Origin of the sequence: Enterobacter sp. JJBC, assembly GCF_036936505.1 — a bacterium.
In the GTDB taxonomy this organism is placed as follows: domain Bacteria; phylum Pseudomonadota; class Gammaproteobacteria; order Enterobacterales; family Enterobacteriaceae; genus Enterobacter; species Enterobacter hormaechei_C.
This window is the reverse complement of sequence record NZ_CP136935.1, coordinates 1,094,294-1,151,964: the sequence shown is the minus strand read 5'-3', so window position 1 is coordinate 1,151,964 and position 57,671 is coordinate 1,094,294. Positions and strand designations below refer to the sequence as shown.

Annotated in this window: 52 protein-coding genes (1 of these 52 cut by a window edge); 21 read left to right on the top strand and 31 right to left on the bottom strand. The window is 55.6% G+C overall.

The genetic code is table 11. The features are described from left to right. The 7 genes from ppiD to bolA form a co-directional block, all read right to left on the bottom strand. On the bottom strand, positions 1-314 hold the 5' end (the start) of the coding sequence (gene ppiD / locus RY075_RS05515; RefSeq protein WP_338628274.1) for a peptidylprolyl isomerase. 1,558 nt of this gene lie to the left of the window's left edge; the window shows 314 of its 1,872 coding nt (coding positions 1-314); it begins with the start codon at positions 312-314; its stop codon lies beyond the left edge, outside the window. Positions 315-526: 212 nt separating this feature from the next. Continuing rightward, positions 527-799 carry a nucleoid-associated protein HU-beta gene (gene hupB / locus RY075_RS05510; RefSeq protein WP_002444653.1) on the bottom strand — a complete coding sequence of 91 codons (273 nt, stop codon included), beginning with the start codon at positions 797-799 and terminating at the stop codon, positions 527-529. A gap of 210 nt (positions 800-1,009) precedes the next feature. Beyond that, a complete protein-coding gene (gene lon, locus RY075_RS05505) occupies positions 1,010-3,364 on the bottom strand; it encodes an endopeptidase La (RefSeq protein ID WP_006809878.1) in 2,355 nt (784 codons plus the stop codon). 184 nt (positions 3,365-3,548) lie between these two features. Further along, positions 3,549-4,823, bottom strand: a complete 1,275-nt coding sequence (gene clpX, locus RY075_RS05500; protein WP_006809879.1) for an ATP-dependent protease ATP-binding subunit ClpX — start codon at positions 4,821-4,823, stop codon at positions 3,549-3,551. Between the two features lie 127 nt (positions 4,824-4,950). Next, entirely contained in the window at positions 4,951-5,574 is a 624-nt protein-coding gene (gene clpP, locus RY075_RS05495) for an ATP-dependent Clp endopeptidase proteolytic subunit ClpP (RefSeq protein WP_006809880.1), read from the bottom strand. 260 nt (positions 5,575-5,834) lie between these two features. Then, positions 5,835-7,133, bottom strand: coding sequence for a trigger factor (gene tig / locus RY075_RS05490; protein ID WP_015571277.1), 1,299 nt, complete (start codon positions 7,131-7,133; stop codon positions 5,835-5,837). 331 nt (positions 7,134-7,464) lie between these two features. Next, complete coding sequence (gene bolA, locus RY075_RS05485) at positions 7,465-7,782, bottom strand: transcriptional regulator BolA (RefSeq protein ID WP_003859051.1); 318 nt, start codon at positions 7,780-7,782, stop codon at positions 7,465-7,467. Positions 7,783-8,085: 303 nt separating this feature from the next. On the opposite strand from bolA, the gene RY075_RS05480 reads away from it, so the two are divergent. From RY075_RS05480 to RY075_RS05445, 8 genes are all read left to right on the top strand, one after another. Further along, positions 8,086-8,664 (top strand): lipoprotein, encoded by a 579-nt coding sequence (locus tag RY075_RS05480; protein WP_003859052.1) that lies wholly within the window; start codon positions 8,086-8,088, stop codon positions 8,662-8,664. Positions 8,665-8,709: 45 nt separating this feature from the next. Beyond that, positions 8,710-10,185, top strand: a complete 1,476-nt coding sequence (gene ampG, locus RY075_RS05475; protein ID WP_023324230.1) for a muropeptide MFS transporter AmpG — start codon at positions 8,710-8,712, stop codon at positions 10,183-10,185. A gap of 478 nt (positions 10,186-10,663) precedes the next feature. Next, positions 10,664-11,611, top strand: a complete 948-nt coding sequence (cyoA, locus tag RY075_RS05470; protein WP_003859054.1) for a cytochrome o ubiquinol oxidase subunit II — start codon at positions 10,664-10,666, stop codon at positions 11,609-11,611. A 16-nt stretch (positions 11,612-11,627) separates the two neighbouring features. Further along, complete coding sequence (cyoB, locus tag RY075_RS05465; protein WP_022650473.1) at positions 11,628-13,619, top strand: cytochrome o ubiquinol oxidase subunit I; 1,992 nt, start codon at positions 11,628-11,630, stop codon at positions 13,617-13,619. Continuing rightward, on the top strand, positions 13,609-14,223 hold the full coding sequence (locus RY075_RS05460; RefSeq protein ID WP_003859057.1) for a cytochrome o ubiquinol oxidase subunit III: 615 nt from the start codon (positions 13,609-13,611) through the stop codon (positions 14,221-14,223). The genes cyoB and RY075_RS05460 overlap by 11 nt, the downstream gene beginning before the upstream one ends. Continuing rightward, positions 14,223-14,549: a cytochrome o ubiquinol oxidase subunit IV gene (locus RY075_RS05455; protein WP_006809888.1), complete on the top strand. Its 327-nt coding sequence runs from the start codon at positions 14,223-14,225 to the stop codon at positions 14,547-14,549. Before RY075_RS05460 ends, RY075_RS05455 begins: the two co-directional genes overlap by 1 nt. A gap of 11 nt (positions 14,550-14,560) precedes the next feature. Beyond that, a complete protein-coding gene (cyoE, locus tag RY075_RS05450) occupies positions 14,561-15,448 on the top strand; it encodes a heme o synthase (protein WP_003859062.1) in 888 nt (295 codons plus the stop codon). A 150-nt stretch (positions 15,449-15,598) separates the two neighbouring features. Next, the gene (locus RY075_RS05445; protein WP_061855953.1) at positions 15,599-16,960 is read left to right on the top strand and encodes an MFS transporter; all 1,362 of its coding nucleotides are present in this window, start codon (positions 15,599-15,601) and stop codon (positions 16,958-16,960) included. Between the two features lie 32 nt (positions 16,961-16,992). Here RY075_RS05445 and RY075_RS05440 read toward each other — a convergent pair whose 3' ends face one another. Beyond that, complete coding sequence (locus tag RY075_RS05440) at positions 16,993-17,484, bottom strand: YajQ family cyclic di-GMP-binding protein (protein WP_017383179.1); 492 nt, start codon at positions 17,482-17,484, stop codon at positions 16,993-16,995. A gap of 125 nt (positions 17,485-17,609) precedes the next feature. Between RY075_RS05440 and panE the strand changes: the two genes are divergently transcribed. Beyond that, entirely contained in the window at positions 17,610-18,521 is a 912-nt protein-coding gene (gene panE / locus RY075_RS05435; RefSeq protein WP_022650464.1) for a 2-dehydropantoate 2-reductase, read from the top strand. Further along, positions 18,484-19,074 carry a protein deglycase YajL gene (gene yajL / locus RY075_RS05430; protein WP_003859085.1) on the top strand — a complete coding sequence of 197 codons (591 nt, stop codon included), beginning with the start codon at positions 18,484-18,486 and terminating at the stop codon, positions 19,072-19,074. The genes panE and yajL overlap by 38 nt, the downstream gene beginning before the upstream one ends. A gap of 125 nt (positions 19,075-19,199) precedes the next feature. On the opposite strand, the gene thiI is transcribed toward yajL, so the two are convergent. Continuing rightward, positions 19,200-20,648, bottom strand: a complete 1,449-nt coding sequence (gene thiI / locus RY075_RS05425; RefSeq protein WP_022650463.1) for a tRNA uracil 4-sulfurtransferase ThiI — start codon at positions 20,646-20,648, stop codon at positions 19,200-19,202. 178 nt (positions 20,649-20,826) lie between these two features. On the opposite strand from thiI, the gene xseB reads away from it, so the two are divergent. The 4 genes from xseB to RY075_RS05405 all read left to right on the top strand — a co-directional run bounded on the left by xseB (position 20,827) and on the right by RY075_RS05405 (position 24,893). Then, positions 20,827-21,069, top strand: a complete 243-nt coding sequence (xseB, locus tag RY075_RS05420) for an exodeoxyribonuclease VII small subunit (protein ID WP_003859094.1) — start codon at positions 20,827-20,829, stop codon at positions 21,067-21,069. Beyond that, positions 21,070-21,969, top strand: a complete 900-nt coding sequence (gene ispA, locus RY075_RS05415; protein WP_032608639.1) for a (2E,6E)-farnesyl diphosphate synthase — start codon at positions 21,070-21,072, stop codon at positions 21,967-21,969. Positions 21,970-21,993: 24 nt separating this feature from the next. Then, entirely contained in the window at positions 21,994-23,856 is a 1,863-nt protein-coding gene (gene dxs / locus RY075_RS05410; protein WP_015571294.1) for a 1-deoxy-D-xylulose-5-phosphate synthase, read from the top strand. A gap of 62 nt (positions 23,857-23,918) precedes the next feature. Continuing rightward, on the top strand, positions 23,919-24,893 hold the full coding sequence (locus RY075_RS05405) for an aldo/keto reductase (protein ID WP_017383171.1): 975 nt from the start codon (positions 23,919-23,921) through the stop codon (positions 24,891-24,893). A gap of 69 nt (positions 24,894-24,962) precedes the next feature. Here the strand turns inward: RY075_RS05405 and thiL are convergent, their stop codons facing one another. The 5 genes from thiL to nrdR all read right to left on the bottom strand — a co-directional run bounded on the left by thiL (position 24,963) and on the right by nrdR (position 28,568). Next, a complete protein-coding gene (thiL, locus tag RY075_RS05400; RefSeq protein WP_022650460.1) occupies positions 24,963-25,934 on the bottom strand; it encodes a thiamine-phosphate kinase in 972 nt (323 codons plus the stop codon). 77 nt (positions 25,935-26,011) lie between these two features. Beyond that, positions 26,012-26,431, bottom strand: coding sequence for a transcription antitermination factor NusB (gene nusB, locus RY075_RS05395; protein WP_006809908.1), 420 nt, complete (start codon positions 26,429-26,431; stop codon positions 26,012-26,014). A gap of 21 nt (positions 26,432-26,452) precedes the next feature. After that, positions 26,453-26,923, bottom strand: coding sequence for a 6,7-dimethyl-8-ribityllumazine synthase (gene ribE / locus RY075_RS05390; protein WP_003859098.1), 471 nt, complete (start codon positions 26,921-26,923; stop codon positions 26,453-26,455). 87 nt (positions 26,924-27,010) lie between these two features. After that, positions 27,011-28,114, bottom strand: a complete 1,104-nt coding sequence (gene ribD / locus RY075_RS05385) for a bifunctional diaminohydroxyphosphoribosylaminopyrimidine deaminase/5-amino-6-(5-phosphoribosylamino)uracil reductase RibD (protein ID WP_022650459.1) — start codon at positions 28,112-28,114, stop codon at positions 27,011-27,013. 4 nt (positions 28,115-28,118) lie between these two features. Further along, complete coding sequence (gene nrdR, locus RY075_RS05380) at positions 28,119-28,568, bottom strand: transcriptional regulator NrdR (protein ID WP_003859099.1); 450 nt, start codon at positions 28,566-28,568, stop codon at positions 28,119-28,121. A gap of 152 nt (positions 28,569-28,720) precedes the next feature. On the opposite strand from nrdR, the gene RY075_RS05375 reads away from it, so the two are divergent. After that, positions 28,721-29,260 (top strand): DUF3251 domain-containing protein, encoded by a 540-nt coding sequence (locus RY075_RS05375; protein WP_003859100.1) that lies wholly within the window; start codon positions 28,721-28,723, stop codon positions 29,258-29,260. Between the two features lie 268 nt (positions 29,261-29,528). Beyond that, the gene (locus RY075_RS05370; RefSeq protein ID WP_032610182.1) at positions 29,529-30,413 is read left to right on the top strand and encodes a nucleoside-specific channel-forming protein Tsx; all 885 of its coding nucleotides are present in this window, start codon (positions 29,529-29,531) and stop codon (positions 30,411-30,413) included. Positions 30,414-30,531: 118 nt separating this feature from the next. Here RY075_RS05370 and RY075_RS05365 read toward each other — a convergent pair whose 3' ends face one another. The 7 genes from RY075_RS05365 to queA all read right to left on the bottom strand — a co-directional run bounded on the left by RY075_RS05365 (position 30,532) and on the right by queA (position 37,190). Further along, positions 30,532-31,212, bottom strand: a complete 681-nt coding sequence (locus tag RY075_RS05365) for a YafY family protein (RefSeq protein ID WP_022650457.1) — start codon at positions 31,210-31,212, stop codon at positions 30,532-30,534. A gap of 10 nt (positions 31,213-31,222) precedes the next feature. Continuing rightward, complete coding sequence (locus RY075_RS05360) at positions 31,223-31,588, bottom strand: VOC family protein (protein ID WP_022650456.1); 366 nt, start codon at positions 31,586-31,588, stop codon at positions 31,223-31,225. 138 nt (positions 31,589-31,726) lie between these two features. Further along, the gene (gene secF / locus RY075_RS05355; RefSeq protein ID WP_003859105.1) at positions 31,727-32,698 is read right to left on the bottom strand and encodes a protein translocase subunit SecF; all 972 of its coding nucleotides are present in this window, start codon (positions 32,696-32,698) and stop codon (positions 31,727-31,729) included. A 10-nt stretch (positions 32,699-32,708) separates the two neighbouring features. Continuing rightward, positions 32,709-34,556, bottom strand: a complete 1,848-nt coding sequence (gene secD, locus RY075_RS05350) for a protein translocase subunit SecD (RefSeq protein ID WP_003859106.1) — start codon at positions 34,554-34,556, stop codon at positions 32,709-32,711. Between the two features lie 27 nt (positions 34,557-34,583). Beyond that, positions 34,584-34,916: a preprotein translocase subunit YajC gene (gene yajC, locus RY075_RS05345; RefSeq protein WP_003859109.1), complete on the bottom strand. Its 333-nt coding sequence runs from the start codon at positions 34,914-34,916 to the stop codon at positions 34,584-34,586. 22 nt (positions 34,917-34,938) lie between these two features. Continuing rightward, positions 34,939-36,066: a tRNA guanosine(34) transglycosylase Tgt gene (gene tgt, locus RY075_RS05340; protein WP_003859110.1), complete on the bottom strand. Its 1,128-nt coding sequence runs from the start codon at positions 36,064-36,066 to the stop codon at positions 34,939-34,941. 53 nt (positions 36,067-36,119) lie between these two features. Then, positions 36,120-37,190: a tRNA preQ1(34) S-adenosylmethionine ribosyltransferase-isomerase QueA gene (gene queA / locus RY075_RS05335; protein WP_109948420.1), complete on the bottom strand. Its 1,071-nt coding sequence runs from the start codon at positions 37,188-37,190 to the stop codon at positions 36,120-36,122. Between the two features lie 92 nt (positions 37,191-37,282). Here queA and acpH point away from each other — a divergent pair, with 92 nt between their 5' ends. Both acpH and RY075_RS05325 read left to right on the top strand, forming a co-directional pair. Next, entirely contained in the window at positions 37,283-37,864 is a 582-nt protein-coding gene (gene acpH, locus RY075_RS05330) for an ACP phosphodiesterase (RefSeq protein WP_109948418.1), read from the top strand. Between the two features lie 127 nt (positions 37,865-37,991). Then, positions 37,992-38,594: a peroxiredoxin C gene (locus RY075_RS05325; protein WP_003859113.1), complete on the top strand. Its 603-nt coding sequence runs from the start codon at positions 37,992-37,994 to the stop codon at positions 38,592-38,594. A 48-nt stretch (positions 38,595-38,642) separates the two neighbouring features. Here the strand turns inward: RY075_RS05325 and RY075_RS05320 are convergent, their stop codons facing one another. The 7 genes from RY075_RS05320 to phoB form a co-directional block, all read right to left on the bottom strand. Continuing rightward, positions 38,643-40,022, bottom strand: coding sequence for a DUF3999 family protein (locus RY075_RS05320; RefSeq protein ID WP_109948416.1), 1,380 nt, complete (start codon positions 40,020-40,022; stop codon positions 38,643-38,645). Continuing rightward, complete coding sequence (locus tag RY075_RS05315) at positions 40,019-42,628, bottom strand: DUF2339 domain-containing protein (RefSeq protein WP_048241312.1); 2,610 nt, start codon at positions 42,626-42,628, stop codon at positions 40,019-40,021. The genes RY075_RS05320 and RY075_RS05315 overlap by 4 nt, the downstream gene beginning before the upstream one ends. A gap of 91 nt (positions 42,629-42,719) precedes the next feature. Then, positions 42,720-44,537 (bottom strand): maltodextrin glucosidase, encoded by a 1,818-nt coding sequence (gene malZ / locus RY075_RS05310; protein ID WP_023315506.1) that lies wholly within the window; start codon positions 44,535-44,537, stop codon positions 42,720-42,722. Between the two features lie 162 nt (positions 44,538-44,699). After that, entirely contained in the window at positions 44,700-46,073 is a 1,374-nt protein-coding gene (gene proY, locus RY075_RS05305; RefSeq protein ID WP_003859117.1) for a proline-specific permease ProY, read from the bottom strand. A gap of 81 nt (positions 46,074-46,154) precedes the next feature. Continuing rightward, positions 46,155-47,474 (bottom strand): branched-chain amino acid transporter carrier protein BrnQ, encoded by a 1,320-nt coding sequence (gene brnQ / locus RY075_RS05300; RefSeq protein ID WP_003859118.1) that lies wholly within the window; start codon positions 47,472-47,474, stop codon positions 46,155-46,157. A 409-nt stretch (positions 47,475-47,883) separates the two neighbouring features. Continuing rightward, complete coding sequence (gene phoR / locus RY075_RS05295) at positions 47,884-49,179, bottom strand: phosphate regulon sensor histidine kinase PhoR (protein WP_302378259.1); 1,296 nt, start codon at positions 49,177-49,179, stop codon at positions 47,884-47,886. A gap of 21 nt (positions 49,180-49,200) precedes the next feature. Continuing rightward, positions 49,201-49,890, bottom strand: a complete 690-nt coding sequence (gene phoB / locus RY075_RS05290; protein WP_003859122.1) for a phosphate response regulator transcription factor PhoB — start codon at positions 49,888-49,890, stop codon at positions 49,201-49,203. A gap of 187 nt (positions 49,891-50,077) precedes the next feature. On the opposite strand from phoB, the gene sbcD reads away from it, so the two are divergent. Continuing rightward, on the top strand, positions 50,078-51,283 hold the full coding sequence (gene sbcD / locus RY075_RS05285) for an exonuclease subunit SbcD (RefSeq protein ID WP_059294126.1): 1,206 nt from the start codon (positions 50,078-50,080) through the stop codon (positions 51,281-51,283). Further along, entirely contained in the window at positions 51,280-54,411 is a 3,132-nt protein-coding gene (gene sbcC, locus RY075_RS05280; RefSeq protein WP_129318904.1) for an exonuclease subunit SbcC, read from the top strand. The genes sbcD and sbcC overlap by 4 nt, the downstream gene beginning before the upstream one ends. Before the next feature lie 97 nt (positions 54,412-54,508). Here sbcC and mak read toward each other — a convergent pair whose 3' ends face one another. Further along, a complete protein-coding gene (gene mak / locus RY075_RS05275) occupies positions 54,509-55,414 on the bottom strand; it encodes a fructokinase (protein WP_325773907.1) in 906 nt (301 codons plus the stop codon). A gap of 123 nt (positions 55,415-55,537) precedes the next feature. On the opposite strand from mak, the gene rdgC reads away from it, so the two are divergent. After that, positions 55,538-56,452: a recombination-associated protein RdgC gene (rdgC, locus tag RY075_RS05270; protein ID WP_003859129.1), complete on the top strand. Its 915-nt coding sequence runs from the start codon at positions 55,538-55,540 to the stop codon at positions 56,450-56,452. Between the two features lie 47 nt (positions 56,453-56,499). Here rdgC and ppnP read toward each other — a convergent pair whose 3' ends face one another. After that, a complete protein-coding gene (gene ppnP / locus RY075_RS05265; RefSeq protein WP_003859131.1) occupies positions 56,500-56,787 on the bottom strand; it encodes a pyrimidine/purine nucleoside phosphorylase in 288 nt (95 codons plus the stop codon). Between the two features lie 71 nt (positions 56,788-56,858). Continuing rightward, positions 56,859-57,536 (bottom strand): AroM family protein, encoded by a 678-nt coding sequence (locus tag RY075_RS05260; RefSeq protein ID WP_003859133.1) that lies wholly within the window; start codon positions 57,534-57,536, stop codon positions 56,859-56,861. Between the last annotated feature and the right edge of the window lie 135 nt (positions 57,537-57,671).

Here is a 57,671-nt window from a genome sequence, read left to right as displayed (position 1 = left end):
GCGTACTGATCCAGCAGCGCCTCGTCAATAAGGCGGTTTAGCGTCTGCTGACGCAGGTTTTTCATATAGCCTTCGTTGGCTGCAAGTTCAGAGTATTGGTCGCCCAGCTGTTGCTGCATGCGGTTACGTTCACCAGCAAAAGCGTTCTCGAACTGCCCACGGCTAATTTCCTGGCCATTCACTTTTGCGGCGTAGTTCGCGCCACCGCCGATGAGGTAACTACTCACACCGGTCAATATGAACGACACGATAATGATACCGAAAATAATCTTGAGCACGAGACTGTTAGCAGCCGTGCGTAAGCTGTCCATCATGGTGTAACAACACTCCGCTGTAGGTGACTGGTTACCTGACGCTGACGGAAAATCCTGACCGTCGCGCGTAAAAGCGTATTGTGACAAGAAAACAGGGCAATTGTCAGCCCACAACTCGCATAAACTCGCACAAATCAGGTCTGGACAAACAAAAAAGGCACATCAAACGATGCGCCCTTGTACTTTTCAGCTTCCCTGGAGCGGGAAAGCAATCAGTTTACTGCGTCTTTCAGCGCTTTACCTGCACGGAAACCCGGCACTTTAGCGGCAGCAATGGTGATCTCTTTGCCGGTCTGAGGGTTGCGGCCAGTACGGGCTGCACGCTCTTTAACCGCAAAAGTACCGAAGCCTACCAGTGCAACGTCGTCCCCAGCTTGCAGAGATTCAGTAACAGAAGCAATTAAAGCATCTAAAGCACGTCCAGCTGCCGCTTTAGAAATATCAGCACCCGCAGCAATTTTGTCAATCAGTTGAGATTTATTCACTGTTCTCTTCCTCTCTTTATAATTTATATCGCACCTGAATCCTTCACAGCGCGACCGCGCAGCAGTTATATCAGTCCTGCTATGACCTTACAACACCCGTTGTTGATGGCTAACCCAATCAGCAATCTAAATTAGCTATACAAAAAAAGGCTGGCAAGTACGAAATGACTTACCAGCCTTGTTTTTATTGGCGCTCTTTGCGCGAGGTCACTATTTTGCAGTTACAACCTGCATTCCGGACGGTTCATTTTGCAGTGCGAGAGTCAGAACTTCCTCAATGCGTTTCACCGGATGGATCTGCAAATCGGCAATAACGTTGTCCGGAATCTCTTCCAGATCGCGTTTATTCTCGTAAGGGATCAATACGGTTTTGATCCCACCGCGGTGTGCCGCCAGCAGTTTTTCTTTTAATCCGCCGATAGGCAGTACCTGACCACGCAGCGTAATTTCACCGGTCATGGCCACATCAGCACGAACCGGATTACCTGTCAGGCAGGAAACCAGCGCAGTACACATGGCAATACCCGCGCTTGGGCCATCTTTCGGCGTCGCCCCTTCCGGAACGTGAACGTGAATGTCGCGTTTTTCGTAGAAATCCGGGTTGATACCCAGTTTTTCCGCACGCGCGCGCACCACGGTCAGCGCCGCTTGGATGGACTCCTGCATCACTTCACCCAGCGAACCGGTGTAGGTCAGCTTGCCTTTGCCCGGAACACAGGCGGTTTCGATGGTCAGCAGATCGCCGCCCACTTCCGTCCATGCCAGACCGGTCACCTGACCAACACGGTTTTCGTTGTCTGCGCGACCGTAGTCGAAGCGTTGAACACCCAGGTACGCATGCAGATTGTCGCCGTTAATCACGATGTGCTTCAGGCTCTTATCCAGCAGCAGCTGTTTCACTGCCTTACGGCACAGCTTAGAGATCTCACGTTCGAGGCTACGCACACCCGCTTCACGGGTGTAGTAACGAATAATGCCGACAATGGCGCTGTCCTCAACGGTCAGCTCGTTGGCTTTAAGCGCGTTACGCTCAATCTGCTTCGGCAGCAGGTGCTGTTTGGCAATGTTCAGCTTCTCGTCTTCGGTATAACCGGACAGACGGATCACTTCCATACGGTCCAGCAGCGGTGCCGGAATGTTCATGGAGTTCGACGTCGCCACGAACATCACATCGCTCAGGTCGTAATCCACTTCCAGGTAGTGATCGCTAAACGCCACGTTCTGCTCTGGATCAAGCACTTCCAGCAGCGCCGACGCCGGATCGCCACGCATGTCTGAAGACATTTTGTCGATCTCATCGAGCAGGAACAGCGGGTTTTTGACGCCCACTTTCGCCATTTTCTGGATAAGCTTGCCCGGCATGGAACCGATGTAGGTACGGCGGTGACCGCGGATTTCCGCTTCATCACGCACGCCGCCCAGCGCCATACGGATGTACTTACGCCCTGTCGCTTTGGCGATGGACTGGCCCAGAGAGGTTTTACCCACCCCTGGAGGCCCTACCAGGCACAGGATTGGGCCTTTGATTTTGTTCACACGGCTCTGTACCGCGAGGTACTCAAGAATGCGGTCTTTCACACGTTCCAGGCCGTAGTGGTCGGTATCCAGGATCTCCTGGGCCTGACGCAGGTCTTTTTTGACCTTGCTGCGGGCATTCCACGGAACCTGCACCATCCACTCAATGTAGCCGCGTACAACGGTCGCTTCCGCCGACATCGGAGACATCATTTTCAGCTTCTGCAACTCAGCTTCGGCTTTCTCTTTCGCCTCTTTCGGCATCTTCGCCGCGTCGATCTTACGCTTCAGCGCTTCGTTTTCATCCGGCGCATCGTCCATCTCGCCGAGCTCTTTCTGAATGGCTTTCATTTGCTCGTTCAGATAGTACTCACGCTGAGATTTTTCCATCTGCTTTTTGACGCGGTTGCGAATGCGCTTCTCAACCTGGAGCAGATCGATCTCAGACTCCATCATCGCCATCAGGTATTCCAGACGTTCGTTAACGTCGGACATTTCCAGCACGGACTGTTTGTCAGCCAGCTTCAGCGGCATATGCGCAGCGATGGTATCCGCCAGACGTGCAGGATCGTCGATGCTGTTCAGCGACGTCAGCACTTCAGGTGGGATTTTCTTGTTCAGCTTGATATAGCCTTCAAACTGGCTAATCGCGGTGCGTACCAGCACTTCCTGCTCGCGCTCATCAAGTTCCGGTGAATCAAGGTACTCTGCCTTCGCAGAGAAGTGCTCGCCATCGTCTGACAGAGTGGTAATACGCGCACGCTGTAAGCCTTCCACCAGCACCTTCACGGTGCCGTCTGGCAGCTTCAGCATCTGCAAAATAGAGGCCACGGTCCCGACGGTGAAAAGATCGTTTACACCCGGCTCATCCGTTGATGCTTCTTTCTGCGCGACCAACATGATTTTTTTATCATGATCCATGGCGGCTTCGAGGCAACGGATAGATTTTTCCCGCCCTACAAATAAGGGTATGACCATGTGCGGATAAACCACCACATCGCGCAACGGCAATACGGGGATTTCAATGCGTTCAGAACGCTCAGGATTCATAGAGCTCTCTCTTAGTTTAGTGTCCGCCAGGTAAACTGGTCATGTAACTGTGCTTCACACAACCATTAACATGTAATCCAGTATATGGGGATGTTTCCCATACATTCAACGCCATGAATACGGAAAAAGTAAAGGGGAGATAAAATCCCCCCTTTTTGATTAACTGATTGTATGAAATGGTGAATTATTCGCCAGATGCCTGCTGCGCTTCCGGTTTACCGTAAATCAGTAACGGCTTGGTCTGGCCACCAATGACGGACTCGTCGATCACGACTTTTTCGACGTCTTCCATAGAAGGAAGATCGTACATCGTGTCGAGCAATGCTGCTTCCACGATAGAACGCAGGCCACGGGCACCGGTTTTACGCGCCATCGCTTTCTTGGCAATCGCGTCCAACGCTTCGTCACGGAATTCCAGCTCAACGCCTTCAAGATTAAACAGCGCCTGATACTGCTTGGTCAGCGCGTTTTTCGGCTCTTTCAGGATCTGAATCAACGCGTCTTCGCTCAGTTCGTTCAGGGTCGCCACAACCGGCAGACGGCCGATAAATTCCGGAATCAAACCGAATTTGATCAGATCTTCCGGCTCAACCTGCGCCAGCAGCTGGCCTTCGTTTGGTTTTTCAGACGTGGCTTTCACCGTTGCGCCAAAACCAATGCCGGAGCCGGTTTCCACACGGTGAGAGATCACTTTATCCAGGCCTGCAAACGCACCACCACAGATAAACAGGATCTTAGAGGTATCAACCTGCAAGAATTCCTGCTGCGGATGTTTACGCCCACCCTGCGGTGGAACAGCCGCAACCGTACCTTCAATCAGCTTCAGGAGCGCCTGCTGCACGCCCTCGCCCGAGACGTCACGGGTGATGGACGGGTTGTCTGATTTACGAGAGATTTTGTCGATCTCATCGATATAGACGATCCCGCGCTGGGCTTTCTGTACGTCGTAATCGCACTTCTGGAGCAGCTTCTGGATAATATTTTCAACGTCTTCACCCACATAACCGGCTTCGGTCAGGGTGGTGGCATCCGCCATAGTGAACGGAACATCCAGCAGGCGCGCCAGCGTTTCTGCCAGCAGGGTTTTACCGGAACCGGTAGGCCCGATCAGCAAAATGTTACTTTTGCCCAGTTCTACGCCATTGCTGGTATCGCCGTTACGCAGACGTTTGTAGTGGTTGTATACCGCCACCGCCAGCACTTTTTTCGCCTGCTCCTGACCAATAACATAGTCGTCCAGGTGGTGGCGAATCTCGTGTGGCGTTGGTAACGCGCTGCGCTCACGGTGCGGCGCGACTTCTTTAATCTCTTCGCGAATGATGTCGTTACATAAATCGACGCATTCGTCGCAGATATACACGGACGGCCCGGCAATCAGTTTACGCACTTCATGCTGGCTTTTGCCGCAAAAAGAGCAGTACAGCAGTTTGCCCGAACCATCTTTGCGTTTATCTGTCATGAGTCCAAACCTCTTTTTAAGTTCTATGTGCCGCACATGACGACGCAAATGCCATTCTCAGACGCAAGCTGCTTACAGGCAACGTGCCGCCCTACCTTAGTATAGCGGCACACTCGCGTCGCGGGCATCAATTACGATGGGTCAAAATGGAGTCGACTAAGCCGTACTCAACTGCCTCTGGCGCAGAGAGGAAGCGATCGCGCTCGGTATCGCGCTCGATCTGCTCGAGAGGTTGACCCGTATGCTGCGCCATAAGTTCATTCATGCGCGCTTTTACTTTCAGAATTTCTCGGGCGTGGATTTCAATATCCGTCGCCTGGCCCTGGTAACCACCCAGCGGCTGGTGAATCATCACGCGGGAATTAGGCAGGCAGAAACGCTTACCTTTCGCCCCTGCGGTTAACAGGAAAGCCCCCATGGACGCCGCCTGCCCCATACAGATGGTGCTGACATCCGGCTTGATGAATTGCATGGTGTCATAAATAGACATGCCCGCCGTAATCACACCGCCCGGCGAGTTGATATACAGGTAAATGTCTTTTTCCGGGTTTTCCGCTTCCAGGAACAGCATCTGCGCCACGATCAGGTTAGCCATATGGTCTTCCACCTGGCCGGTCAGAAAGATAACGCGTTCCTTGAGCAGACGGGAATAGATATCGAAAGAACGCTCACCGCGTGAGGTCTGTTCAATAACCATTGGCACCAGCGCCATATGGGGTGCAAAGTTATCTCGTTCGCCACTGTATGACATTTCCGTCTCCTGGTTCAAAATTGAAAACACCTGCTGTACTGATTGTAACCTTATGGACGGATTATCAGCCAGTCTCAATCATCGTGATTACATACTAATGGGGGTCGCCATGCCCTATTTCAAGCATAACAACGTTTTGTTGTAACGCTAACACTGAAAGGGCGTTTTAGCACCCTTCCAGGACTAAAGCTGTGATAAAAAAAACCCGTCGCCGGAGAGCAACGGGTTTTTTGTTCAAACTTTAAACCGTTGGGGCGAAATTACGCCTGCTGGTTCATCAGTTCGGTGAAAGAGGTCTCTTTTTCGGTGACTTTCGCTTTCGCCAGTACCGCTTCTACAGCCTGCTCTTCCAACGCGACGTTGCGCATGTTGTCCATCAGCTCTTTGTTCTTACCGTAGAACTCGATCACTTCTGATGGATCTTCGTATGCAGAAGCCATCTCTTCGATCAGGCCTTTCACACGCTCTTCGTCAGCTTTCAGCTCGTGGGTACGAATCACTTCGCCCAGCAGCAGGCCAACAACAACGCGACGTTTCGCTTGCTCTTCGAACAGCTCGCGTGGCAGTTCCATCGCTTGCTGCTGGTTGCCACCGAAGCGCTGTGCAGCCTGACGGCGCAGAACGTCGATTTCGCTGTCGATCAGGGCAGCAGGAACGTCGATGTCGTTCGCTTTCACCAGACCTTCAATCGCCTGAGACTTCACGCGGTTACGTACAGCGCCGTTCAGCTCGCGCTCCATGTTTTTACGCACTTCGGTACGCAGGCCCGCAACAGAACCATCTTCCACGCCGAAACGCTTGATGAATTCTTCAGTCAGTTCTGGCAGTTCGCGCTCTTCCACTTTCTTCAGGTTGATAACGAACTTCGCTGCTTTACCTTTCAGGTTTTCAGCGTGGTATTCTTCAGGGAAGGTCACGTCGATGGTGAACTCTTCGCCCGCTTTGTGGCCTTTGATACCGTCTTCGAAGCCTGGGATCATACGACCCTGGCCCATCGCCAGTACGAAATCAGACGCTTTACCGCCTTCGAACTCTTCGCCGTCTACAGAACCGGTGAAGTCGATGGTTACGCGGTCTTCTGCGTCAACAGCGCCTTCTTTCTCTTTCCAGTTCGCCTGCTGCTTACGCAGGGTATCCAGCATGCCGTCAACGTCTTCGTCGGTCACGGAAACGATCGGTTTTTCAACTTCGATAGATTCCAGACCTTTCAGCTCAACTTCCGGGTACACTTCGAACTCTACGGAGTAGGTGAAGTCTTCGCCCTGCTTGTATTCGCCTGGAACGTAGTTCGGCGCACCGGCTGGATTGATTTTTTCTTTGATGATCGCGTCGATAAAGTTGCGGCTCATCAGTTCACCCAGCACATCCTGACGCACGGAAGCGCCATAACGCTGAGCAACAACATTCATTGGTACTTTGCCCTTGCGGAAGCCGTCAATACGTACTTTTTTTGCTACGTTGACCAGCTCGCTTTTCACAGCAGTTTCGATGCTGTCAGCAGCGATAGTAATCGTTACACGGCGGCCAAGGCCTTGAGTGGTTTCAACTGAAACTTGCATCTTGTTACCTCAAAAAAATCACAGTGCTCGGTCAACTCTGAATCTGTCTGTTATACCGGGATGCTCTCTTATGTGCAGATTCACATTCCCTGTCGCCAGAATCATCCCGAAGACATTCAATAAGACGCGGCATTATAGCGGCATCACTTAGGTGAGTCGAGAACGGTTGGAGCATGTTGCTGCGGCTTTTTTCACACTTTAAGGCTATTTTTAGCCTTAAAAACGCGCCATCCGCTCAAAACTCAGACAAAACAAAACGGCCCGAAGGCCGTCTTGACGAAATCTGTAAGCAACATACTGGAAAAACTCCGGCGGTTGCAAATCCGATTTATCAGGCGATGGTGCCTGCACCCCTACAAGGCGGTGATGCGAATACCGTATCCTGTAGCCCTTCCCATTCCTTAATGGTGTAGGTATGCAGCGCCAGCGCATGTACGGTTGTGGAGAGTTCTTCCGTCAAGGTGCTGTAGATCAAGCGGTGTCGGTTCAGGAAACGTTCTCCCGTGAAGCGATCGCTGACCAGAACCACTTTAAAGTGGCTTTCAGAACCTGCCGGCACGTTATGACGATAGCTTTCGTCGACAACTTCGAGAAACACAGGGTTGAACGCTGCCCTTAATTTTTCTTCTATCTGTTCACGTATCATCATGAAATCACTCCTCCGACAACGCTAAGATGTCACCCATCCCTTTAAATATTAGCCGCTTTTACCGGTTCCATTACACCTTGACAACAAATATTTAGCTTTCGTCTGATTTTCTCACCCAAACGAATGAAGTTCACTATGTGGTTCATACGTTTTGTCACTTACAGGCAGAGAAAAGCGCAAAGGTGGTCAGTTTTCGGACAAGGCGATGAATTTACATGCGTTGACCACTTCCCCTGGCCGTTAGCGATGTTATGATGGCGGCAATTTTTCTCTCTTTGCTTACGATTCGTTGAGAACCCGAAAATGTTAAAAAAACTCTTCTTTCCGTTGGTAGCACTCTTTATGCTCGCCGGCTGCGCGACTCCGCCGACGACCATTGACGTTTCACCAAAAATTACCCTGCCTCAGCAGGATCCAAGCCTGATGGGCGTTACGGTCAGCATTAATGGCGCCGATCAGCGTCAGGACCAGGCGCTGGCGAAAGTGACTCGCGACAACCAACAGGTCACGCTGACCGCCTCCCGCGACCTGCGCTTCCTGTTGCAGGAAGTGCTGGAGAAACAGATGACCTCCCGCGGCTACATGATTGGCCCAAGCGGCGCGGTTGATCTGCAAATCATCGTGAACAACCTGTACGCTGACGTCTCCCAGGGTAACGTTCGCTACAACATTGCGACTAAAGCCGATATCGCCATCATCGCTACCGCGAAGAACGGCAACAAAATGAACAAAAACTACCGTGCGAGCTATTCCGTTGAAGGCGCATTCCAGGCCTCCAACAAAAATATCGCTGACGCGGTTAACAGCGTGCTGACTGACACCATTGCCGACATGGCACAGGACACCAGCATTCACGACTTCATCAAGCAGAACGCCCGTTAATCCTGCTGACTGACCCGGTGCTTCACCGGGTCAGTTCATAAGAACATGTCCAGTCACTACTTACGCATTTTCCAGCAACCGAAATCAGCTATTCTGCTGATCCTTGGTTTCGCCTCCGGTTTGCCCCTTGCGCTCACCTCCGGCACGTTACAGGCGTGGATGACGGTTGAGAACATCGATCTTAAAACCATTGGTTTCTTCTCGCTCGTCGGCCAGGCTTACGTCTTTAAGTTCCTGTGGTCGCCGGTGATGGATCGCTATACCCCACCGTTCCTCGGGCGCCGTCGCGGCTGGTTAGCGATGACGCAGGTGCTGCTGTTGCTGGCCATTGCCGCAATGGGTTTCCTTGAGCCGTCAACACAGCTGCGCTGGATGGCCGCGCTTGCGGTGGTCATCGCCTTCTGCTCCGCTTCGCAGGACATTGTTTTTGACGCCTGGAAGACGGACGTCCTGCCAGCGGAAGAGCGTGGTGCCGGTGCGGCAATCAGCGTGCTTGGCTACCGCCTGGGTATGCTGGTTTCCGGCGGGCTGGCCCTCTGGCTTGCCGACCGCTATCTCGGCTGGCAGGGAATGTACTGGCTGATGGCCGCTCTGCTGATCCCCTGCATTTTTGCCACGCTATTCGCGCCTGAACCGAGCGATGTGATTCCGGTTCCCCGCTCGCTGGAGCAGGCCGTTGCCGCACCGCTCCGCGACTTCTTTGGTCGCAATAATGCCTGGCTGATCCTGCTGCTGATTGTCCTTTATAAGCTCGGCGACGCTTTCGCCATGAGTCTGACCACCACCTTCCTGATCCGCGGCGTCGGGTTTGATGCGGGCGAGGTCGGCGTGGTGAACAAAACCCTGGGGCTGTTTGCCACGATCGTCGGCGCGCTGTACGGCGGCGTATTGATGCAGCGTCTGTCGCTGTTCCGTGCTCTGCTGATCTTCGGCATCCTTCAGGGCGCTTCGAATGCCGGTTACTGGCTGCTGTCGATCACCGACAAGCATATGATCAGCATGGCGACGGCGGTATTCTTTGAAAATCTGTGCGGAGGTATGGGCACTGCGGCATTTGTCGCCCTGCTGATGACGCTGTGCAATAAGTCATTTTCCGCCACCCAGTTTGCCCTGCTCTCTGCCCTCTCAGCCGTCGGGCGCGTGTACGTAGGTCCCGTCGCGGGCTGGTTTGTTGAAGCCCACGGCTGGCCGACATTTTATCTCTTCTCTGTGGTGGCGGCTGTGCCGGGGATTTTATTGTTGCTGGTCTGTCGCCAGACGCTGGAATATACCCAGCGGACGGAACACTTCATGCCGCGCACGGAATATCAGGCTGCTTACCGGTTTGCCCTGCGTCTGCTAATGGCAGGTTGTCTTGCGCTGGTAGTGTGGCTCGCGGTTCTCATTATCAATGCGACGACCACCTTGTCGCTTCCTTTTGAAACCCAGCTGCTTGATGCAGGCGTGTTTCTCGCCATCGTGGGTATCCTGACCGGTGGGATGCTGGATTTCATGTCACTGCGGAAAACGCAGATGACATGAAGTAAAAAGCGAAAGGTTATTTCCCGTTGTAATAACGACACGAAATTATAACGGCGAAATAACCGCCATCGGCAAAAAAAATATTTGTTGTTTTGTGCGGGATAGCATTCGGAAATTATTGGAGCTTATTTCGCTACGCTATTTTCCGTTAAACGATTCAGCATTCGAAAGATTGAATTTTCGTTTTTTAGTTGTCTTTTTATTGATAATTAATTGTTAATTATTTGTGTATTTTCCGCAATGGTTATACCAATTGTCCCTTTTGCGGTATGCTGGGGCACCCTTTCGTTATAACGCCCACTCCGTGCGGCTTCCCCCGGAAAACGCGACATAATTTGCAACACTTGTGACATGTGCGGCAGAACCCGGTAACACCTTCCTGACACAGGGCTAATGATGTTTACAGTAATGTAACCTTCCCGTAAAATGCCCCCACACTTTAAACGCCACCAGACTCCCGTGGAATTGAGGTCGTTAAATGAGACTCAGGAAATACAATAAAAGTTTGGGATGGTTGTCATTATTCGCAGGCACTGTATTACTCAGTGGCTGCGATTCTGCACTACTAGACCCCAAAGGACAGATTGGACTGGAACAACGTTCATTGATACTGACGGCTTTTGGCCTGATGTTGATTGTGGTTATTCCTGCCATCTTGATGGCTGTTGGTTTCGCCTGGAAGTATCGTGCGAGCAATAAAGATGCGAAGTATAGCCCTAACTGGTCACACTCCAATAAAGTGGAAGCTGTGGTCTGGACGGTACCTATTCTGATCATCCTGTTCCTTGCTGTACTGACCTGGAAAACCACTCACGCACTTGAGCCGAGCAAACCGCTGGTTCACGATGAAAAACCGATTACCATTGAAGTGGTCTCCATGGACTGGAAATGGTTCTTCATCTATCCAGAACAGGGCATTGCTACCGTGAATGAAATCGCCTTCCCGGCGAACACTCCGGTTCAGTTCAAAGTGACCTCCAACTCCGTAATGAACTCCTTCTTCATCCCACGTCTGGGTAGCCAGATTTACGCGATGGCCGGTATGCAGACTAACCTGCACCTGATCGCGAATGAAGCAGGCACCTACGACGGTATCTCCGCCAGCTATAGTGGCCCGGGCTTCTCGGGTATGAAGTTCAAAGCTATCGCTACGCCAGACCGCGCGACTTTCGACCAGTGGGTTGCAAAAGCGAAGCAGTCTACCAACACCATGTCTGACATGGCGGCGTTCGAAAAAGTGGCTGCACCTAGCGAATACAACAAGGTGGAGTACTTCTCTAACGTGAAACCGAATCTGTTCAAAGATGTTATTGGCAAATTTATGGATCACGGCATGAGCATGGACATGACCCAGCCTGAAGGCGAGCACAACACGCACCAGGGTATGGAAGGCATGGACATGAGCCACGCGGAAACCGCTCACTAAGGGGCCGAGGAAGAAAATGTTCGGAAAATTGACACTGGATGCAGTGCCCTACCATGAACCGATTATTATGGTTACGGTGGCTGCAATTATCATTGGTGGCGCGGCCTTAGTTGGCCTGATCACTTACTTCGGTAAGTGGAGCTACCTGTGGAATGAGTGGCTGACTTCGGTTGACCACAAAAAACTCGGTATCATGTACTGCATCGTCGGTATCGTCATGTTAATTCGTGGCTTTGCGGATGCAATCATGATGCGTAGCCAGCAGGCGCTTGCGTCTGCGGGCGAAGCCGGCTTCCTGCCACCGCACCACTACGATCAGATCTTTACCGCCCACGGCGTTATCATGATCTTCTTCGTGGCGATGCCGCTGGTAATCGGTCTGATGAACGTGGTCGTTCCGCTGCAAATCGGCGCGCGCGACGTTGCGTTCCCGTTCCTCAACAACCTGAGCTTCTGGTTCACGGTTGTCGGCGTTATCCTGGTTAACCTGTCACTGGGTGTGGGCGAATTTGCTCAGACCGGCTGGCTGGCCTACCCGCCGCTGTCGGGAATTGAATACAGTCCGGGCGTGGGCGTTGACTACTGGATTTGGGCGCTTCAGCTCTCCGGTGTCGGTACCACTCTGACCGGTATTAACTTCTTCGTGACCATCCTGAAGATGCGTGCACCAGGTATGACGATGTTCAAGATGCCAGTATTTACCTGGGCATCTCTGTGCGCCAACGTCCTGATTATCGCGTCGTTCCCAATTCTGACCGTCACCATCGCGCTGCTGACCCTGGATCGCTATCTGGGTACCCATTTCTTCACGAATGATATGGGTGGCAACATGATGATGTATATCAACCTGATTTGGGCCTGGGGTCACCCGGAAGTGTACATCCTGGTTCTGCCGGTGTTCGGTGTGTTCTCCGAAATCGCGGCAACCTTCTCGCGTAAACGTCTGTTTGGTTACACCTCTCTGGTGTGGGCAACCGTATGTATTACCGTTCTGTCGTTCATCGTCTGGCTGCACCACTTCTTCACTATGGGTGCGGGCGCCAACGTAAACGCCTTCTTCGGTATTACCACCATGATTATCGCGATCCCGACCGGGGTTAAGATCTTCAACTGGCTGTTCACCATGTACCAGGGCCGTATCGTGTTCCACTCAGCCATGCTGTGGACCATCGGCTTCATCGTGACCTTCTCCGTAGGTGGGATGACCGGGGTACTGCTGGCGGTACCTGGTGCTGACTTCGTTCTGCACAACAGTCTGTTCCTGATTGCGCACTTCCATAACGTTATCATCGGTGGTGTTGTCTTCGGCTGCTTCGCTGGTGTGACCTACTGGTGGCCAAAAGCCTTCGGTTTCACCCTGAACGAAAAATGGGGTAAACGCGCGTTCTGGTTCTGGATCATTGGCTTCTTCGTGGCGTTTATGCCGCTGTACGTGCTGGGCTTCATGGGTATGACCCGTCGTCTGAGCCAGCAGATCGATCCGCAGTTCCACCCAATGCTGATGATTGCAGCGGGCGGCGCAGCGCTGATTGCCTGCGGTATTCTGTGCCAGCTGATTCAGTACTACGTGTCTATCCGTGACCGTAACCTGAACCGCGACCTGACCGGTGACCCGTGGGGTGGCCGTACGCTGGAGTGGTCTACCTCTTCTCCACCTCCGTTCTATAACTTTGCCGTAGTGCCGCACATTCATGAGCGTGACGCATTCTGGGAAATGAAAGAAAAAGGTGAAGCGTACAAGCAACCTGAACATTACGAAGAGATCCATATGCCGAAAAACAGCGGTGCGGGCATCGTCATTGCCGCCTTCGCAACGGTATTTGGTTTCGCAATGATCTGGCACATCTGGTGGATGGCGATTGTTGGCTTCGCTGGCATCGTAATCAGCTGGATTGTGAAGAGCTTTGACGAGGACGTGGACTACTACGTACCAGTCCGTGAAGTTGAAAAGCTGGAAAACCAGCATTTTGACGAGATTTCTAAAGCGGGGCTGAAAAATGGCAACTGATACTCTGGCGCACTCGACTGCCCACGCGCATGAACATGCGCACCATGATACAGGACCGACGAAAGTCTTCGGTTTCTGGATCTACCTGATGAGCGACTGCATCCTGTTCTGCTGTCTGTTCGCAACCTATGCCGTTCTGGTGAACGGCACAGCGGGCGGCCCGACCGGTAAGGACATCTTTGAGCTGCCGTTCGTACTGGTTGAAACCGCACTGCTGTTATTCAGCTCCATCACCTACGGCATGGCGGCTATCGCCATGTACAAAAACAACAAGAGCCAGGTTGTCTCCTGGCTGGCGTTGACCTGGCTGTTTGGTGCTGGCTTTATCGGGATGGAAATCTATGAATTCCATCACCTGATCATGGAAGGTTTCGGCCCGGATCGTAGCGGCTTCCTGTCAGCGTTCTTCGCGCTGGTCGGCACCCACGGTCTGCACGTGACCTCGGGTCTGATCTGGATGGCGGTACTGATGTTCCAGATCTCCCGTCGCGGCCTGACCAGTACTAACCGTACCCGTATTATGTGCCTGAGCCTGTTCTGGCACTTCCTGGACGTGGTATGGATCTGTGTGTTCTCTGTTGTCTATCTGATGGGGGCGATGTAATGAGTCATTCTAACGATCATGGCGCTTCCCACGGCAGCGTAAAAACCTACATGACAGGTTTCATCCTGTCGATCATTCTGACGGTGATCCCGTTCTGGATGGTGATGAACGGTTCTGCATCTAAGCCGGTTATCCTGGGCGCAATCCTGGTGACCGCGGTGATTCAGATTCTGGTGCATCTGGTTTGCTTCCTGCACATGAACACCAAGTCCGATGAAGGCTGGAACATGACGGCCTTTATCTTTACCGTGATTATCATCGCTATCCTGGTAGTCGGTTCCATCTGGATTATGTGGAACCTTAACTACAACATGATGGTTCACTAAGAGCGGCGAGTATGTTTAAGCAATACCTGCAAGTCACGAAACCAGGCATCATCTTTGGCAACCTGATCTCCGTAATCGGAGGGTTCCTGCTGGCCTCTAAAGGCAGCATTGATTACACCCTCTTTATTTACACGCTGGTCGGTGTGTCACTGGTGGTTGCGTCCGGTTGTGTATTTAACAACTACATCGACATGGATATCGACAAGAAGATGGAAAGGACCAAAAATCGGGTGCTGGTTAAAGGCCTGATTGCCCCTTCCGTCTCGCTGGTGTACGCCACCTTGCTGGGTATTGCTGGCTTTATGCTGCTGTGGTTTGGTGCTAACCCGCTGGCCTGCTGGCTGGGGGTGATGGGGTTCGTGGTGTATGTAGGCGTCTACAGCCTGTATATGAAACGTCACTCCGTCTACGGCACGCTGATTGGTTCTCTCTCCGGCGCTGCGCCGCCGGTGATTGGCTATTGCGCCGTCACGAACGAGTTCGACAGCGGTGCGCTGATCCTGCTGGCTATCTTTAGCCTGTGGCAGATGCCGCACTCCTACGCCATCGCGATTTTCCGCTTTAAGGATTATCAGGCGGCGAACATTCCGGTTCTGCCGGTCGTGAAAGGCATTTCGGTTGCCAAGAACCACATCACGCTCTACATCATCGCTTTTGCCGTGGCAACGCTGATGCTCTCTCTGGGCGGTTACGCCGGATATAAATATCTGGTGGTAGCAGCTGCGGTGAGCGTCTGGTGGCTCGGCATGGCCCTGCGCGGTTACAAAGTGGAAGATGACAAGGTCTGGGCACGCAAGCTGTTTGTGTTCTCGATTGTCGCCATCACCTCCCTGTCCGTGATGATGTCCGTAGACTTCATGGTGCCTGATTCACAAAACCTGCTGACTTACGTCTGGTAAGCTATAGCAAGGACATAAAGGGGTGCTTCGGCACCCCTTTTTTATTCATGAAATCTATTAGTAACGTATGTAATATTTGTTAAATAACCGATTATTTACCCCGCCCCTTCCCCGCACTACACTATGGCCTGCTTTTGAACTGAGGTGGTAATGAACGATTATAAAATGACGCCAGGCGAACTGCGTGCGACCTGGGGTTTAGGGACTGTTTTCTCGCTGCGGATGCTTGGCATGTTTATGGTCCTGCCCGTTCTGACCACATATGGCATGGCGTTACAGGGTGCCAGCGAAGCGCTGATCGGTCTGGCGATCGGTATCTACGGCCTGGCGCAGGCAATATTCCAGATCCCCTTTGGCTTGCTCTCCGACCGAGTGGGTCGCAAACCGCTGATTGTCGGCGGGCTGCTGGTGTTTGTGCTCGGCAGCATCATCGCCGCCCTCTCCCACTCCATCTGGGGAATTATTCTTGGGCGCGCCCTGCAAGGTTCCGGGGCGATTGCCGCCGCCGTGATGGCGCTGCTGTCAGACTTAACCCGCGAGCAAAACCGCACCAAAGCCATGGCGTTTATCGGCGTCAGCTTTGGCGTCACGTTTGCCATTGCCATGGTGCTGGGGCCCGTTATCACTCATGCGCTCGGCCTGCACGCCCTGTTCTGGATGATTGCGGTGCTGGCGACCATCGGGATCGCACTCACGCTGTGGGTTGTACCTGACAGTAAAAACCACGTCCTCAACCGTGAATCTGGGATGGTCAAAGGCTGCTTCAGCAAAGTCATCGCCGAGCCGCGCCTGCTTAAGCTGAACTTCGGCATTATGTGCCTGCACATTCTGCTGATGTCCACCTTCGTCGCCCTGCCCGGTCAACTGGCCTCAGCAGGTTTTCCGGCGGCAGAGCACTGGAAAATTTATCTGGTCACAATGCTGATCTCGTTTGTCTCCGTTGTGCCCTTCATTATTTACGCCGAAGTGAAGCGCAAAATGAAACGCGTCTTCGTGGGCTGCGTGGCGTTACTGCTGATTGCCGAGATTGTGCTGTGGGGCGCCGGCCCGCATTTCTGGGAGCTGATCGCTGGCGTACAACTGTTCTTCCTGGCCTTTAATCTGATGGAAGCCCTGCTGCCGTCGCTTATCAGCAAAGAGTCTCCGGCAGGATACAAAGGCACCGCGATGGGCATTTACTCCACCAGCCAGTTTCTCGGCGTGGCGATCGGCGGGTCACTCGGCGGCTGGGTGGATGGTCTGTTTGACTCCCAGACCGTTTTCCTCGCCGGTGCGCTGCTGGTGATGCTCTGGCTGTTTGTGGCCAGCACCATGAAAGAGCCGCGTTACGTGAGTAGCCTGCGGGTAGAAATTCCCGATGACGTGGCAATCGGTGACGCGTTACAACAGCGTCTGGAAGCGACAGAGGGCGTGAGCGAAGTGCTGATTGTCCCGGAAGAGCGCAGTGCGTATGTCAAAATTGACAGCAAAGTGACTAACCGCTTTGAGGTAGAGCAGGCGCTGAAGGCCTGAAAAAATGCCCGGTTTAGCCGGGCATGATTGTCTTAATCGCGGAAGTTTTTAAACTGGAATGGCTGACCGAGATCGCCGCCACGCACCAGCGCCATCACGGATTGCAGGTCATCACGGGATTTTCCGGTCACGCGGATCTCTTCCCCCTGGATCTGCGCCTGCACTTTGAGCTTACTGTCTTTGATAAGCTTCACGATTTTCTTCTGCACGGCGCTTTCAATCCCCTGCTTCAGCTTCGCTTCCACAAACCAGGTTTTGCCGCTGTGAACAAAATCTTCCGGCACATCGAGTGAGGTCCCTTCAATGCCGCGCTTGAGCAGCTTGGCGCGCAGGATATCCAGCAACTGGTTGACCTGGAAATCAGACTCGCTCAGGACTTTGATCGTCTTGTTCGCGTCGTTCAGTTCAATGGTCGCCTCAACGCCACGAAAATCGAAACGTGACTCAACCTCACGGACAGCATTTTCTACGCCGTTACGCGCTTCCTGCAAATCAACTTCAGAAACAATATCGAAAGATGGCATCTTTTCTTCTCCCTACATTTTTGTTGCGTTGCATAATACCCGCAACGAGGCATAACGAGAAGCTTAGCTGATGGCGCTATACTTAGCGTCATAGCACCTGGCGCCGTTGCAGGTGAGGAGGAACGATGAAAGTAACAGTGCTTGGATGCGGAGCCCTTGGCCAACTCTGGCTTACAGCGCTATGCAAACAGGGACACGACGTTCAGGGCTGGCTGCGAATTCCCCAGCCCTATTGCAGTGTGAACGTGATGGGTACAGACGGTTCAATTTTTAATGAGTCTTTGACGGCAAACGATCCGGAATTTCTTGCCACCAGCGATTTGCTGCTGGTCACGCTGAAGGCCTGGCAGGTCTCCGATGCGGTGAAAAGCCTGGCCGCCCAGTTACCTGAAAGCACGCCAATCCTGCTGATTCACAACGGTATGGGTACCATTGAAGAGCTAAAATCTGTCCGGCAACCGCTGCTGATGGGGACAACCACCCACGCGGCGCGTCGCGACGGTAACGTCATTATCCATGTTGCCAGTGGTATCACTCATATCGGTCCCGCGCGTGAACAGCCCGGCGATTACAGCTATCTTGCGGATACCCTGCAAAGCACGCTGCCTGACGTCGCCTGGCACAATAACATTCGCGCGGAACTGTGGCGCAAACTGGCGGTGAACTGCGCGATTAATCCGCTGACCGCCCTGCTGGATTGCCCTAACGGTGAACTGCGCCAGCATCCTGATCGGGTAGCGCTGATTTGCCGGGAAGTTGCCGCCGTCATTGAACGCGAAGGCTACCACACCTCAGAGTCCGATTTACGTTATTATGTCGACCAGGTGATTGAGAGTACTGCAGAAAATATCTCCTCAATGTTGCAGGATATCCGGGCTATGCGGCATACCGAAATTGATTACATTACCGGTTATCTGTTAAAACGCGCCCGGGCACACGGCATTACCGTTGCGGAAAATAGCCGTCTGTTTGAGTTAGTAAAACGAAAGGAGAGTGAGTATGAGCGCATCGGCACTGGTATGCCTCGCCCCTGGTAGCGAAGAGACAGAAGCGGTCACCACCATTGATTTGCTGGTACGTGGTGGTATTAAGGTTACTACCGCCAGCGTCGCCAGCGACGGAAGCCTGGCGATTACCTGCTCGCGTGGGGTGAAGATTCTGGCGGATGCACCGCTTGTACAGGTGGCGGACGGTGATTACGACATTATCGTTCTGCCGGGTGGTCTGAAGGGGGCTGAGTGTTTCCGCGACAGCCCGCTGCTGGTTGAAACCGTTCGTCAGTTTCATCTTTCCGGGCGTATCGTCGCGGCAATCTGTGCAGCCGCAGGTACGGTGCTGGTTCCGCACGACATTTTCCCCATCGGCAATATGACCGGCTTCCCTGGTCTGAAGGATACAATTCCGGAAGACCAGTGGGTGGATAAACGCGTGGTCTGGGATCCGCGCGTTAACCTGCTCACCAGCCAGGGGCCGGGCACCGCCATTGATTTTGGCCTGAAGATTATTGACCTGCTGGTTGGGCGCGAAAAAGCGTACGAAGTGGCTTCGTCGCTGGTGATGGCGGCGGGGATTTATAACTACTACGAATAAAAAAGTCGGGTGGCGCAAGGTAAAAGCAAAACGGCAACCCGAGGTTGCCGTTTTTAATGTTTGCGCCCTCTCCCTGTGGGAGAGGGTCGGGGTGAGGGCATCAGGCCGCACTCCTCGACAATAAACTACGGGCGATAGACCTTCACATTCGCGAAGCCCTGCTCGCGCAGATACAGCGCCTGCAAACGGCTCATGACCCCACGCTCACACCACAGCAGATACGTTTTGCTCTGGTCGAGATCGCCAAACTGGGTGCTCAGCTTGTAGAACGGCAGCGAAACCACCTCCACGCCTTCCACCTGCAACGGCTTGTCATCCTGCTCATCAACAGAACGGATATCCAGAATCGTATCGTTAGCACCAAAGCCGCTGACCGTCTCCACCTCAACCACTTCCTGTTCGGTCTGCTGGGCGATCTCACGGATATCGATGTTGGACGCTTCCGCCACCACTTTTTCCAGGATGCTGAAATCGAAGTTCTCTTCTTCCGCTTCGATCTTCGCCTTCACCGCTTTAATGGTTGGACTTTTTGAGATCACACCGCAATATTCCGGCATGGTACGGGCAAAATCTTCAGTACCGATTTTACGCGCCAGATCGATGATGTGCTCTTTATCGTGAGAGATCAGCGGGCGCAGGATCAGCGTATCAGACACGTTGTCGATAAGACGCAGGTTGGTCAGCGTCTGGCTGGAGACCTGCCCCAGCGCTTCACCGGTGACCAGCGCCTGCACGCCGTAGCGCTCAGCCACTTTGGACGCCGCGCGCACCATCATACGTTTCAGGACCACGCCCATCTGGCCGTCGTCCACTTTTTCGAGGATTTCGCCGACCACCGGCTCAAAGTTGATCGCCACAAAACGCACGCGGTGAGAGCTGCCGAAGCGGTTCCACAGGTAATGCGCCACCTGACGTACGCCGATTTCATGCGCCGCCCCGCCCAGGTTGAAGAAGCAGTAGTGCACGCGGCAGCCGCGACGCATCAGCATGTAGCTGGAGACGCCGGAGTCGAAGCCGCCCGAGATCAGCGACAGCACATCTTCTTGCGTGCCGATCGGGAAACCACCAATACCTTCATAACGACCCTTAACCAGCAGCAGACGATCGTTCTCGATCTCAAGGTTAACGGTGACGTCCGGGTTAGTCAGGCGCACGCGCGCCGTCTCAACGTGCTGGTTCAGACCGCCGCCGACGTAGCGCTCGACTTCAATCGAGCTGAACTCGTGTTTACCACGACGCTTCACGCGCACGCAGAAGGTTTTGCCTTCGATCTGGTCGCGGTACTGTACCAGCGCCTTTTCGAAGATATCGTGCATATCGCTGAACGGAACGTCTTCCACTTCCAGAATATGATGAATACCAGGAATACGGGTCAGCGCGTCGCGAATATCAAGACGTTTGCTTTCGTCTTTCGCGCGGACTTCAACGTGGTCCCAGTGACGCACCACAGCGAGCGTTTCGTCGTAGTGTTTTAATACGTTACGAATGTTCCCGGTGAGAATTTTAATAAAGCGCAAACGCACAGATTGGCTTTTGATGGTGATTTCAGGGAACAATTTAATGATAAACTTCATGGCGGCAATGTTTCTTAGGCAAGCTTATAAAGGCTTGTAGTGGAAAATGATACAGCAGCCCACACCCGTGGCTGCATCCAGGCGCGCAAGTATACCACCATCGCGCCACTCGCGTTATTTGATAATTGCCCCGAGTCCGTTACCATGTTGGGGCGAAGAATATAAGAGTTAATTCACTATGCCGAAGAAGAACGACGCACCGGCCAGTTTTGAAACTGCGCTGAGTGAGCTTGAGCAGATTGTTACCCGCCTCGAGAGCGGCGATTTACCGCTGGAAGATGCCCTCAACGAATTTGAACGCGGTGTGCAGCTTGCGCGCCAGGGGCAGGTAAAGCTTCAGCAGGCCGAGCAGCGTGTGCAGATCCTGCTTTCCGACAGCGAAGACGCTAAAACCACGCCATTCACACCGGACGCCGAGTAAATGGATTTCTCCAACGCGCTTCAGGCGCGCGTCATCCGCGCCAACGATGCGCTGCGCCGATTCATTGAGCCGCAGCCTTTTCAGAACACTCCACTGGTTGAAGCCATGCACTATGGCGCACTCTTGGGGGGTAAACGCCTGCGTCCGTTCCTGGTATATGCCACGGGCAACATGTTCGGTATCAGCGATAACACGCTGGACGCCCCGGCAGCCGCCGTGGAGTGTATCCACGCCTATTCGCTGATCCACGATGATTTGCCAGCCATGGACGATGACGATCTGCGTCGCGGTCAGCCAACCTGCCATATCAAATTTGGCGAAGCGAATGCCATTCTGGCGGGTGATGCGCTGCAAACTCTGGCCTTCTCCATTCTGAGCGATGCGCCGATGGTTGAAGTGAGCGATCGCGATCGTCTGGCAATGGTGTCCGAACTGGCAATGGCCAGCGGCGTCGCCGGGATGTGCGGCGGCCAGGCGCTGGATTTAGAGGCTGAAGGTCGTCAGGTTACTCTGGAACAGCTGGAGCGCATCCACCGTCACAAAACGGGCGCACTGATTCGTGCAGCCGTTCGCCTGGGCGCGCTGAGCGCGGGTGAACGCGGGCGTAAAGCCCTGCCGATTCTGGACAGATACGCAGAAAGTATCGGTCTGGCATTCCAGGTTCAGGATGACATTCTGGATGTGGTGGGCGATACTGCAACATTGGGAAAACGTCAGGGTGCGGATCAGCAGCTTGGCAAAAGTACCTATCCCGCCCTGTTGGGCCTTGAGCATGCCCAACGTAAAGCCCGGGATCTGATAGACGATGCCCGCCAGTCGCTGAATGAGCTGGCCGCGCAATCGCTGGATACCTCGGCACTGGAAGCGCTAGCGGACTACATAATCCAGCGTGATAAATAAACTATAAATCTCGATGAGCCTTTGATGAGTTTTGATATTGCCAAATACCCGACACTGGCGTTAGTTGACTCCACTCAGGAGTTACGTCTGTTGCCGAAAGAGAGTCTGCCGAAGCTGTGTGACGAGCTGCGTCGCTACCTGCTCGACAGCGTTAGCCGCTCCAGCGGCCACTTCGCCTCCGGACTTGGCACGGTTGAGCTGACCGTGGCGTTGCATTACGTCTATAACACGCCGTTCGATCAGCTGATCTGGGATGTCGGCCACCAGGCCTATCCGCACAAAATTCTGACCGGTCGTCGCGATAAAATTGGCACCATTCGCCAGAAAGGGGGCCTGCACCCGTTCCCGTGGCGCGGCGAGAGTGAATATGACGTGTTAAGCGTCGGCCACTCTTCCACCTCCATTTCTGCGGGCATTGGTATTGCCGTTGCCGCCGAAAAAGAGAATAAACAACGTCGCACTGTCTGCGTGATTGGCGACGGGGCGATCACCGCCGGGATGGCCTTTGAGGCCATGAACCACGCGGGCGATATCAAACCGGACATGCTGGTGATCCTCAACGATAACGAAATGTCGATCTCCGAGAACGTCGGCGCGCTGAATAACCATCTGGCGCAGCTGCTGTCCGGCAAGCTTTACTCCTCACTGCGTGAAGGCGGTAAAAAAGTCTTCTCCGGCGTACCGCCGATCAAAGAGCTGCTTAAGCGTACCGAAGAACACATCAAAGGCATGGTCGTACCGGGTACGCTGTTCGAAGAGCTGGGCTTTAACTATATCGGCCCGGTGGACGGCCACGATGTGCTGGGTCTGGTGACGACGCTTAAAAACATGCGCGACCTGAAAGGCCCTCAGTTCCTGCATATCATGACCAAAAAAGGGCGTGGTTACGAACCGGCGGAGAAAGATCCGATCACCTTCCACGCGGTGCCTAAGTTCGACCATACCAGCGGCTGCCTGCCGAAAAGCAGCGGCGGGATGCCGAGCTACTCAAAAATCTTCGGCGACTGGCTGTGCGAAACGGCGGCAAAAGACAACATGCTGATGGCGGTGACGCCTGCCATGCGTGAAGGCTCCGGCATGGTGGAATTTTCCAAAAAATACCCGGACCAGTATTTCGACGTCGCCATTGCCGAGCAACACGCGGTAACCTTTGCTGCGGGCCTGGCGATTGGCGGCTACAAGCCGGTGGTAGCGATCTACTCTACCTTCCTGCAACGCGCCTACGATCAGGTTATCCATGACGTTGCCATTCAGAAGCTGCCGGTGCTGTTTGCTATCGATCGCGCGGGCATTGTGGGGGCTGACGGCCAGACGCACCAGGGCGCGTTTGATCTCTCCTTCCTGCGCTGCATCCCGGACATGGTGATCATGACGCCAAGCGACGAAAATGAGTGTCGTCAGATGCTGTATACCGGTTACCACTATCAGGACGGTCCCTGCGCGGTACGCTATCCACGCGGTAATGCCCTTGGCGTTGAATTACAGCCGCTGGAAAAACTGGACATCGGTAAAGGTCTGGTGAAACGTCGCGGTGAAAAAGTGGCGATCCTGAACTTTGGTACGCTGATGCCGGAAGCGGCAAAAGTCGCTGAAAACCTGAATGCGACGCTGGTCGATATGCGCTTCGTGAAGCCGCTCGATGAATCTCTGATTCTGAGCATGGCGGAAAGCCATGACGTGCTGGTCACGCTGGAAGAGAACGCCATCATGGGTGGCGCGGGTAGCGGCGTGAACGAAGTGCTGATGGCGAACCGTAAAGCCGTTCCGGTGCTTAATCTCGGCCTGCCGGACCACTTCATCCCGCAAGGCACCCAGGATGAGGCGCGCGCCGACATTGGTCTGGACGCCGCCGGTATCGAAGCCAAAATCCGCACCTGGCTGGCCTGATCCCTCCCCTTTTCTGCTCCTGCTATGCTTAAACGTATTGTTTAAACAGCAGGAGCGGAACCATGCAATACACGACATTAGGAAAAACGGACCTTAAGGTGTCCCGGCTTTGCCTGGGATGCATGACGTTTGGCGAGCCTGACCGGGGAAATCATGCCTGGACGCTGCCGGAAGAGAGCAGCCGCCCCATCATCAAGCGCGCCATTGACGGCGGCATCAACTTCTTCGATACCGCCAACAGCTACTCCGACGGCAGCAGCGAAGAGATTGTTGGCCGCGCCCTGCGAGATTTTGCCCGTCGTGATGACGTTGTGGTTGCCACTAAGGTGTACTACCCGTCAGGCGACCTGGCGGAAGGCCTTTCTCGCGCGCAGATCCTGCGTTCTATTGATGACAGCCTCAGACGCCTGAACATGGATTACGTCGACCTGCTGCAAATCCACCGCTGGGATTACAACACCCCGATCGAAGAGACGCTTGAAGCGTTGAACGACGTCGTGAAAGCCGGTAAAGCGCGCTACATCGGCGCATCGTCCATGCATGCCTCACAGTTTGCCCAGGCGCTCGATCTCCAGGCACAGCACGGCTGGGCGCGCTTTGTCACCATGCAGGATCACTACAACCTGATTTACCGGGAAGAAGAGCGCGAGATGCTGCCGCTCTGCTACCAGGAAGGCGTGGCGGTGATCCCGTGGAGCCCGCTGGCGCGCGGAAGGTTAACCCGTCCGTGGGGCGAAACCACCGCCCGGCTGGTATCAGACGAAGTGGGTAAAAACCTGTATGACGATACAGAAGCCAGCGATGCGTTAATTGCCGAACGCTTAGCCGGGATCGCCGACGATATCGGTGCAACGCGCGCGCAGGTGGCACTGGCGTGGCTGCTGAGCAAGCGCGGTGTCGCCGCGCCGATTGTGGGCACATCGCGGGAAGAACAGCTGGATGAGTTGTTGAGTGCGGTGGACTTATCGTTGACGCCGGAGCAGATTGCCGAGCTGGAGACGCCGTATCAGCAACATCCGGTGGTAGGGTTTAAATAAACAATTCAGGGAACAAAATCCGTAGGCCGGGTAAGCGCAGCGCCACCCGGCAATACAGAGCGCACAAAATTACGCGAAGTGATCGTACCCTTTCCAGTCAAGCGTAACCGGGGCGCCGTCGCGGACAAACAGCAGCCCTTCACTTTCCGGCATCACCTGCCCGATGCAGGTAAATTTCGCCCCCAGATGCGCTAACGCCACATCCAGTGTTCCGCGATTGAGCTCAGGCACTGTGAAGCACAGCTCATAATCTTCTCCACCGGATAACGCCCAGCGCAGCGCCTGCTCAGGCTCGGCATGGCGACGCAACGGCTCTGACAGAGGGAACAGATCCAGATCGATCCGCGCGCCCACGCCGCTGGCTTTCAGGATATGGCCGAGATCGGAGATCAGCCCGTCAGACAAATCGATAGCCGAACTGGCCCGCTCGCGCAGCGCCTGGCCGTGCAAAATACGCGGCGTGGGCCGCAGATGGCGCTTCACCAGGTACGCCGCATCGTCTGCATCTTCAACCGTTAAACGGTTCTGAAGGATTGCCAGCCCTGCCGCGCTATCCCCCGGCGTACCGGTCACGTAGATCCAGTCGCCCGGTTTTGCGCCCGAACGTTTCAGCGCGCGCCCGGCAGGCACATAGCCGTGGATTGCCAGGGTCATCGACAGCGGACCGGCAGTGGTATCACCGCCAATCAGCTGCATATCGTAATAATTCAGCTGCTCAAACAGGGAATCGCTGAAGGCTTCAAGCCAGGCTTCATCCACCTCTGGCAAGGTCAGAGCCAGCGTCAGCCAGGCCGGGTCGGCGCCCATTGCCGCCAGATCGCTGACGTTCACCGCCAGCGCTTTATACGCCAGATCGGCAGGATCGATGTCGGGCAGGAAATGTCGCCCACACACTAAGGTGTCGGTGCTGATTGCCAGCGTCTGTTTTTCGGGAATATTGAGAAGTGCGCAGTCATCGCCAATGCCGGTTTCAACATCAAGACGAGAGGTTCTGACACGGTCGAAATAACGGGCAATCAGGGAGAATTCGCCGCATGCCATACGTTATGCCTCAGCAAATAAAAGAAAAAACCGGAGCCGCACTGCCCGTCAGGCAATGCAGAACTCCGGTTTGCGGATCACTTTTTGTGGGGACGGATCGCAGGTGCGGCTTTATCCAGCACGCCGTTAACAAACTTGTGGCTGTCTTCAGCGCCGAAGGTTTTCGCCAGTTCGATCGCTTCGTTGATGGCCACTTTGTACGGCACATCATCACGTTTAGACAGCTCAAACAGCGCGATACGCAACACTGCTTTTTCGACCTGGCCCAGCTCTTCGAGCAGACGGGACAGGTATGGCTTCATCAGACCATCGAGATACGCGCTATTAGTCGCCACTCCCGACAGCAGTTCACGGAAGTACAGAACGTCAACGTCTTTCACGTCCTGTTCTGACAGGAACTGGTATTCAACATCAGCGATGTCGTTCTGGGACAACTGCCAGGAGTAAAGTGCCTGGACGGCACATTCACGGGCGCGGCGACGAGCAGCAGGTTTCACGGAATTCCCCTTACAAAAAAATCAGGCCTTGATGGCTTTCAATACATTGATCATTTCAAGCGCGGTCAGTGCAGCTTCTGCACCTTTGTTACCGGCTTTGGTGCCAGCACGTTCGATGGCTTGTTCAATACTTTCGGTGGTCAGCACGCCGAACGCGACAGGAATTTCAGCATCCTGCGCAACGTGCGCCAGACCATTGCTTGCACCGCCCGCAACGTATTCGAAGTGCGCAGTGCCGCCACGAATAACAGTACCCAGCGCAATCACCGCGTCGTATTTACCGGTTTTCGCCAGCGCGCCCGCTGCCAGTGGCAGTTCGTAAGCACCTGGTACCCAAACGACGGTAATGTTGTCATCTTTAACCTGGCCGATACGTTTCAGGGCGTCAACCGCACCTTCCAGCAGGCTATCATTGATGAAGTTGTTGAAACGCGCAATGGTGATGGCGACGCGAGCGTCCGGGGTAGCTACAGCAGCTTCAATAATGTTCATACTCTTCCTTTACGGGTTCATTTGGCCCCGCAGGGGGGCGGATTTTATCATAATACTTTGCGTACTGCTTCCCTATTTCAGGAGCAATTACGCTGTCGTTAAATGGAGGCAGACATCCGGGCCTACCGGACGAATCTCACTGAATGAGAGTTGCGGCGCATCGGCCAGTTTTTCAAGGCCGGGCAGCACAAACAGGCCGCGCGCGTCGTTACCTAACAGTTTAGGCGCAACGTAGACGAGAAGCTCATCCACCAGCCCCGCCTGAAGCAGTGCGCCGGCGAGCGTCGGACCGGCTTCAACCCAGATGCTGTTGACCTGCTGTTTGCCGAGCAACATCATCAGCACCACGAGATCCAGATGCCCGTTATGTTCCGGCACCGTAATGCTGCGCACGCCTTGCGGCCATTCGCGCGTATCTTCTTTGGTGCGTGCAATCCAGGTTTCCCCCGGCTGCTGCACGATGCGGTGCTCCGGCGTCACGCGGTTCTGGCTATCAATAATAATGCGCAGCGGCTGACGCAGGTTCTCCTGCGGATAGAGCGCCTGCGTATCTGCATTCAGCTCTTCCCAGCGTACGGTCATGGCCGGATCGTCAGCCAGTACCGTTTCACTGCTGGTGAGAATAGCATGGCTTTGCGCGCGCAGACGTTGCACATCGCGCCTTGCCTGTGGCGAGGTGATCCACTGGCTCTCGCCGTTCGCCATCGCCGTGCGGCCATCCAGTGACGCGCCAAGCTTAAGCTGGATAAACGGGAAGCCGGTGCGCATACGCTTCAGGAAGCCTTTATTCAGGGCTTCCGCATCCTGCATCATCAGGCCGTGGCTGACGTCGATGCCTTCCTGTTGCAGACGATACAGTCCGCGGCCCGCTACCTGCGGGTTAGGATCCTGCATGGCGGCGACAACGCGCGAGACGCCCGCCGCAATCAGCGCTTCACAGCACGGCGGCGTACGCCCATGGTGGCTGCATGGCTCCAGCGTCACATAGGCCGTCGCGCCACGCGCTTTCTCCCCCGCCATGCGCAAGGCATGCACTTCAGCATGCGGCTCGCCTGCGCGATAGTGAAAACCTTCCCCCACGATCTCACCATCTTTAACAATGACGCACCCGACATTGGGGTTAGGGTGAGTGGTAAACCGACCGCGCTGCGCCAGCTTCATGGCTCGCGCCATGTACATCTCGTCGTGCATGGTCTTAATCCTGTAAGCGGGCGATCTCTTCGCCAAACTCTTTGATGTCTTCGAAGCTGCGGTAAACGGAGGCAAAGCGGATATAGGCGACTTTATCGAGCTTTTTCAGCTGTTCCATCACCAGATTGCCGATCATTTTGCTCGGCACTTCGCGCTCACCTAACCCCCGCAGATAAGATTTAATGTGGTTTAACGCCATTTCGACGTCATCGGAGCTGACGGGCCGTTTTTCCAGCGCCTTGAGCATCCCGCTACGCAGTTTTTCTTCATTGAACGGTTCGCGCACATCGTTACTTTTTACCACGCGCGGCATTACCAGCTCTGCCACCTCGAAGGTGGTAAAACGCTCGTTGCACACCAGACACTGCCGACGACGACGCACGGAAGACCCTTCGCCTACAAGACGTGAGTCGATGACTTTGGTATCCACAGCGGAGCAAAATGGGCAATGCATACGATGTCCCTGTTATCTGGTTAACTGATTTCTATTTTACCCTGAACTGGCCCGACAACAAAGGAAGAGCTTTTTGAGACAAAGGATCTATGCCTGACGGCACTATCCTGTCTACCATTGCAGCAATCTGTGATTTCAAGGAATTAAACGCAATGACAAGACGTTACCTGAAAATAGTGCTGGTGGGGAGCCTGTTCACGCTCAGCGCCTGCGCACAGCAAAGCGAAGTCCGCGAGATGAAACAAAGCGTGAATACGCTTAACGTGGCGATGGACAAACTTAATAAAGAAACCGTGAAGATCACCCAGCAGAACGCGCTAAATGCCAAATCCAGCAATGGCGTTTATTTATTGCCAGGTGCAAACACGCCCGCGCGTCTGAACAGCCAGATTGGCACGCTAAAGATGTCTCTGGTGAATGTTGCAGCGAATGCCGATGGTACTCGCGCAACATTACGCATTCAGGGTGAGTCCAACGATCCGCTGCCCGCGTTCAGCGGCACCGTAGAGTGGGGCCAGATTCAGGGCACCACGGAGAGCTATCAGGAGGTGAACGTGAAGAATCAGCTCTTCACCGCCCCCGCCAGCACGCTGGCGCCGAGCGATGTTGACATTCCGCTCCAGCTGAGCGGACTGACGCCAGAACAGCTGGGCTTTATCCGTATTCACGACATTCAACCCGCCGCGCAATAACCCGCCCTTTTAGCGGAGTGAAATGTCACTCCGCTAACATTTACATTTCGTATGGATTGGCAACATAAATGATTGCCGCTACAATCGCGCCCGTCTAAAGTACGCAAACGTGAACGCAATCGATTACGTATGTGAGAGATATGTGAAACAACACATATTTTTGTGAGCAAGGATTCCTATAATAGGCTCCGCAGAAACACGAAATATTTAGAAACGCAATTCGCGCATTTTTCACTCCCGGAAGGGAATTTCAATCAGTGGCATGATTATGAAAAAAACATTACTCGCAGCCGGTGCAGTTCTGGCACTGTCCTCCTCTTTCACTGTTAACGCAGCGGAAAACGACAAACCACAATACCTCTCCGACTGGTGGCACCAGAGCGTTAACGTGGTAGGCAGCTACCATACCCGTTTCGGACCGCAGATCCGTAACGATACTTACCTCGAGTACGAAGCATTCGCAAAAAAAGACTGGTTTGATTTCTATGGCTACATGGACGCACCGGTATTCTTCGGCGGTAACACCGACGCGAAAGGTATCTGGAACCACGGTTCCCCACTGTTCATGGAGATCGAACCACGCTTCTCCATTGATAAACTGACTGGTACCAGCCTGGCGTTTGGTCCGTTCAAAGAGTGGTATTTCGCAAACAACTACATCTACGACATGGGCCGCAACAAGTCCGGTCGCCAGAGCACCTGGTATATGGGTCTGGGTACAGACATTGAGACTGGCCTGCCGATGAGCCTGTCCATGAACGTCTACGCAAAATACCAGTGGCAGAACTACGGCGCTGCGAACGAGAACGAGTGGGATGGCTACCGTTTCAAAGTGAAATACTTTGTGCCAATTACCCAACTGTGGGGCGGCAACCTGAGCTATATCGGCTTCACCAACTTTGACTGGGGTTCAGACCTGGGCGATAACGATTTCCGCGACCTGAACGGCAGAAAAGCGCGCACTAACGACTCCATCGCGTCCAGCCACATCCTGGCGCTGAACTACGATCACTGGCACTACTCTGTTGTTGCGCGTTACTGGCACAACGGTGGTCAGTGGAACGACGACGCCAGCCTGAACTTCGGCAACGGCGACTTCAGCGTTCGTTCTACCGGTTGGGGCGGTTACCTGGTCGTGGGTTACAACTTCTAATCAGTGCGGGATTGTGCGGGCTGGTGCCCTCACCCCTTCCCTCTCCCACGGGAGAGGGCGCAAACACAAAAAACGGCAACATCGTTGCCGTTTTGCTTTTACCTCGCCACCCGGCTTTTTACTGCTTCACCTTGCGCAAAAAATCCGCCAGCGACCTGTCCGCGCTTTCGCTAAAGTGTCTTTCCGTCAGCGTAATATGCAAACACCGGTCGAGACGGAAGCAGCGATAGTCATCGCGCCGTTCACACCACGCGGCCAGCAGCCAGTGCTCACCCCAGAAGAACAGCCCCAGCGGCTGAACCTCACGCCAGGTTAACTGCCCGGCTTCATCGCGATAGTGCAGCGCCAGCACACGCAGGGCAGAAATTGCCTGGTGGATCACGTCGAAACCACTACGGGAGTGTGGCTGAAGGGCAATATCCGGCGCGTAAATTCGCGTCTGTTCAGCTTTGCGGCGGCTCTCTTCTGGCAGGATCGCCAGCACTTTTTCCTGGGCCGACTCCAGCTCGCGCGACAGCGATTCCCCGCCCCAGGTTTTGAGCAGACGGATCGCCACCATCAGCGCCTCGGACTCCTTGTTGGTCAGCATCAACGGGGGTAAATCAAAACCCGACATTAGCCGATATCCGCTTCCCGCCTCGCCTTCCACCGGCACGCCGGAAAGCGACAGGTCGCGGATATCGCGGTACACCGTGCGCTCGGACACGCCAAGCCTTTCCGCCAGATGCGCTGCCGTTGTCAGACGCCTGCCCCGCAGGATCTGCACAATCTGGAACAAACGGTCAGCGCGTCGGGTCATCGGTTTACTCTCATACCGGTTGATGGAGGCCGACGCGATTACCTTCGCTGTCGGTAAACAGGGCTATAGTGCCAATGCCTTGCGGCAGTTCCAGCGGGCCAAACACGCACTCACCGCCCGCAGAAGCAATGCGATCGAGCGTGGCCGCCAGATTGTCAGTATGCAGGTAAATAATAGCGCCCTGCGAAGAGGGTGTAACACTGTCAAATTTCGCCAGCGCGCCGCCGGTGGCCGGATCCTCGTGCGGGAAAACCGCCAGCTCAGCCACGTCCATCTTCTCGCGCCGCAGCGCGACCTGCATCACCGACTCATAAAATTTGGTGGCGCGATCCATATCGGCGACCGGAATTTCAAACCAGTTAATGACACTTTTCATACGTCCTCCTGCCTGTTGTTAGAGTTCAGAAGGAGTCTACGACAGGGCTCCTGACAGCATACTGTCAGGAGTGTTTGTGAGATGCAGACAAAAAAAATCCCGGCCAGCAGGCCGGGATTTCGATACTACATAAGACGCTTACGGCAGAATGGACGGCTGATCCGCCCCTTCTTTCTCGACTTTCTGCTGGATCAGATGCTCGCGCTTCATGCCCAGCTTCAGCGCCAGCGCGGACGCGACGTAGATAGACGAGGCCGTACCGATAGACACACCGATCAGCATGGTCAGCGAGAAGCCTTCCAGCACCGGGCCACCGAACAGGAACAGCATCAGGATCACCATCAGGGTGGTGCCGGAGGTGATCAACGTACGGTGCAGCGTCTGGGTCAACGACACGTTAAAGATTTCGTACGGCGTGCCGCGACGGATCTTACGGAAGTTTTCACGAATACGGTCAGATACCACGATACTGTCGTTCAGTGAGTAACCGATAACGGACATCAGGGATGCCACAATCGTCAGGTCAATCTCAATGTGGAAGAGGGACAGTATGCCCATGGTGATCACCACGTCGTGCGCCAGGGCGATAACCACGCCTGCCGCCAGTCGCCACTCAAAGCGGAAACCGACGTAAATCAGGATCGAGATCAGCGCCACAAGCAGCGCCATCGCACCGGTCTGCGCCAGGTCAGCACCAACGCTCGGGCCGACAAACTCAATACGCTTAACCGTTGCGTCCTGGCTGGTCGTTTCGTTAATAACCTGAACGACCTTGCTGCCCAACTCCTGGCTGCCGTTGGCATCGTGTACCGGCGGCATACGCACCATGATGTCGCGGCTGCTGCCGAAGTTCTGTAGCAGCGGCTCTTCAAAGCCCGCTTTTTGCAGAGACTCACGCATCTGGTCCATATCGACCGGTTTTTCCAGGGTAATTTCGATCACCGTACCACCGGTGAAATCCAGGCCCCAGTTAAAGCCTTTCACGCCCATAATGACGATGGACAAGATCAGCAGAAAACCTGAAATGCCGAAGGCCCAGTAGTCCCAGCGCATAAAGTCCCAGACTTTACGGCCGTGGTTCAATTGTTCAACAGTATATTCCTGTGCCACAACGCACTCCTCAGATAGACAGCTTTTTGACGCGCTTGCCGCCGTACAGCAGGTTCACGATGGCACGGGTGCCGACAATAGCGGTAAACATCGACGTTGCGACACCGATACCGGTAGTAATCGCAAAGCCTTTGATCGCGCCAGTACCCACTGCATACAGGATAAGAACCTTAATCAGTGTTGTTACGTTCGCATCGAAGATGGAGCTGAACGCCCCTTTGTAGCCTTCTTCAATCGCCTGCTGTACAGAACGACCGTTGCTCAGCTCTTCTTTGATACGTTCGTTTATCAGTACGTTGGCGTCGACCGCCACCGCAAGGGTTAGAACGATACCCGCGATACCTGGCATGGTTAGCGTCGCCCCTGGCAGCAGGGACATGATACCGATGATCAGCACCAGGTTGGCAATCAGCGCGGAGGTCGCAATCAGGCCGAACTTCTTATAGAAGAAGATCATGAAGATGATGGACACCGCCAGACCGGCCAGACACGCTTCCAGACCCTGTTTGATGTTCTGCATACCCAGGGTTGGACCGATGGTACGTTCTTCAACAATCTGAATTGGCGCAATCAGCGCACCGGCACGCAGCAGCAGAGAGAGCTGACGCGCTTCGTTCGGGTTGCTGATACCGGTAATACGGAAGCTGTTACCCAGACGAGACTGGATGTTGGCGATGTTAATCACCTCTTCCTCTTTCACCAGCACGGCACGGCCATTGGCGTCTTTCTTACCGCTGTCTTTGTACTCCACGAACAGGGTCGCCATCGGCTTGCCGATGTTGTCCTTGGTGAAGTTAGACATAATGTTGCCACCTGCGCTATCCAGCGAGATGTTAACCTGCGGCTGGTTGTACTCATCCTGGCTTGAAGTGGAGTCGGTGATATGGTCACCGGTCAGGATCACGCGTTTGTACAGCACAACCGGCTGGCCTTCGCGGGTCTGCTTCACTTCGGAATCGCCCGGCACACGGCCTGAAGCCGCAGCAGCCTGGTCAACGTTGGAGTTAACCAGACGGAACTCCAGGGTCGCCGTCGCGCCCAGAATCTCTTTCGCACGGGCGGTATCCTGGATACCCGGCAGTTCGACCACGATACGGTCAGCACCCTGACGCTGTACCAGTGGCTCAGCCACGCCCAGCTGGTTTACACGGTTACGCAGAATGTTAATGTTCTGCTGAACGGCGTATTCACGTGCTTCACTCAGACGCGCGTCGGTCATTACCGCACGCAGCTGATTGCTGCCCTGAGAGGTGATCACCAGATCGCGGTGACGCTGAGACAGATAGGTCACAGCCTGATCGCGTGCCGCGCTGTCGCGGAACGTGATGCTCATGCCGTAGTTATCTTCTTTACGTACGGTGGTGTACGGAATGCCCTTATCGCGCAGATCGCTGCGCAGGCTGTCGATGTTCTGTTCCTGTAGCTTGCCGAGCGCGGTATCCATATCCACTTCCATCAGGAAGTGAACGCCGCCACGCAGGTCAAGACCCAGTTTCATTGGCTCTGCGTTCAGCGCAGCCAGCCAGCGTGGGGTTGCAGGAGCAAGGTTAAGCGCCACGACATATTTATCACCCAGCACGCCCATCAGCGCTTCACGTGCGCGGAGCTGCGTGTCGGTGGTGTCGAAGCGAGCAAGAATTGCGCCCTCTTCCAGTGCCACAGACTTAGCGGTAATTTTTTCTTCTTGTAACGTTTTCTGGACCTGGATCAGCGTTTGCTCACTGGCGGCGACACCGCGCGCGCCAGTGATTTGAACGGCCGGATCCTCACCATACAGGTTGGGAAGCGCGTACAGCAGGCCGACGATAATCACGACGACCAGCATGATGTACTTCCACAAAGGATAACGGTTTAACACGGCAGTTCCCTTTGGGAAAAGTTGGGATTACAGCGCCTTCATGGTGCCTTTCGGCAGAACGGCAGCTACGAAGTCACGTTTGATAACCACTTCAGTGGTGTCGTTGAGGGCGATAGCAATGTAGCCGTTTTCCGCTACTTTGGTTACGCGACCCACCAGGCCACCATTGGTCAGGACTTCATCGCCCTTCGCGATGGAGTTCATCAGGTTTTTGTGCTCTTTAGTACGCTTCTGCTGTGGACGCAGGATCATGAAGTAGAAGATCAGACCGAACACAACCAGCATCAGAATCAGAGACATCGGGCTGCCCTGCGCTGGTGCACCCGTTGCTGCTACCGCATCAGAAATAAAAAAGCTCATTCAAATTCCCTCATTATTAAAATTAATCAACGTTCAACGGTGGAACATCCCGCCCCTGACGTTGGTAGAAATCGGTCACGAAGCTCTCTAATTTACCCTCTTCGATAGCCTTACGTAAACCAGCCATTAAGCGCTGATAATAACGAAGATTATGAATGGTATTGAGACGCGCCCCCAAAATCTCGTTGCAACGATCGAGATGATGCAGGTACGCGCGAGAATAATTGCGACAGGTATAGCAATCGCACTCGGAATCGAGCGGGCTGGTGTCACTCTTATGCTTCGCGTTACGGATTTTCACCACGCCATCGGTAACGAACAGATGACCGTTACGCGCGTTTCGGGTTGGCATAACGCAGTCGAACATATCAATGCCGCGACGTACGCCTTCCACCAGATCTTCTGGTTTACCCACACCCATCAGGTATCGTGGTTTATCCGCCGGGATTTGCGGGCAGACATGCTCCAGAATGCGGTGCATATCTTCCTTCGGCTCACCCACAGCCAAACCGCCGACAGCGTAGCCATCAAAGCCTATCTCTACCAGACCTTTAACCGAGATATCGCGTAAATCTTCGTAAACGCTACCCTGGATAATGCCGAACAGCGCATTTTTGTTTTGCAGGGAGTCAAAACGGTCGCGGCTACGCTTCGCCCAACGCAGGGACATCTCCATAGAACGCTTGGCGTAGTCCCAGTCCGCTGGGTATGGCGTACATTCGTCGAAGATCATTACGATATCGGAGCCGAGATCGTACTGAATCTCCATGGATTTTTCTGGATCGAGGAAGATTGGATCGCCGTTGATCGGGTTACGGAAGTGTACGCCCTGCTCAGTGATCTTACGGATATCGCCCAGGCTGAAGACCTGGAAACCGCCGGAGTCGGTGAGGATGGGGCCTTTCCACTGCATGAAGTCGTGCAGATCGCCGTGGAGCTTCATGATCTCCTGGCCTGGACGCAGCCACAGGTGGAAGGTGTTGCCGAGGATAATCTGTGCGCCAGTGGCTTCAACTTCTTCCGGCGTCATTCCTTTTACGGTGCCGTACGTGCCCACAGGCATAAACGCGGGGGTTTCTACCACGCCGCGATCAAACACCAGACGACCGCGACGCGCGCGACCATCGGTGGTATCGAGTTCAAATTTCATTTTTTCTCCGACGTCAGAAAAACAGTCCAACGTTGTAACACAGTGCCGCGGACTTATTCCCCGACACGCTCATTCAAAGCCTGCGGATTGTACGTGATAAACATCGCGTCACCGTAGCTAAAAAAGCGATATTTTTGTTCTACCGCAGACTTGTAGGCGTTCATCGTATGCTGATACCCCGCAAACGCGGAAACCAGCATAATCAGCGTCGATTCAGGCAGATGGAAGTTGGTCACCAGCGCATCAATGACTTTGTACTGATAGCCTGGGTAGATAAAAATCTGCGTATCGCCAAAGAACGGTTCAATCAGCTCGCTTTTCGCGGCCTGCGCAGCGCTCTCAAGGGAACGTACCGACGTTGTACCGACGGCCACGACGCGGCTTCCGCGCGCTTTCGCCGCCAGCACCGCATCCACCACCTCCTGCGGCACTTCGGCGTACTCAGAGTGCATGATGTGGTCTTCGATGCTGTCCACGCGTACCGGCTGGAAGGTCCCCGCGCCGACGTGCAGCGTCACGAAGGCCATCTCAACGCCTTTCGCGCGCAATTTTTCCAGCAGCGGTTCATCAAAGTGCAGGCCCGCGGTTGGCGCCGCAACCGCGCCAGGCTTCTGGCTGTAGACGGTCTGATACAGCTCGCGGTCGGCCTCTTCGTCCGGGCGCTCAATGTACGGCGGCAGCGGCATGTGGCCGATGGTGTTGAGGATATCAAGCACCGTGCGCTCGTCGTTGAACTCCACCTCGAACAGCGCATCGTGACGCGCGGTCATGGTCGCTTTGATGCTCTCGTCATCCCCCAGCAGCAGCTCCGCGCCCGGCTTCGGCGCTTTGGAGGCGCGAATATGTGCCAGAATACGTTTATCATCGAGCATACGTTCGACCAGCACCTCAATCTTGCCGCCGCTGGCTTTACGGCCAAACAGACGCGCCGGGATCACGCGGGTATTATTAAAGACCAGCAGATCGCCAGGGTTGAGCTTGTCGAGCAGATCGGTGAAAGTACCGTGCGTCAGCGCGCCCGTTGGCCCGTCCAGTGACAGCAAGCGACAGCTGCTACGCTCAGGCATGGGGTAGTGAGCAATCAGGGATTCAGGTAGTTCAAAGGAGAAATCGGCGACGCGCATGACGTATACTCGTGACTTAAAAACAGGCGGCATAGTCTAGTGCTCACACCCTTTTGCTGCAACAACTAGCCGCCACCGGACAACGAAAACGCATGAATTTTCTCGCTCACCTGCATCTCGCTCACCTCGCGGACAGCTCCCTCTCCGGCAATTTGCTGGCCGATTTTGTACGCGGCAACCCGGCGGAAGCGTATTCCCCTGAGGTTGTCGACGGGATTTTTATGCACCGCCGCATCGACGTGCTGACCGATAACCTGCCGGAAGTGACGGAAGCCAAAACCTGGTTCCGCCCCGAAACGCGACGGGTGGCGCCGATCACGCTCGACGTCATGTGGGATCATTTCCTGTCGCGCCACTGGCCGCAGCTGTCGCCTGATATGTCGCTGCCTGAGTTTGTGCGCTACGCCCACGCGCAGGTGTCGATCATTTTGCCGGACTCCCCGCCGCGCTTTGTGAATCTGAATAACTATCTCTGGTCTGAACGCTGGCTGGAGCGATACCGCGAGATGGATTTCATTCAGAACGTCCTGAACGGCATGGCGAGCCGTCGACCGCGTCTGGACGCGCTGCGCGACTCATGGCATGACCTGGATGAACATTATGATGCGCTGGAAATCCGCTTCTGGCAGTTCTACCCGCGTATGATGACGCAGGCGAAAAATAAAGAACTGTGATGCCGGTTCGATTGATAGGTAAAAGCTGGTGGAACGATTGTTACCACCTCTTTGTCTTATTCCCGTACTGCCTCTATACTGGCCCGCGTTGCGTTCCAAATAACCTTAGTATCTACAGGAGAATCATATGGTTCTGGTAACTCGTCCGGCTCCGGATTTTACAGCTGCCGCCGTTCTGGGCAATGGTGAAATCGTTGAAAACTTCAACTTTAAACAGCATACCAACGGTAAAGCGACCGTTCTGTTCTTCTGGCCTATGGACTTCACTTTCGTTTGCCCGTCTGAACTGATCGCGTTCGACAAACGTTACGAAGAATTCCAGAAGCGTGGCGTGGAAGTGGTTGGCGTCTCCTTCGACTCTGAATTTGTACACAACGCATGGCGTAACACCCCTGTCGAAAACGGCGGCATCGGTGCGGTGAAATACGCGATGGTTGCGGACATCAAACGCGAAATCCAGCAGGCTTACGGTATCGAACATCCGGACGCTGGCGTTGCACTGCGTGGTTCTTTCCTGATCGATGCAAACGGCATCGTTCGTCACCAGGTTGTGAACGATCTGCCGCTGGGTCGTAACATCGACGAAATGCTGCGCATGGTTGACGCGCTCCAGTTCCACGAAGAGCACGGTGAAGTGTGCCCGGCGCAGTGGGAAAAAGGTAAAGAAGGTATGGCGGCTTCCCCAGACGGCGTAGCTAAATACCTGTCTGAGAACGTATCCAGCCTGTAATCGGCACGGTTTACGAAAAACCCGCGAATACGCGGGTTTTTTTATGGCTTATGCTGCGCCGTCTTTTTTTACCTCGCGCCAGATGCGCCATGCCATACCCGCAAGCACCATCACCCCCGCAATCAGTACGCCCCAGACCATCAGCGTTTTCATTCTGCTTTCCTGCTCAGCCGCAGACGTCGCGGTTAAACGCGCCTCGCCCCCCAGCGGGACAGGTTCCAGCGTATCCGCCATCGGCAAGGCTGCCAGATCGTAGGTTTTACGCAGTTCGGTCGGGATCAGCATATCCGTCTCCACGCTCGCCGGTTTCGCAGCCCCGTTCCCCCACGCGAGCAGGTACGGCCCCTTCCCCTGCGCGTTAAACACCAGATCGTAGCGCACGCGCTGCCCTATCACGCCCGGCAGGTTCTCAGGCAAACGCGCATTGAGGGTCTTGATTTTTACCGCCTCGACCAGCCCGCCAGGGAGCGGAACAGGTTCAGCCGTTTTGCCGCCGAGCTGGTAGATCACCTCTTTTTTCAGCGTATGCCATCGATCCTTGTCCGCCCCCCACCAGGCTATTTCTGCCGGGAGAACGCCGTCGTCATTCAGCATGAAGGCGATCGCACTCAGAGGCTGCGGATGTTTCCAGCGCCACACGGCTTCACTTTCGGATAACCGCTCCCCCTCTCCCGCCAGGCTAATGTGCTCTGATTCCGGCTGCGCAGGCGCGTTAATCGCGTTGACGCCGGTTAACGTCAGGGCAGAACGACCCGTGTTCAGCACCAGCAGCAGATAGCGATTCGCCTCAGGTGATAACACCAGATCGGTATCGATGCGGTCGAGCTTCAGGCGCTCCCGTCCACTCATCACGTCCAGCAGGGGCATCTCTTCGCGCAAGGTATACCAGTTTTTCAGATCCTCGCTGTAATAGACCGATGCCGTCCCCTGCCACGAGCCCTGCGGCGTGTCCCAGAAAAGCTGGAGCTGAGAGAGCGGAACCTCCGTCGCGTTTTCCGGCAGGGTCAGCAGATAATGCTGTCCGGCAGCCGCAGCGTGTTGCCCTTCCAGCACAATTTCCACGCCGTTTCTGGCCCGTAGCATAATTTTATCGCCGCTGTCCTCTTCCCCGCCCGGCGAGGCGTTAAGCGCAAAAACGCGCAGCGCCGTGGTGGTCGGTGCCGGCTGCGGACGCGTCGTAGTAACCAGGCTGAACGGTACAGGCTCGCCCGACTGATTAAACACGCGCACGTCGCGCAGATCGGGCGATGTGCTCTGCTGATAAATCGCCAGCGGCAGCATGACCCGATACCACGGCGAAGATGCAGAGGTATCAAGGGACAGGCCGTAGGCATAATCCCGCGGGGATTCCGCTGGCGCGCCCTCGCTGAATGCCGGACCGGCCATGGCCAGCAGTGCTGCACAAACAACCGCATTCATCCATTTCATTTTTCTTCTCCTGCTTTAGGCGGTAGCGGCGAGAAATAGCCCACAATCAGGACCAGGATCGCCACGCCAATAAACGCGACGGCGCGCGCCAGGCCGCCACCGCCCGCGCTGTCCACCAGCATCAGTTTGAGCATCACCACCCCCAGCAGCGCCGCACCGCCAAGCCACTGCTGACGGGAGGCCTGACGGGTGGCGCGGATCATCACCACCAGCGCGCAGAACATCCAGAACAGGGCAAAGGTGGTCTGAATAAGCCGCGAATGCCACAGCGATTCCATGTTCCAGGCCACCTCGCCGTACCACGCCAGCGCACGCAGCAACGCGCCGTTGAGCCACCAGAAGCCAAGCGCCATCAGCACAACGGCGGGCCAAGGTCGGGACTGCGCAAGCGATGCCGGATAGTAGCGATCCACTGCCCGATAAAATACTACCAGCCCCAGCAGCGCGAACGCCGCCCCTTCCTCAAGCGGGTTCACCAGCGGCAGCCAGGTCTGTCGATAGACCACACCGTCCTGGAAATTGGTCACGACCAGCAATACCACCAGCGCCACAACCACAGGGATCGCGGCAAGGCAGGCGTAGAGCGCAGGCCATACCCGGAAAGGCCATCCGCGACGCCGTACGGCCGCGGAGAGCGCCATAATCACCCCACCGCCGACAGCCATCGCAATGCCGCTTCCCCAGGCCGCCATGCCCCATGGCAGGGAGCGGGCAAACCAGTAAAGCTCGGCGGCAAGGGCGAGTAAAATCATCCACAACAGCGACAGATGCAGCCCCATTGAGATGCGCGGCAGAAGTTTATCTTCGTCGCGCCGCAGCAGCATCAGGGCGGCAGGCAGCGCGATAGCCCAGGCCAGATTTGCCCAGCCGGCCGCCAGAATCTGCTGGTGCGAGACCTGATACAGCACCATCAGCAGCATCACCGGCCACAGCAGCCATTTGCTGGCATCCAGCTCCCACCATGCCAGACGAGCGGCAGCCTGCCGCCATCCCCAGGCCGACGCCGCCGTCAGCGCCAGCACGCCTGCCAGAAGCGATAACTCCTGCTTCAGGAACAACTGCGACGCGCCCAGCAACGCCACTAACCAGAACAGCAACCCACCGGCCAGCAATGCCCAGCTGCCCGGCAGCGCGATTTTCTGCCACAGCCAGGCCGCAGCCAGCCAGCAAAGACTGAGCACTGCGAAAATAAGCAGGAGGCTCAGCGAAGTGACGCCGTCCATTTGCGCCCATATCGCGCTGCCGAGCGCCAGCACCAGCAACGCCGTCCCGCTATAGCTCATGCGCCGCTGCTGCTGTTGCACGCCCAACCAAAGAATACCCAGCCCTTCCAGCGCCCAGGCCATCGCCGTCCAGCGCGCTGAAAGCGCCAGCGGAATGGCAAGCGTGGCAAACCCGCCGCCGATCGCCAGCGCCGCCATAACCAGCGGTCGTCCGATGGAGGGGTAACGCCGCAGCGCGAGAAACGCCAGCGAGAGGTAAAACGCACCATAGCCCAGCGCGCTTAGCGCCGGGCCGTACGTCCAGTGAGACGTCATGCCATACTGCATCCCAAAACCAATCAGCGGCGGAGCAAACAGCAGTACGCCGTCAATAATCTGTTTGCCTTTTTCCTGCGCCCGCAGCGACAGCGCCACGCTAAACACGCCAAAAATAAGCGTATTGGCAATCAGGAACAGCTGACAAATAACATAGTCTTCCGGCTGGTAGTCGCTCAGTCCCCACACCCCGCCAACGCCAAACGTGAAGAGCAGCCCGAGCAGGTTGAGCTCGCGCCAGTGCTGCCAGATGCTGATGACGAGAATGCCGATGGACAGCAGGAGATAGAAGGAGAATAGCGCCACAAAGCTACCGCCCCCGGTAGACAGGAGCAGCGGCGCAAGATATCCGCCGAGGCTCGCCAGCATGGCAAGGCTCAGCGCCTTTTGCAACACGGCCAGCCCGACGCTCGCCGCGCAAATCACCACCAGCAGCGTAAACGCCAGCGTCATCGGCAGCATCTGCCACAGCCGGAATGCGCCAAAGACGGTCAGATAAAGCACGCCGGTCGCTCCGCCCTGGAGGATCAGCGCGTAGATCCGCTGCCTGTGCCGCAGCCGCCATCCAACGGCCAGCAGAACCATGGCAAACAGCGCCGTGGCGGCAAGACGCAGCTCAAGCGGAAACAGTGAATGTTCAACGGTATAGCGCAGCAGGAAAGAGAGGCCGAGGAAGAGCAGTACAATCCCCAGTTTTGCCAGCGGATTGCCCTGCATAAACCAGCGCGTCAGCGAGGACAGGATGCCGCCAAAGGCGGAAGGACGTTTTGCCGCCGGTACAGGCACAGGCTCTGCTTCAGTGACGGGCGGTTCGGGACGCCAGGGATCGACAGGTGCGTTAACGGCCTCTGACACCGGCGCTGGCGTCTTCACCGGCGCGGCGGTCTGCACCTGCTCCGGTGCTTTCTCAGCCACACTACGCTGCTCGAGCGCCTCAATGCGCTGGCGAAGCCGGGCGATCTCCTGCCGCGCCGCCGTGCTTCGGTTAAAGCCTATCACCGCGAGCACGGGTGCCACGACCAGCGCAAAAACCAGGAACAAACAGCCAAGGATGTAAAGCTCGTCCATGTTTCCACCTTCACCGTAAACGATCCGTTAAGATTGACACAAATCGTTGCATTTGCGCCATCTTAAAAGGTGAAAACCATTCTGCCTGCGCTTAGCTGCCGAACCAGACCGCAGCGGAGATCGCTGGCAGCGTGAGCACGCTCCCCTGGAACGTCGCTTTACCCTCTTTGCTCTTCCACATTTTACCAGCCAGCAGCGGTGAATCTTCCAGCACGACTTCACACGCCTCGCCCCGGTTGATCGCCACCAGCACGCGCTGCTGGTTATAGACGCGGACAAACACCACCACGTTATCGTGGGCGTACATCACCTGACAGCCCCCGTATCGCAGGGCCTGGCTCTGCTTGCGCAGCGTCGCCATGCGCTGGTAGAGGCTGAACAGATCCTGATCCTGCTTTTCAGGCTCCCACGGGAAGGTTTTACGGCAGAACGGATCGTTGTTGCCGTCCAGCCCGACTTCATCGCCATAGTAGATGCAGGGTACGCCCGGCCAGGTAAAGAGCCAGGTCACCGCCAGCGGCAGACGCGCCACATCCTTACCCAGCAACGATTTAAAGCGTGCGGTATCGTGGCTGTCGAGCTGGTTAAACATCCGCAGCTGCTGCTGATGCGACAGACCAGCGCGATAGTTTTCCATCCACGCCATGCAGGTTTCGGCGTCAATATGCTGCGGATCGTAAGAGATATCGGTGTTAGCGAGGAAACCCCACAGCGGGAAGGTGAAGCCGCGATAGTTCATCGCCGCGTCTTCTGCATCAGCCTGCAACCACTGACGCGCGTCGCCAAAGTGCTCCCCGAAGACGAATGCTTCCGACCGGGCCGCTTTTGCCGACCGGGTAATGGCGGCGACATGCTGAAGGTTATTCCGCGCCCCGCCTGCTTCACCCAGCATATGCACCACGTCCAGCCGCCAGCCGTCCATGTTCCACGGCGCTTTCAGCCAGTGGCGCACGATGCTGTCGTCGCCGCCGTAGATCTCATTCACCAGCGATGGCGACTGGAAATCGAGCTTCGGCAGGCTCGGGTAGCCCAGCCAGTCCAGGGCGCGGCCATTCTCGTCAAAACTGTACCAGTCACGCTGCGGTGAGTCCGGATTATGGCATGCGCCGCCCATCGACTGATTGTGACGGTCAAACCACGCATGAGAATCACCGCTGTGATTGAACACGCCATCAAGGATCAGGCGCATACCCTCTTTTTGCGTGTTGTGCCGCAGCCGCAGCAGCGCTTCGTCACCGCCAAACTGCTCGTCAACGTGGCGGTAGTCCTGCGTATCGTATTTGTGCACGCTTGGCGCTTTAAACACCGGGTTCAGGTACAGCGCCGTCACGCCGAGCTTTTTCAGGTACGGCAGTTTTTCGCTGATACCGTCGAGATCGCCGCCGTAAAAGGTCGATCCCCCCGCCTGGGCGGTCAGCGGCTCGTCCCATTTTTTCAGAATGATGTCGTGACCGACCGCATGATGGTAATAAACCTTGTCCTGATCGACGGTGCGCTTTTCACTGCGCGCAAAGCGGTCCGGGAAAATCTGGTAAAAGACCTGATCGTTAACCCACTGCGGGCCGTTATCCGGGTGATCCACGGCAAACTGCTCCAGCCTGGCCGGAGGGAAACGGCTGAAACCCTGCGGGGTAAACCACAGCTGGCGGTTGTTCCACAGCAGCTTGAAGCCGTAGCGGCGACGCGGTTGCCCGCTGCGCAAATCGATATTTGCCCGCCACGCCGTGACGCCCGGCTGCGGCTGGCTGCGCACTTTGTGCATTTTCAGCGACGTTTCTTCGTTATCCACTTCGGCGCGCAGGGTCACACGTTCAGGCTGATTGTCCCCTGCCAGCCAGAGCGTAATCACAAGGTTGTCTTTGTTTTGCTTAACAAATGGGGCAACCGGAAGGTGCCAGGCGTTTAACATCACGAATCCCCTTTGATGAAATTGACGTCACCTTGCCACAGGGTGATTAAGGATAGCTCACCATGATGGGATTTATTGGGGGAGGAGGACGGGGGAGGAGGCATCAGTGCAGCCTGATGCCCTCACCCTAACCCTCTCCCACAGGGAGAGGGGAAAAGAATGTTACTGTGCTTCCGCCAGCTGACGATCGCGGCGACATTTAAACATCCAGCCCACCAGCAGCAGGACGATCCACGCGAAGCCCACGTACAGGGAAATACGGGTATCCGGGTGATAACCAATCAGGCCAATGATGAAGACCAGGAAGATCAGACCGACAATGGTCGTTGGCACGCCGCCCGGCACTTTAAACTTCAGCGCTTTGGCCTCTTCTGGCGACAGGCGGCGACGGAACGCAATCTGCGACAGCAGGATCATGATCCATACCCACACGGTGGCGAAGGTCGCCAGTGACGCAATCACCAGGAAGACGTTCTCCGGCATGATGTAGTTCAGGTAGACCGAGAACAGCAGCGCCACGGTCATGACCAGCACCGTTACCCACGGGGTGCCGCGACGCGACGTTTTGGCAAACACCTTCGGCGCACTGCCCTGCTCCGCCATGCCGTGCAGCATACGGCCCACGCCGAACACGTCACTGTTGATGGCCGACAGCGAGGCGGTCAGCACCACAAAGTTGAGAATGCTGGCGGCAAACGCAATGCCCATATGCTGGAAAGTCAGGACAAACGGGCTGCCGTTGGTGCCCACCTGGTTCCACGGGTAGATGGACATAATCACAAACAGCGTGCCCACGTAGAACACCAGGATACGCATCGGCACCGAGTTGATGGCGCGCGGAATAGACTTCTCCGGATCTTTCGCTTCCCCGGCGGTGATGCCGATAATCTCGATTCCGCCATAGGCGAACATGACCATCTGGAGCGACATGACCATCCCGAGCCAGCCGTTGCTAAAGAAGCCGCCGTTGCTCCACAGGTTATGGATGCCGGTTGGCTGCCCACCGTTGCCGATACCCCAGATGATGATGCCGAAACCGGCGAGGATCATGATGATAATGGTCGCGACCTTGAAGAAGGAGAACCAGAACTCCAGCTCGCCAAACACCTTCACGCTCATCAGGTTAACGGCGCAGATAATCAGCACCACGCTCAGCACCCAGATCCAGTGCGGCACGGCAGGGAACCAGACCCCCATATAGATGCCAAACGCCGTCACATCGGCAATGGCGACAATCAGGATTTCAAAGCAATAAGTCCAGCCGGTGATAAACCCGGCCAGCGGGCCTAAGTTCTCTTGTGCATAGCGTGAAAACGAGCTGGCAGACGGGTTGTGAACTGACATCTCCCCCAGCGCACGCATGATGATATAGGCCGCGGCACCGCCGATGATGTAGGCCAGCAGAACGCTTGGACCGGCCATTTTGATGGCATCTGCCGAGCCATAAAAAAGACCGGTGCCGATAGCCGAGCCCAGCGCCATAAAGCGGATGTGGCGGGTGCTCAATCCACGTTTAAGTTTGTTAGTGCTTTCCATTAAAATCTTGCCATTCAACACGAAAAAAACAAAAAACCACGGGGCCTTAAGCCCCGTGGTTAAACAATTTGTTGCCGTTGATTAATGGGCGTTGGATGTCACCTGACGCCCGGCCGCACGGTCCCAGATAATCGCAAGAACCAGCGCTACAACGGAAGGCATCAGCCAGGCCAGGCCCTGCTCGGACAGCGGCAGACGCTGTGTCCAGGCTGGCAGGATTTCTGCAAATGCTGATGCTTTGATCCCGTCAAGGATACCAAAAATCAGGCTGATAAACATGGCCGGCGCAATAATTCGCGTCGAGTTATGCCACCACGGGCGGGTGAAGCTCAGCACCACCAGCACGATACATGGCGGATAGATAGCCGTCAGCACCGGAATTGACACCTGGATCAGGTGGCTCAGACCGAGGTTTGAAACCGCCATGGAGAAGATGCCGAGGATAAACACCAGCGTGCGGTAAGAGAGCGGCAGATACTGAGCGAAGAACTCCGCGCAGGCGCAGGTCAGACCCACCGCCGTCACCAGACAGGCCAGGAAAATCAGCGCCGCCAGCAGCATACTGCCTGCACCACCAAAGGTGTGCTGCACGTAAGCATGCAGGATCGCCGCGCCGTTTGCGCTCTGATCGACCAGCGTTGCGCTATCTGAACCCAGACGGAACAGCGCCAGATACAGCAGCGTCAGGCCGACACCGGCCATCAGGCCAGCCCAGATAGTGTAACGAGTCAGCAGGCGCGCTTCGGTCACCCCACGGGAACGCGCGGCGTTAACGATAACGATACCAAACACCATCGCGCCAAGCGTATCCATCGTCAGATAGCCGTTCACGAAACCGTTTGAGAACGCCGCGTTCTGGTAGGCGTCCATCGCGGAGCTGATGGGCCCCGCAGGCCAGACAATGGCCGCAACCGCCAGCACAATCAGCGCCACAATTTTCAGTGGTGCCAGGAAGTTACCCACGGTATCCAGCAGTTTGCCCGGATAGAGAGAAACCAGAATCACGATGGCGAAGTAAATGAGGCTGTAAATAAACAGTGGCATCGCGCCGTCACCGGTCAGCGGGGCGATACCCACTTCAAAGGAGACGGTCGCCGTGCGCGGGGTCGCGAACAGCGGGCCAACGGCCAGATAGCAGACGGTTGCCAGCAGAACGCCAGCCACTTTGCCAATCGGGGTGCTGAGGCTGTCCACACCGCCACCGACTTTCGCCAGCGCGATAACGGTCAGTACCGGCAGGCCCACGGCAGTAAGCAGGAAGCCAAACGCAGCCGTCCAGACGTGTTCACCCGCCTGTAAGCCAACCATTGGAGGAAAAATGATATTACCTGCGCCAACGAACAGCGCAAATGTCATAAAGCCCAGCGCGATAATGTCACGCGATTTCAAGTGATGGGTCATAAAACCTTACTGCCTGTGGATGTGGTGTTGAATACGTTGAGATTTTCGCCATCCCTGATGGGACGATACAGCGGAAAATTTGCTCAATTTCAGCGGGATATGCTCCCGTCCTGGCGTGGCGAAGAATAGTTTTTCGATTTACCACGCAAATACAGTCGGTCTGACAGTATATGGGGGGCAATTTAAACGCTTATAACGTTTAAAGGCAAGAAGGGATCGTAAAACCAGAACAATATGCCAGCATGAAAATCCAGACCAACATAATATGCCATGTATAAGAAAAACTCATGGCTAATCATGCGAACAAAAAAGCACCAGCCGTATAATATTCATCCGCGTTTCGCTTGACTGCAAAGCAAACGGGCCAGCAATCGCTGGCCCGTGGAAAGGTAGCCTGACACACACGCTGTCAGACGCTTTTTTTGGCAATTAATCGTTCCGGAATCACGAAGCTAAAGCGCGTGCCCTTACCGAGGGTGCTTTCGATATTGAGCCGGCTTTCGTGGTGGCTGACGGCATGCTTCACAATTGCCAGCCCCAGTCCGCTTCCGCCGGTCTGCCGCGAGCGCGCCTTATCCACCCGGTAGAACCGTTCGGTGAGACGCGGGAGGTGTTCAGGCCCAATCCCCGGCCCGTTGTCCTCGACGCTAAACTCAGCGCCCGCCGGGGTATGCTGCCAGCGCACCGCGATATGCGTCCCTTTCGGGGTGTGATTCACGGCGTTATAGACCAGGTTTGAGATAGCGCTTCGCAGCTCATCTTCACTGCCGAGCACTTTCAGCGTGTTATCAACGTCAAAACTCAGGGTGTGCTGATTATGACTCAGCGTTTGGGCTTCGCGCTCCACCACCCGCAACATCATCGGCACATCAATGATGTCATTTAGCGCCAGCGACGGGGCAGCCTCAATTTTTGAAAGCGTCAGCAGCTGTTTGACCAGCCCTTCCATGCGGAACGTCTGCTCCCTCATGGTATGCAGCGCTTTCTCACGCGGCGCCCCCTCAAGCGTTTGCTCCTGCATCATCTCCAGGTAGCCCTGAAGCACCGTCAACGGCGTACGCAGCTCGTGGCTGACGTTGGCAAAGAAGTTACGTCTCGCGCCCTCAAGCTGGTGCATCTGGGTAACGTCCCTCGCCACCATCAGCCACTGCCGATCGCTGTAGGGCATCACGCGGATCTCCAGATGGCGACCGTTATTGAGCTTCAGATTGTGCGGGCGCGAAAAATCCCGCTTTTTCAGATACAGCGTGAACTCGGGATAGCGCAGAAGGTTGAGGATGTTCTGACCGTTATCATCCGGCCAGCGCAGGCCCAACAGCTGTTGCGCGAGGCCATTACACCAGAAGATGGTCCCTTCTTCCGTCGTCAGGATCACCGCGTCCGGCAGCGACTCCGCACCGCTACGAAAGCGTTTGATCAGGCTTCCCAGCTCACGACGGCGCTTTTTATTACGCATCTGCATCTGGTGCAGGCCGTAGAGTAGCGGTTCCCAGCTCCCGCTTCCCGGCGGAGGTGTCATACTTCTGTCGACCCACAGCCACCAGGAAAGACGCAGTAAATTCCAGAAATGCCAGACGAGCAATCCCGTCACGGCCACCAGTAAAAACCACGGCAGATAGCCAAAGATAGCCCCCAGAATGAGGGCCGGAATACAGCATAAGATCAGTTCAAAGACGAGCCTTTTCCATGACAGACGTTCCAGCACGCGTCACACTCCTGTCATTGTTCAGAAACGGGTCGAGAAGCGATAACCCGTGCCGCGGACCGTCTGTACCATGCGATCGTGGCCGCTCAGTTCCAGTGCTTTACGCAGGCGGCGAATATGGACGTCAACCGTTCGGTCTTCGACATAGACGTTAGTTCCCCAGACGTTATTCAGCAACTGTTCGCGGCTGTAAACGCGCTCCGGGTGGGTCATAAAGAAGTGCAGGAGTTTAAATTCGGTCGGTCCCATATCGAGGGGATTTTCACCGGTCATGACCCGGTGCGAGGTAGGATCCAGGCTCAGACCCTGCATCTCAATCACCTCTTCCACCGCCATCGGTGAAATACGGCGCATCACGGCTTTGATACGCGCCACCAGCTCTTTCGGGGAGAACGGTTTGGTGATGTAATCGTCCGCGCCGGTTTCCAGACCGCGCACGCGATCCTCTTCCTCGCCGCGCGCCGTCAGCATCACCACCGGGATATCACGGGTCATCGCCTCGCGTTTGATATGCTTGATAAACTGCAATCCGGAACCGCCAGGCAGCATCCAGTCCAGCAGGATCAGATCGGGCCAGGGTTCATTCAGCTGGTTCACCGCGCTGTCATAATCTTCCGCTTCAACCGGCTGGAAGCCATTTTGTTCAAGCACGAAGCACACCATTTCACGGATCGGAGCTTCATCTTCTACGACCAGAATACGTCTCGCCATACTTTGCCCTGTCTTATCGTATTTAAGTTACAAGTCTGTAATGCGGCGTCATTATGCGTCAGATTTATGACAGATTTATGAAAAACATTACCACTATAAATGGCAAACTGTTGTTTTATTACAGCGGTTATTTTCCGTTCCACGAAAGTTTATAATCCTGCTTTCTTATTATTGCCACGGATCTTTTATGCGCATACTTCACACCTCAGACTGGCACCTGGGTCAAAATTTTTACAGCAAAAGCCGCGCCGCGGAACATGAAGCGTTCCTGAACTGGCTGCTGGAGACGGCTCAGGCTCACGAGGTGGACGCGATTATTGTGGCGGGCGACATTTTTGATACCGGATCGCCGCCGAGCTATGCGCGTGAGCTATACAACCGTTTTGTGGTCAACCTCCAGCAAACCGGTTGTCACCTGGTGATTGTCGCCGGAAATCATGACTCGGTGGCGACGCTGAATGAATCCCGCGATATTCTGGCGTTCCTCAATACCACCGTGGTGGCCAGCGCCGGGCACGCGCCGCAGATCCTGAAAAAACGCGACGGCACGCCGGGCGCGGTGCTGTGCCCAATCCCGTTTTTACGCCCGCGAGATATCGTGCAAAGCCAGGCGGGTCTGTCCGGCAGCGAAAAACAGCAGCATCTGTTGCAGGCCATCACCCGCTATTATCACCAGCAGCATACGGAAGCCTGCGCCCTGCGCGGCGATCAGGCCATTCCGATCATTGCCACCGGACACCTCACCACCGTCGGAGCCAGTAAGAGTGATGCGGTGCGCGAGATCTATATCGGTACGCTGGACGCGTTTCCGGCGCAAAACTTCCCCCCCGCCGACTACATTGCCCTCGGGCATATTCACCGGGCGCAGATCATCGGCGGCTGCGAGCATATCCGCTACTGCGGCTCGCCCATTTCGCTCAGTTTTGACGAAACGGGCAAAGCCAAATCCGTCCATCTGGTGAGCTTCACCGAAGGCAAACTTAGCGCCGTTGAGACGCTCGAGGTGCCGGTCACCCAGCCGCTGGCGGTGCTGAAAGGCGATCTGGCCGCCATTACCGCTCAGCTTGAGCAGTGGCGCGACGCAGCGCTTAATCCCCCCGTCTGGCTCGATATCGAAATCACCACCGACGACTACCTGTACGATATGCAGCGTAAAATTCAGACGCTGACGGAAGACCTTCCCGTGGAAGTACTGCTGGTACGCCGCAGCCGCGAGCAGCGCGAGAAAATACTGCTCAACGCCCAGCGTGAAACGCTTAGCGAACTTCGGGTTGAAGAGGTGTTCGCGCGGCGGCTTGCGCATGAAGAGGTGGACGAGGCCAGACGCACCAGGCTTAACGAGCTGTTTGCCCAGACCCTGCACTCCCTCCATGACGAGGACGAAAACGCATGAAAATTCTGAGCCTGCGTCTGAAAAATCTGAATTCGCTAAAGGGTGAGTGGAAAATTGATTTCACCGCGGAGCCGTTCGCCAGCAACGGGCTGTTTGCCATCACCGGCGCAACCGGCGCGGGTAAAACCACGCTGCTGGATGCCATCTGCCTGGCGCTGTACCACGAAACGCCGCGTCTTAATAAGGTCTCTCAAGCGCAAAACGACCTGATGACGCGCGATACCGCCGAATGCCTGGCGGAAGTGGAATTTGAGGTCAAAGGCGTTGCTTATCGCGCTTTCTGGAGCCAGAACCGCGCCCGCAACCAGCCGGACGGGAACTTACAGGCACCGCGCGTAGAGCTGGCCCGCTGCGAAGACGGCAAAATTCTGGCCGACAAAGTCACGGATAAGCTGGAACAAACCGCCGCACTCACCGGGCTGGACTATGGTCGCTTTACCCGCTCGATGTTGCTCTCGCAGGGGCAGTTTGCCGCCTTCCTGAATGCTAAACCGAGCGATCGCGCTGAGCTGCTGGAGGAACTGACCGGCACGGAAATTTACGGCCAGATTTCCGCCATGGTTTTTGAAAAACACAAAGCGGCACGTAACGCGCTGGAGATGTGCGAAGCGCAGGCCGCAGGGGTTGTGCTGTTGAGCGAGGAACAGCAGCAGCACTTGCAGCAAAGTTTGCAGGCACTTACTGACGAAGAGAAAATCCTGCTGGCACAGCAGCAGAGCCAACAGAAAGATTTTCAGTGGCTTACGCGTAACGACGAACTGATACGTGAGCAGCAGCGCGCAGCCGCTTCGCAGCAGCAGGCGCAACAGGCTCTGACGGACGCCGCGCCGCAACTGGCTAAGCTCCAGCTGGCGCAGCCCGCCGCCCAGCTACGTCCTCTATGGCAGCACCAGCAGGAGCAGACCGCCCGCCTGTCGCAAACCGCAGAGCGAATTGTCGAAGTAAATACTCGCTTACTCGACAGAGCGGCACAGCGCGCGCGTATCCGCAACGGTGCGCAGCGCAACCGTGAACAGTTGCAGACAGAGCACACGGCGCTGACGCAGTGGCTAACCGAACACGATCGTTTCCGTCAGTGGGGACAGGAAATTGCCGGCTGGCGGGCGCATTTTACGCAGCTGAATCGCGATAAAAATCAGCTTGTTGCCCAGGCAGCGCGCATGGCTGAGCTTCGTCAGAAGCTGGCTGAGCTGCCGGAGAGTACGCTGACGCTGACGGCTGAGGATCTCGCGACGGCAATGGAGCAACAGGCACAATCGCGGGCGCTCCGCCAGCGTCTGACTGCACTTCACGCTCGCTATCAGCCGCTGCAAAAACGACTGCGCCAGAATGCGGAAAGCGTGCAGAAAGCGCAGGCTGAGCAGGGTAAGCTCAATGAAACGCTGATCCTGCGGCGTCAGCAGTTCAAAGAAAAAAATCAGCACTATGCCGACCTGAAAGCGCTCTGTGAGCGTGAGGCGACAATCAAGGATCTTGAGAATTATCGTGCTCAGCTGGAAGCGGGTAAGCCTTGCCCGCTCTGCGGTTCACGCGAACACCCGGCAGTTGTGCAGTATCAGGCGCTTGAACTGACTGACAATCAGCGCCGCCGCGACGCGCTGGAGAAAGAGGTTGCCGCGCTAAAAGAGGAAGGATTGCTGGTGCTCGGGCAGGTGAATGCGCTGACCCAACAGATCCAGCGCGAGACTGAGGAAGCACAGGCTCTCTCTCAGGAAGAACAAGCACTCACTAAAGAGTGGCTGGAGGTCTGCACCTCCCTGAACATAGCGCTGAATATTCAGGATGATATAGCACTCTGGATGAGCGCACAGGAGCAGTATGAACGCCAGCTGTATCAGCTCAGCCAGCGTCTGACGCTGCAAAACCAGCTCATTGAACAGGAAGGTCAGGCGCGCCAGTACCAGCAGCAGCTGACGGCGACGCGTCAGGCGCTGGCGGCCTCGCTAGAGTCGCTGTCGCTTAGCGTGCCCGATGAAGGGGCCGAAAGCGCCTGGCTGAGCGCGCGCGAAAGCGAATATACCCTGTGGCAGGAAAAACAGGCCCAGCACGGTACGATTCAGGAACGTATTAACGCCCTGATGCCAATCCTGGAGACGCTGCCGGTTACCGATGATACAGAAGCCGACGCGGTTATACCTGAGAAGTGGCGCGGCATCCACGACGAATGCGTGTCGCTGCAAAGCCAGCTCACCACCCTCCAGCAGCAGGAGACGCTTGAGCGTGAACGGCTCCAGCAATCACAGGCTCAGTTCAACGCCGCGCTGACCGCGAGCTGCTTTGCCGATCGGGAGGCATTTCTCTCCGCCCTGCTGGATGAAGCGTCGATCCGCCAGCTTGAACAGCAAAAGCAGACGCTGGAAAACCAGCTCCAGCAGACCACGGCGCTTTCGGTGCAGGCAAGCCAGCAGCTTCAGGCGCATCAGGCACAGCGCCCCGAGGGGCTGGAAACCGATGCCGCAACGCTTCAGGCGCAGTTACATCAGCTGGCGCAACAGCTTCGGGACAACACCACGCATCAGGGGGAGATCCGCCAGCAGCTCAAACAGGACGCCGATAACCGTCTGCACCAGCAGGCGCTTATGCAGCAGATTGAGGAGGCGGCGCGTCAGGCCGACGACTGGGGCTATCTCAATGCGCTGATAGGCTCCAGCACCGGCGATAAATTCCGTAAATTCGCCCAGGGGCTAACGCTGGATAATCTGGTGTGGCTTGCCAACCAGCAGCTCAACCGTCTGCATGGCCGCTATCTGCTTCAGCGTAAAGCCAGCGACGCGCTGGAGCTGGAAGTGGTCGATACCTGGCAGGCCGATGCGATACGCGATACCCGTACCCTTTCCGGCGGGGAGAGTTTCCTGGTCAGTCTGGCGCTGGCTTTAGCGCTTTCCGATCTGGTCAGTCACAAAACGCGCATTGATTCGCTGTTCCTGGATGAAGGGTTCGGCACGCTCGACAGTGAAACGCTGGACACCGCGCTGGATGCGCTCGACGCACTGAACGCCACCGGGAAAACCATCGGCGTGATCAGCCACGTTGAGGCGATGAAAGAGCGTATTCCGGTGCAGATCAAGGTGAAGAAGATCAACGGGCTGGGGTATAGCAGGCTGGACAGGGAGTTTGCGGTGAATTGAATGGGGGACGGTGCGGTCTGATGCCCTCACCCTGGCCCTCTCCCTGTGGGAGAGGGTACAAACATCATAAACGGCAACGCAAGTTGCCGTTTTGCGTTTATTCCGGCCACAGCCACGCCGCGCCTCGCACGCCGCTGGAGTCACCGTGGACGGCTTTGCGGATCGGCGTTTCGCACTCGCCGCCAAATACCCACTGTTTCACCAGCGTTGGCACCGTGGCGTAAAGTCGGTCGACGTTGCTCATGCCGCCGCCCAGCACAATCACGTCCGGATCGAGGATATTGATCACATGCGCCAGTGACTTAGCCAGCCGCATTTCGTAGCGGCTGAGCGCCAGTTCAGCCACCGGATCCTGCTCCTCAACCAGACGCATAATCTCGTTACCTTTCAGCGGCTGGCCGCTCAGACGATGATAATCGGTGGCAAACCCCGTACCGGAGATAAAGGTCTCTATACAGCCCTGCTTGCCACAGTAGCACGGCAATTCGGCGCGGTATTTGAGTTCATCTTCATCCATCCACGGCAGCGGGTTGTGCCCCCACTCGCCCGCGGTGCCGTTGCCGCCAATATGCGAGCGCCCTCCGAAGGCCACGCCCGCCCCGCAGCCGGTGCCGATAATTACGGCAAATACGGTCTGCGCGCCAGCCGCTGCGCCATCCACGGCCTCAGACACCGCCAGGCAGTTTGCGTCATTCGCCAGACGCACTTCCCGGTTCAGGCGTTGGCTTAAGTCCTTATCAAACGGCTGACCGTTGAGCCAGGTGGAGTTGGCGTTTTTCACCACGCCGGTATACGGCGAAATGGAGCCAGGGATCCCCATCCCGACTGTGCCCGTCTCGCCCGTTGCCTGCTCTGCCATATCGACCAGGCGGGCAATCGTCTCTATGGTCTGGTGATAATCATCGCGCGGCGTAGGCAGACGGTGGCGAAACAGTTGCTCCCCCTGCTCGCTCAACGCAATGACTTCTGTTTTGGTGCCGCCCAAATCAATCCCAATACGCACAAGACACTCCTCATTATTTTGATTATCAACAGAGTAGAAGCCTGCTTCCCGATTAGCAATGCAAGCGATGCGACAATTCGTTATCATGCCCGCTGATTTAACGACAAGGCCGTGGAAATTATCATGCTGTGGTTCAAAAATTTGATGGTTTACCGTCTCAGCCGCGACGTTTCGCTGCGTGCAGAAGAGATGGAAAAACAGTTAGCCGCTTACTCCTTTACCCCTTGCGGTAGCCAGGATATGGCAAAAACCGGCTGGGTTCCGCCAATGGGTTCTCAAAGCGATGCGCTGACCCACGCCAGCAGCACGGGGCAAATCATCGTTTGCGCCCGCAAAGAAGAGAAGATCCTGCCGACGCCCGTGGTTAAGCAGGCACTCGAAGCGAAGATCTTCAAGCTGGAAGCTGAACAGGGCCGTAAGCTTAAAAAAACCGAAAAAGATTCGCTGAAGGATGAAGTGCTGCACTCGCTGCTGCCGCGCGCCTTTAGCCGCTTTAGCCAGACCATGATGTGGATCGACACCGTTAACGGGCTGATTATGGTGGACTGCGCCAGCGCCAAAAAAGCCGAAGATACGCTGGCGCTGCTGCGTAAGAGCCTTGGCTCATTACCGGTGGTACCGCTGGCGCTGGAAACGCCGATTGAGCTGACCCTGACCGAGTGGGTGCGCAGCGGGACTGCCGCGCAGGGCTTCCAGATCCTTGATGAAGCAGAGCTGAAAGCGTTGCTGGAAGATGGCGGCGTGATCCGCGCGAAGAAACAGGAACTGGTGAGCGACGAAATCGCCGTGCACATTGAAGCGGGCAAAGTGGTGACCAAACTGGCTCTCGACTGGCAGCAGCGCATTCAGTTTGTGATGTGTGATGATGGATCCGTGAAGCGCCTGAAATTCTGCGATGAACTGCGCGATCAGAACGAAGATATCGACCGCGAAGATTATGCTCAGCGCTTTGACGCAGACTTTATCCTGATGACCGGCGAGCTGGCGGCGCTAATTCAGAACCTGGTGGAAGGTCTCGGCGGCGAAGCGCAGCGCTGACAGGCAAAACGTAGGCCGGGTAAGCGAATGCGCCACCCGGCATGCTTTTATTTCAGATAGCGGCACAGATAAGAGGTTGGCTCTGCAACCTGTAAATGGAACTCGCTGTGGCCCGGCACGTTGAAGACCTGCCCGGCACTATATACTTTCCACTCCGTTTCACCCGGCAGCAGGACGTTCAGCGCGCCGCTGACCACCGTCATCTCTTCCGCTTCTGCGGTGCCAAAGGTGTATTCCCCTTCCGCCATTACGCCGACACTGGCGCGGCCAGTGCTGCTGCTGGTAAAACCAATGGATTTCACTTTACCGGAAAAGTATTCGTTACTTTGAAGCATGAACTGGCCCTTATATTTATAGAGAAAAATCCACTATAGGGGCCATGCTCATGACCTGTCACGCAAAATCATTACACCAGTAATTCTGACGCCAGACGCGCCATCAGGACGTTAGAGAGCAGCACCGGAACATCCAGCGCCTTTTGCAATAAATCACGATGCCGCTGATGGAAGCCCAGGCAGTCGAGCATCAGGACATCCGCCCCTCTGTCGATCAATTCCTGCCCAGCCGCAATCAGCTTCGCTTCGCTGTCCCAGAACGGGTTAGCCAGCGCGTACAGCGGGGTGTGCTCCAGCGCAGCCCACTTCACCGTCTGGTTATCCAGCAGTTCCTCAACGGGAACGATGACCCCAACCTGATGACCATCAACAATAGAGGCCACCAGCGGGGGGATAATCCGCATCGGTTCGAGCAGAATGGCATTACGCGCGCTGAGTCCTTTAACGGGTGCCGTGCTCATCAGCAAAATGACGTCATAGTCCTGATTGTCGAGCACTTCGATCACGCCCTGTAGCGCGCGCTCGATTTTCTGGCGCGACACATGCGCCAGTTTACCGTCACTGAGTAACGTTGCCAGGGGATCTTCCCCCTCTCCGACCGCGTAGTCTTCCATGACCTCTTCCCGACTGAGCTTCCCTAACAGACTGAGATGCGTAATTTGTTGTTCAGAGACATGCTCGGTTAAGAGCGGTAATACTTCGCTTACAGGCACCACACCAATCGTGAGGATCGCCAACGTCGCCTTCATTTTGATCGCCTTCCGTTACTACCACAACTGCCACACAGGTGCAGGCTCACTACGCTGCGCTGTTCATTTATTCAACAAAACAGCACCAAGCGTAGCAGGGGATCTCAACACCGTAGTGTAAAGATCGACTGGCCT

Excerpts from the sequence above, each read along its gene's own strand:
- lon (WP_006809878.1), bottom strand. The coding sequence starts at position 3,364 with ATGAATCCTGAGCGTTCTGAACGCATTGAAATCCCCGTATTGCCGTTG.
- clpX (WP_006809879.1), bottom strand. The coding sequence starts at position 4,823 with ATGACAGATAAACGCAAAGATGGTTCGGGCAAACTGCTGTACTGCTCT.
- clpP (WP_006809880.1), bottom strand. The coding sequence starts at position 5,574 with ATGTCATACAGTGGCGAACGAGATAACTTTGCACCCCATATGGCGCTG.
- tig (WP_015571277.1), bottom strand. The coding sequence starts at position 7,133 with ATGCAAGTTTCAGTTGAAACCACTCAAGGCCTTGGCCGCCGTGTAACG.
- bolA (WP_003859051.1), bottom strand. The coding sequence starts at position 7,782 with ATGATGATACGTGAACAGATAGAAGAAAAATTAAGGGCAGCGTTCAAC.
- RY075_RS05480 (WP_003859052.1), top strand. The coding sequence starts at position 8,086 with ATGTTAAAAAAACTCTTCTTTCCGTTGGTAGCACTCTTTATGCTCGCC.
- ampG (WP_023324230.1), top strand. The coding sequence starts at position 8,710 with ATGTCCAGTCACTACTTACGCATTTTCCAGCAACCGAAATCAGCTATT.
- cyoA (WP_003859054.1), top strand. The coding sequence starts at position 10,664 with ATGAGACTCAGGAAATACAATAAAAGTTTGGGATGGTTGTCATTATTC.
- cyoB (WP_022650473.1), top strand. The coding sequence starts at position 11,628 with ATGTTCGGAAAATTGACACTGGATGCAGTGCCCTACCATGAACCGATT.
- RY075_RS05460 (WP_003859057.1), top strand. The coding sequence starts at position 13,609 with ATGGCAACTGATACTCTGGCGCACTCGACTGCCCACGCGCATGAACAT.
- RY075_RS05455 (WP_006809888.1), top strand. The coding sequence starts at position 14,223 with ATGAGTCATTCTAACGATCATGGCGCTTCCCACGGCAGCGTAAAAACC.
- cyoE (WP_003859062.1), top strand. The coding sequence starts at position 14,561 with ATGTTTAAGCAATACCTGCAAGTCACGAAACCAGGCATCATCTTTGGC.
- RY075_RS05445 (WP_061855953.1), top strand. The coding sequence starts at position 15,599 with ATGAACGATTATAAAATGACGCCAGGCGAACTGCGTGCGACCTGGGGT.
- RY075_RS05440 (WP_017383179.1), bottom strand. The coding sequence starts at position 17,484 with ATGCCATCTTTCGATATTGTTTCTGAAGTTGATTTGCAGGAAGCGCGT.
- panE (WP_022650464.1), top strand. The coding sequence starts at position 17,610 with ATGAAAGTAACAGTGCTTGGATGCGGAGCCCTTGGCCAACTCTGGCTT.
- yajL (WP_003859085.1), top strand. The coding sequence starts at position 18,484 with ATGAGCGCATCGGCACTGGTATGCCTCGCCCCTGGTAGCGAAGAGACA.
- thiI (WP_022650463.1), bottom strand. The coding sequence starts at position 20,648 with ATGAAGTTTATCATTAAATTGTTCCCTGAAATCACCATCAAAAGCCAA.
- xseB (WP_003859094.1), top strand. The coding sequence starts at position 20,827 with ATGCCGAAGAAGAACGACGCACCGGCCAGTTTTGAAACTGCGCTGAGT.
- ispA (WP_032608639.1), top strand. The coding sequence starts at position 21,070 with ATGGATTTCTCCAACGCGCTTCAGGCGCGCGTCATCCGCGCCAACGAT.
- dxs (WP_015571294.1), top strand. The coding sequence starts at position 21,994 with ATGAGTTTTGATATTGCCAAATACCCGACACTGGCGTTAGTTGACTCC.
- RY075_RS05405 (WP_017383171.1), top strand. The coding sequence starts at position 23,919 with ATGCAATACACGACATTAGGAAAAACGGACCTTAAGGTGTCCCGGCTT.
- thiL (WP_022650460.1), bottom strand. The coding sequence starts at position 25,934 with ATGGCATGCGGCGAATTCTCCCTGATTGCCCGTTATTTCGACCGTGTC.
- ribE (WP_003859098.1), bottom strand. The coding sequence starts at position 26,923 with ATGAACATTATTGAAGCTGCTGTAGCTACCCCGGACGCTCGCGTCGCC.
- ribD (WP_022650459.1), bottom strand. The coding sequence starts at position 28,114 with ATGCACGACGAGATGTACATGGCGCGAGCCATGAAGCTGGCGCAGCGC.
- nrdR (WP_003859099.1), bottom strand. The coding sequence starts at position 28,568 with ATGCATTGCCCATTTTGCTCCGCTGTGGATACCAAAGTCATCGACTCA.
- RY075_RS05375 (WP_003859100.1), top strand. The coding sequence starts at position 28,721 with ATGACAAGACGTTACCTGAAAATAGTGCTGGTGGGGAGCCTGTTCACG.
- RY075_RS05370 (WP_032610182.1), top strand. The coding sequence starts at position 29,529 with ATGAAAAAAACATTACTCGCAGCCGGTGCAGTTCTGGCACTGTCCTCC.
- RY075_RS05365 (WP_022650457.1), bottom strand. The coding sequence starts at position 31,212 with ATGACCCGACGCGCTGACCGTTTGTTCCAGATTGTGCAGATCCTGCGG.
- RY075_RS05360 (WP_022650456.1), bottom strand. The coding sequence starts at position 31,588 with ATGAAAAGTGTCATTAACTGGTTTGAAATTCCGGTCGCCGATATGGAT.
- yajC (WP_003859109.1), bottom strand. The coding sequence starts at position 34,916 with ATGAGCTTTTTTATTTCTGATGCGGTAGCAGCAACGGGTGCACCAGCG.
- tgt (WP_003859110.1), bottom strand. The coding sequence starts at position 36,066 with ATGAAATTTGAACTCGATACCACCGATGGTCGCGCGCGTCGCGGTCGT.
- queA (WP_109948420.1), bottom strand. The coding sequence starts at position 37,190 with ATGCGCGTCGCCGATTTCTCCTTTGAACTACCTGAATCCCTGATTGCT.
- acpH (WP_109948418.1), top strand. The coding sequence starts at position 37,283 with ATGAATTTTCTCGCTCACCTGCATCTCGCTCACCTCGCGGACAGCTCC.
- RY075_RS05325 (WP_003859113.1), top strand. The coding sequence starts at position 37,992 with ATGGTTCTGGTAACTCGTCCGGCTCCGGATTTTACAGCTGCCGCCGTT.
- RY075_RS05320 (WP_109948416.1), bottom strand. The coding sequence starts at position 40,022 with ATGAAATGGATGAATGCGGTTGTTTGTGCAGCACTGCTGGCCATGGCC.
- RY075_RS05315 (WP_048241312.1), bottom strand. The coding sequence starts at position 42,628 with ATGGACGAGCTTTACATCCTTGGCTGTTTGTTCCTGGTTTTTGCGCTG.
- malZ (WP_023315506.1), bottom strand. The coding sequence starts at position 44,537 with ATGTTAAACGCCTGGCACCTTCCGGTTGCCCCATTTGTTAAGCAAAAC.
- proY (WP_003859117.1), bottom strand. The coding sequence starts at position 46,073 with ATGGAAAGCACTAACAAACTTAAACGTGGATTGAGCACCCGCCACATC.
- brnQ (WP_003859118.1), bottom strand. The coding sequence starts at position 47,474 with ATGACCCATCACTTGAAATCGCGTGACATTATCGCGCTGGGCTTTATG.
- phoB (WP_003859122.1), bottom strand. The coding sequence starts at position 49,890 with ATGGCGAGACGTATTCTGGTCGTAGAAGATGAAGCTCCGATCCGTGAA.
- sbcD (WP_059294126.1), top strand. The coding sequence starts at position 50,078 with ATGCGCATACTTCACACCTCAGACTGGCACCTGGGTCAAAATTTTTAC.
- sbcC (WP_129318904.1), top strand. The coding sequence starts at position 51,280 with ATGAAAATTCTGAGCCTGCGTCTGAAAAATCTGAATTCGCTAAAGGGT.
- rdgC (WP_003859129.1), top strand. The coding sequence starts at position 55,538 with ATGCTGTGGTTCAAAAATTTGATGGTTTACCGTCTCAGCCGCGACGTT.
- ppnP (WP_003859131.1), bottom strand. The coding sequence starts at position 56,787 with ATGCTTCAAAGTAACGAATACTTTTCCGGTAAAGTGAAATCCATTGGT.
- RY075_RS05260 (WP_003859133.1), bottom strand. The coding sequence starts at position 57,536 with ATGAAGGCGACGTTGGCGATCCTCACGATTGGTGTGGTGCCTGTAAGC.